Genomic DNA, 45,201 nt, shown 5'->3' with positions numbered 1-45,201 from the left:
GGGGCTCGTCGCGCCAGGCCGGGGCGGCGTCGCGCGGCGGGCGCGGATTGGGCGGGCGGCCTGGGCGGTCGCCGGTGCGCTCATCACGGCGTTCATCGCGGCGGGGCGGACGCGCGTCGGCGCGGGGGCCGTCGCGGCGCTCAGGTCGCGGGCCGTCGCGCCGGTCATCGCGACGATCGTCCCGCGGCGCGGCCCGCCGGTCATCCGGCCGCGGTGGCCGGTCATCGCGCCGCGGAGGCCGCCGATCATCGAAGCGCGGCGGCGCCTCGCTGCGCGGGGCATAGCTGACCTTGACGGCCGCATTGACCACCACGGTCGGCTCGGCGGGGGCGGGGGCATCAGGGGAGGGCGCCGGGCTGGCGGCAGCGCGGCGGGGCTTGCGCTGGATGTCGCGTTCGGAACGCATCGGGAACTTTCGTCAGGGCGGGGCCGCAGCGGGCCCAATCCGCTATTGTCTCAGCGCCCGCGCAGGAACAGGGCGTCGAGCTCTTTCATCGACACCTGGCGCCAGGTCGGTCGGCCGTGGTTGCACTGGTCGGCGCGCTCAGTGGCCTCCATCTGGCGCAGCAGGGCGTTCATCTCCTCGAGCGTCAGGCGGCGGTTGGCGCGCACCGCGCCATGGCAGGCCATGGTGGCCAGCAGCTCGTCGCGGGCGCGGGTGAGCAGGTGGCCGGCATCCGCCTCGGCCAGTTCGGTGAGTTCGCGCAGCACCGAGCGGGCCAGCTCGACCGGGTCGGCGTCCGGCAGCGCGGCCGGTCGGCTGCGCACCGCCAGTCGGCCCGGGCCCAGGGCGCTGAGGTCCAGGCCCAGGGCCTGCAGCTCGTCGGCCCGCGCCTCGGCGGTGGCCACCTCGGTGGGCGTGGCGGCAAAGGTGGCCGGGATCAGCAGCGGTTGCGCGGCCAGCGCGGCCTGGTCGGCAGCCGCCTTCAGGCGCTCGTAGACGACGCGCTCGTGCGCCGCGTGCATGTCGACCACCACCAGCCCCTGGGCGTTCTCGGCCAGGATGTAGACGCCGGCCAGTTGGCCCAGCGCACGGCCCAGCGGCCAGTCGGGCTCGGCCACCGCCACCGGCGGCTCGGCGGCCAGCAGGCGGTTGGGGGGCGCCTGCATGGGCAGCGTCGCCCGCGGCTCGGTCGCGTAGAGCGTGCCCAGGTCGGCCAGCGTGAGGCGCGACTGCTGCGCGGTGGGCGGCAGGCCGGCGAAGCGAAAGCCGCTGCCCGCCGCCGGGCTCTCGGGCGCGGCGATCGGCACCGGCGTGGCCACGATGGGGGCCGCGCCCCCGGGCGCCGCCAGGGCCTGCGTCACCGCACGGCGCACTGCAGCATAGACCTCGCCCGAGTCCCGGAAACGCACCTCGATCTTGGTGGGGTGCACGTTGACATCCACCCGGGTCGGGTCGATGTCGATGAACAGCACGTAGACCGGTTGGCGCTGGCCGTGCAGCACGTCCTCGTAGGCGCTGCGCAGCGCGTGCTGGACCAGCTTGTCTTTCACGAAGCGGCCATTGACGTAGCAGAACTGCTGGTCGGCACGGGCGCGGGCGGCCTCAGGCAGGCCGATGCGGCCGATCAGGCGCATCGGGCCGGCGGTCACGTCCAGCGCGCGGCTCTGGGCCAGGAAGTCCTCGCCCAGGATGTCGGCAAAGCGCTGCTCGTGGCTGCCGCGCTTCCACTGCTCGACCAGCTTGCCCTCGTGCCAGACCGCAAAGCCCACGTCGGGCCGCGCCAGGGCGTGGCGGCGCACCGCCTCCACCGCATGGGCCAGCTCGGTGGACTCGCTCTTCAGGAACTTGCGCCGCGCGGGCGTGCTGAAGAACAGCTCGCGCACCTCGATGCTGGTGCCCTGGGCGCGCGCGGCCGGCGCCAGCTCGCCGCTGCGGGCGTCCAGGCGCTGGGCATGGGCGGCGTCGGCCGGGCGGCTGACGATGGCGGTGTCCGAGACCGAGGCGATCGCCGCCAGCGCCTCGCCGCGAAAACCCATCGTCGACACGCCTTCCAGCTCTTCGAGCGTGCGGATCTTGCTGGTGGCGTGGCGGCGCAGCGCCAGCGGCAGTTCCTCGGGCGGGATGCCGCAGCCGTCGTCCTCCACCACGATGGCGCGGATGCCGCCGGCCACCAGGCGCACCGTGACCTGGCTGGCACCGGCGTCCAGCGCGTTGTCCACCAGCTCGCGCACCACCGAGGCGGGCCGCTCCACCACCTCGCCGGCAGCGATCTGGCTGACGAGCTCGTCGGGCAGTTCGCGGATCGGTCGGCGGGGCGGGGCGGCGGTGTCGGTCATCGCCGGATTGTAGGAAGCGCTCTCAGCGCAGGAACTTCCCCTGGGCATTGACCTGCACCAGCTCGACGAAGCGCGAGCCGGTGGCGTCGTCGCTGAAGTCCAGGTCCAGCCCGCCAATGCGGCCCTTGAAGCCGCGCATCACCGCATGCAGGCCGGCGCGGGTGGGCTCCTTGCCGCAGCGGCGCAGCGCTTCCAGCAGCACCAGGCCATTCAGGTAGCCCTCGTAGCTGGTGTAGCTGACGGGGGTCTTGGCGGCTTCGCACAGCTGCTGGAACTGGCGCGCCGTGGGGTCGGCACCGCTCCAGGGATAAGGCACGGTCTGGCAGATCGCCAGGCCGCGCAGTCTGGCGCCCAGCGCGGCAGCCACCTTCTCGCCGGCCACCGTGGACAGACCGTAGAAGCTGGGGCTGCGGCCCTTGGTCCACAGCCCCTCCATCAGCTGGGCCACCGGCGGGCCCGACAGGAACATCACCACCGCCTGCGGGTCCAGCGCGGCCAGCGTGTCGACGGCCTGGGTCAGCTTGCTGCCGTCATTGCCCACCGCCACGCCGCCCAGCAGGTCCTTGCCGCCGCGCTTCTTCAGCGCCTGCTGCAGCAGGGCCAGCACCTCGACGCCACCCGGGTTGTCCAGGTGGGCCACGGCCAGGCGCTCGACGCCCAGCGTGCTGAGATGCTGCACCAGTTTCTCGGCCTCGCGCCCGTAGCCAGCGCGCACGAAGTAGGCCGCGCCGCGGGCCTTCTGGCGCACGCCGTCGGCCACCGCGAAATTGCCCACCAGCGGCACGCCGGTCTCGCGCAGCAGCGGCGTGACCGCGGCGATGGTGCCCGAACCCACGCCACCGAAGAAGGCGAACACGCCGGGGTCCTGCAGCAGCGCGCGGTAGTTGCGCTGGGCCAGCTCGGGCTTGAGCTCATCGTCCAGCGAGACCAGCCGCACCTGCCGCCCGCCCACGCCACCGCGTGCATTGGCATCGGCCAGGGCCAGCGCGGCACCGGCATTGAACATCTGCAGCGACAGGCCCAGCGGACCGCTGAGCACGGCGCTCTGGCCGATCAGGATCTCGCGATCACTCACGCCGGCCTCGCCAGCCCGGCTCCAGGCGGGCCAGGCCGCCGCCAACGCGGCCAGGGCCGCCTCCCGTCGTCGCCACATGCGCGGTGTTCCTTGGTGGGTGCGCGCCAGGACAGTGGCGTGCCGCGGCAGTGTCGGTAACGGCAGCCGTTTGAGGCATCAGGGTTCGTACGGGGTCCCTGGCGATAATGCGCCGCATGGATCTGCTTGCCCTGCTGTTCGACTTCATCCTGCATGTCGACGTTCACCTCGCCAACTTTGTCGCCCAGTACGGCGCCTGGGTGTATGCGCTGCTGTTCCTGATCATCTTTGTCGAGACCGGCGTGGTGGTGATGCCCTTTCTGCCGGGCGATTCGCTGCTGTTCGTGGTGGGTGCGCTGTGCGGCGTGGGCCTGATGCAGTACCAGTGGGCGGTGCCGCTGATGCTGGTGGCGGCGGTGGCCGGCAACCAGAGCAACTACACGATCGGGCGGGCGCTGGGGCCCAAGGTCTTCCAATGGGAGAACTCGCGCTTCTTCAACCGCCGCGCCTTCGACCAGGCCCATGCGTTCTACGAGCGCTATGGCGGCATCACGATCGTGATCGCCCGCTTCATGCCCTTCTTGCGCACCTTCGCGCCTTTCGTGGCCGGCGTGGCGCAGATGACGCGCAGCCGCTTCACCTTTTACGATGTCACCGGCGGCACGCTGTGGGTGGTGGGCGTGACCAGCGCGGGCTACTTCTTTGGCCACCTGCCCTGGGTGAAGGAGAACCTGGACAAGATCATCTGGGCGATGATCTTCATCCCCGGCGGCCTGGCCCTGCTGGGCGCCTGGCGGGCCCGCCGCACGGCGTGACAGTCTGTCCCCGCGGCGGGTCAGGCCCCAGGCGGCCCGGCCTGGCCAGCCGGGGCTCCGGCGGTGGGTGTGCGCCGGGCGTGGAAGGCCACTGCGGGAGATCCCTGTGGCCATGGGAACACCCTTTGCTTACAAGCGTGGCATGACCGCGCCCGCCCACCCCGCCATGCCCCGCCTCGTCAGCGTCGACGCACCCGGGCGCCTGCACCTGGGCTTCCTCGATCCATCCGCCACGCTGGGCCGCCGATTCGGCAGCCTGGGTCTGGTGCTGGACGACTGGGTGACGCGGGTGGAGCTGCGCGCCGCACCCGGCGCCACCGATGTCTTCAGTGCCGACACCCCCGAGGCGCAGGCCGAGCTGCCGCGCGCCGAGGCGCACCTGGCCGCGCTGAAGCTGCGCACCGGCCAGCCGGCGCCGCTGCACCTGCACCTGGCCCGCGTGTTGCCCGCCCACGCCGGTTTCGGCTCAGGCACCCAGCTGGCGCTGGCGGTGGGCCGGGCATTTGCGCGCTGGCACCAACTGAGCTTGTCCACCGCCACACTGGCCCATGGCCTGGGTCGCGGGCTGCGCTCGGGCATCGGCATCGGTGGCTTCGACCAGGGTGGCCTGCTGCTCGACGGCGGCCCCGGCGCCGATGGCCAGCCGGCCCCCGTGCTGGCGCGCGTGGCGCTGCCACCGCAGTGGCGTGTGCTGCTGGCGATTGAGCCCGGCGCGCGCGGCCTGTCCGGGGCCGAGGAGCGCGCCGCGCTGGCCCGCCTGGCGCCGCTGCCCACCACCGCGGCCGCCGAGATCTGCCACCAGACGCTGATGCGCGTGCTGCCCGGCGCCACCCAGGGTGACTTCCTGGCCTTTGCAATGGGCGTGGGTCGCATCCAGCAGATCGTTGGCGATCATTTCGCGCCGGCCCAGGATGGCGAGGCCTACACCCGCCCGGCGATCGGCCGCCTGATGCGCTGGCTTGACGCCCATGCCCCGGCCTTCACCAGCGAGCCGGTGGGCGTGGGCCAGAGCTCCTGGGGCCCCACGTCCTTTGCCTTCGTGAGCCGTCCTGAGCACGGCCAGGCCTTGATCGCTGCCGCCCGCGCCGCCGGGGCCCTGGCGCAGGGACTGCAATTGGTGATGGTGCGGCCGCGCGACCACGGGGCCCGGGTCACCGACAGCACCGAGGCTGCCCAGCGCGCGCCCAGCCGCCCCAGCGCCGAGAGCCTGTGGCGCTGGCAACAGACCGAGCAGGCGCCCTGGCGCCTGCACTGACCCGATTGTCCTGACTACCCTGGCGCCCGCGAGCGCCCTGTCCTGCCATGGAACGTCCCTACATCCTGCACATGTTCACCCCGGGCCGCCAGATGAGCCCCTTTGACGTCAACATGGCCGCCGATGCCGGCTACCAGGTGCTGGCGCCGTACACCGATGTCACGCTCGATGCGGTGCGCGGCCTGACCCAGGACGCGATCTTCTCGCGCAGCCCCAAGGGGCTGGCGCGCACCGGCATCTTCATCGGTGGCCGCGACGCCGTGCTGGCCGCCGACATGCTGGACCGGGCCAAGAAGGCCATGGTGCCGCCCTTTGCCGTGTCCTTGATGGCCGATCCCAGTGGTGCCTACACCACCGCTGCGGCCATGGTCGCCTCGGTCGAGGCCGAACTGGTGGCCATGGGTGCCGGTGGCCTGAGCGGCCAGCGCGTGGTGGTGCTGGGTGGCACCGGCCCTGTGGGCCGCATCGCGGGGGTGATGGCAGCCATGGCTGGAGCCCACGTGGCGCTGTCCAGCCGCAACGGCATCGACGTGGCCGAGGAGGCCGCGCAGCAAACCGGCCAGCGCTTTGGCGTGACGCTGCACGGCATCTCGGGCGGCGATCGCGACGCGGTGCGTCGCTCGATCGCCGACGCCGATGTGATCCTGGCCACCGCTGCGGCCGGCGTGCAGGTGGTCTCGGCCGAGGACCTTGCCGTGGCCACGCGGCTGAAGGTGGCGGCCGACGTCAACGCCGTGCCGCCCGAGGGCATTGCCGGCGTGGGCGTGATGGACAAGGGCACGCCGGTGGCGGGCACCGCCGCGCGCGGCCTGGGCGCCTTGGCCATTGGCAACGTCAAGTACCAGACCCAGCAGCGGCTGTTGCGCTCGATGAACGAGGCCACCGAGCCGCTGGTGCTGGGCTACGCCGAGGCCTTCGAGGCTGCTCGGGCCCTGTTGCGCCAGGCATGACGGTGCGCGGTCCGCTGGCCCTGGCGGGCCTGTCGGTGCGGGCCGCGGCGCAGGCGGCCCGGCGCGACGGCCTGCGCGTGCTGGCGCTGGACCTGTTCGGTGACGCCGACACCTGCGAGGCCGCCGAAGCCTGGCGCCCGCTGGGTGACCCGGCGCGGCCGCAGATCGACGGCGAGCGTCTGCTGGGCCTGCTGGCACGGCGCCGCGATGAACTGGCCGGCTGGTGGCCCGGCAGCGGCTTCGAGGACCGCGCCGACCTGCTGGAGGCCGGCAGCGCGCTGTGCCCGCTGCTGGGCACGCCGGCCGAGGGTTGGCGCCGACTGGCCGATCCGCGGACGTTTTTCGAGCGCCTGGACGCCTGGGGCATCGCCCACCCGGCGGTGGCCTTCGAGCGCCCCGATACCGCCCTGGGCTGGCTGCGCAAGCGCGGTGGCAGCCGCGGCGGTGAACATGTGCAGCCGGCCGAGTCGGCGGCCGCCGACGAGGCGCCCGCGCCCTGGTACTGGCAGCGCTGGCAGGATGGGGCGCCGATGTCGATGACCCTGCTGTGCGCCGCGCCTGGCCGGGCCTGCGTGCTGGGCCTGAACCGCCAGTGGCACCAGCCGCAGGCGGGCCAGCCCTTCGCCTATGGCGGCGTCCTCGGGCCGGTGGGCCTGCCTGGCCGCGCTGGCAGCCTGCTGCAAGGCGTGGCCGAGCGCCTGGCGGCGGCCTTCGACCTGCGCGGCGTGGTGGGCGTCGACTTCATCTGGGACGAGGAGAACGCCTGGATCCTCGAGGTCAACCCCCGCTGGCCGGCCAGTGCCGGCCTGTATGCGGCGCAGGGCGGCCTGGTGCGTGCCCACCTGCAGGCCTGCCTGCATGGCCGCCTGCCTGAGCCGGCCCAGGTGGCCGCCTGGCGACCGCCACGCCTGCGCGGGCTGCAGCTGCTGCGCCGGCCGCATGCGGTGCAGCTGGACCTTGCCACGGTGGCGCTGTGGGCGCGCCAGAGCGATGTCCATGACCGCCCGTCGGCCGCGATGCGCTTGCCGGCCGGCGCCCCCCTGTGTACCGTCAGTGCCGAGGCCGACGACGAGACGGCGTTGCGCCGCCGGCTCGACGCCCGCTGCGCCGCACTGGCCTCGACCCTGGAGATCCCCGCATGAATGTCACGCCCAGTCACCGTGCCTGGCCCAGCCCCAATGATCTGGCCCAACCTCTGGTGGCCCAGTTGCTGCAGGACGCCGAGCGCCTGGGCGTGTGCTGGACCCGCGACGAGCGCGGCACCTGCCTTGTCGACGCCGGCATCGATGCGCCCGGCAGCATCGCCGCCGGGCTGCTGATCGGCCGCATCTGCATGGGCGGCCTGGGCGAGGTCTCGCTGCTCACCGACGGGCGCCATGGCTGGGCCAACTGGCTGCAGGTCAGCAGCCCGCAGCCGGTGCTGGCCTGCCTGGGCAGCCAGTACGCCGGCTGGAGCCTGGCCGCCAGCAAGGAGGAGACCGGTGGCAAGAAGTTCTTCGCCCTGGGCTCCGGCCCGGCACGCGCGCTGGCGGCCAAGGAAAAGCTGTTCGACGAGCTGGGTTGGCGCGACGCCGCCGGCAGCGGCGTGCTGGTGCTGGAGGTCGATCGGGCGCCGCCGCGCGTGGTGATCGACAAGGTGCTGCGCGACACCGGCCTGGCGCCCGAGGCGCTGACCATCGTGCTCACCCCCACCAGCAGCCGCGCCGGCACCACCCAGGTGGTGGCCCGCGTGCTGGAGGTGGCGCTGCACAAGGCGCATGAGCTGGGCTTTGCGCTGGGCGACGTGGTGGATGGCGCGGCCAGCGCGCCACTGCCGTCGCCCACCGCCGATGGTGCCCAGGCCATGGGCCGCACCAACGACGCCATCCTCTACGGCGGCCTGGTGACGCTGTCGGTCAACGGTGAGGTCGAGGCCGCGCGCTCGCTGGCGCAGCGCCTGCCCTCGGGCACCTCGCGCGACTACGGCAAGCCCTTTGCCGACATCTTCTCGGCCGCCGGCTTTGATTTCTACAAGATCGACCCTGCGCTGTTCGCGCCCGCCGCGGTGGTGGTGCAGCACCTGCCCAGCGGCCGCAGCTTCGAGGCCGGCCGGCTGGACATGCCGGTGCTGCTGCAGGGCTGGCGCGAGGCCGCCTGAGCATGAGCCTGCGCGTCGCCATCATGACCGACGAGATCGGCTGGCACACCCGCCAGCTGCAGGCGGCGCTGCGCGCACGCGGCGCCCAGGGCCGCTGCCTGGACCTGGCGGACTGCGGCATCGACACCAGCCGCGCGCGCCATGGTCTGCGCCTGCCCGGCTTCGAGCGCGCACTGCCCGATGCCGTCATCGTGCGCGGCATCGCCGGCGGCAGCTTTGAGCAGGTCACCCAGCGCCTGGGCGTGCTGCATGCGCTGCGCGAGCTGGGCGTGCCGGTCTACAACGACGCGCGGGCGATCGAGCGCACGGTGGACAAGGCCATGACCACGCTGCTGCTGCACGCGGCGGGCCTGCCGACGCCGCCCACCTGGACCTCGGAAAGCGAGGCCGTGGCCCGTCGCACCGTGGCCCGAGAGGCGGCGGCCGGGCAGGCGCTGGTCCTCAAGCCGCTGTTCGGTTCGCAGGGGCGGGGCCTGGTGCGGGTGGGGCAGGTCAATGGCCGCTTCGAGCCACTGCCGGCGCTGGCCGGGCCACCGTACAACGGTCTGGCCTACCTGCAGCGCTGGGTGCCGCCGCTGTCCGAGCCCGGCTTTGACTGGCGCGTGCTGGTGATCGGCGGCCAGGCGCGGGCGGCCATGCAGCGCGTCAGTGGCCACTGGATCCACAACATCAAGCAGGGCGCGCGGCCGGTGGCGGCGGCCTTGACGCCCGAGCTGGCCACGCTGGCCGAGCGCGCCTCGGCGGCGCTGGGCCTGGACTATGCCGGTGTCGACATCCTGCCCACCCAGCGCGGCCTGACCGTGCTCGAAGTCAACGGCATCGCCGCCTGGCAGGGCCTGCAGCGGGTGACCGGCTTTTCCATCGCCCAGGCGCTGGTGGACGACCTGCTGGAGCGGCGCTGCGCCGAGCGCTGCGCGGCGCGCCGCGCATGACATCCAGCGCCCGGATCGAGGCGGCCTGGCGCCGGGCCTGCGCCTGGGACGTGGCCGCCACCAAGCCCGGCAACGTCAGCCATGCCAGCGCCGGCCACCGCATGACGGCCACGCAGTTCCTGGACAGCGCCGACGCGGCGGCACCCGCCATCGCCCACCTGGCCGGGGTGGTGGGCGAGGGCATCGAAGCCGCGGTGGCCGCCACCTGGGTCCGCGTGGGCTGCAATACCAACCTGGGCATTGTGCTCTTGTGCGTGCCGCTGGCCGCGGCGCGCTGGCGTCTGGGCTTGACGCCGGTCGACCGCACCGCCCTGCAACTGGCCCTGGGCGCGGTGCTGGCCGATCTGACCCCGCAGGACAGCGCCGCTGCCTACCGCGCCATCCGCCAGGCCAACCCGGGCGGCCTGGGCCGCGCTGACGACGAGGACGTGCACCAGGAGCCCACGCTGGACCTGCGCGCCGCGATGAGCCTGGCCGCCGGGCGCGACCGCATCGCCCGCCAGTACCGCGACGGCTTTGCCGAGCTGTTCAGTGTGGGCCTGGGCGCGCTGGGCACGGCGGCCCTGGGTCCCTGGGCGCCCCAGGGCCCGCGCGAGGACGCTGCCGCCGAGGCCGTGCAACGTGTCTTCCTGGCCTGGCTGGCCTCGGCGCCCGATGCACATATTGTCCGCAAGCACGGTGCGGCCGTGGCACAGAGTGTCATGAACGACGCCGCCCATTGGCTGCAGCGCCCCATCTCAGGGCACGCCCTGGACGCCGATCCGGCCTGGCGCGCCTGGGATGCGACGCTCAAGCAGCAGGGCATCAACCCCGGCACCAGCGCCGATCTCACCGTGGCCACGCTGTTTCTGGACGGCCTGATCGAGCGCCGAGAGGCACCCTAGGGATAGCCCCGACAGCCCCCCGTGCCGAAGTGGCATGGAACGTGATTCTCTGTTGCGAGCGCCGGCGGATGAGCCCCGGCGTCGTCAACACAGGTACTGCACAGGAGACTGACAATATGGCCAAGATCGATCGCATGCTGGTGGGTGAATCGCTCGTGGGCGATGGCAATGAGGTGGCTCACATCGACCTCATCATCGGCCCGCGTGGCAGCGCTGCCGAAACCGCGTTCGCCAACTGCCTGACCAACAACAAGGACGGCTTCACCTCGCTGCTGGCGGTGGTGGCTCCGAACCTGCTGTGCAAGCCGGCAACCGTGATGTTCAACAAGGTCACCATCAAGGGCGCCAAGCAGGCCGTCCAGATGTTCGGCCCGGCCCAGCGCGGCGTCGCCATGGCGGTGGCCGACTGCGTCGAGGACGGCACCATCCCCGCCGACGAAGCCGACAACCTGTTCATCTCGGTCGGCGTCTTCATCCACTGGCTGGCCGAAGACGACAAGAAGATCCAGGACTACAACTACGCTGCGGTCAAGGAATCGATCAAGCGTGCCGTTGCCGGCACCCCGACCGCCGCTGAAGTGGTGGCCAAGAAGGGTGGCGCTGCCCACCCGTTCGCCGCCAACTGAGCACGACCGGGCCGCCGCCCTGGTGGCGCGGCTTGGTCACCGAGCACGCAAGGGGGCCTTGCGAGCGCCCGGGGGTCATCCGGGTTGCATGACCGGTCAGCGCCGCTGACCGGTTCTTTTTTGCGTCCTGCGCGCCGGGGCTGCCCACGAAAAAGGGCCCCGCATCAGCAGGGCCCTCAGAGGCGCCAGGGTGAGCCGTTCAGGACTTGGCAGGGACCATGCCCGAGCCGATCCAGCGCAGCACCTGGGCGCTGCGGCCACCGGCAGCGCGCGGCAAGGCAGCACCGGCGCGCCGCTCGATCTGCACGCCCACCGCGTCGAGGTCCTCGAACTTGTTGGGCTTGACCACCTTGACCCGCACCCACTGGGCGCCGAAGTCCTGGATCAGCATCTGCGCAATCTGTTCCGCCAGCGCCTCGAGCAGCGTGACACCGTGATGAAGCATCAAGCCATGCAACCGCTCGCGCACCACGCTGTAGTCGATGGTGTCGGCGATGTGGTCGCTGTCGCAGGCGTCGGCATGCGGCACGCCGGCATGAAGGTCGATCACCAGCGGCTGCGGACGGTGCAGCTCGCTGTCGTGGATGCCGATCACGGTCTGCACGCGCAGACCTTCAATGAAGATCAGGTCCAGGGCCTGGGTGTCGGGCGTGGCGTGGGGCTGGGGCAGGGCGGCAAGCATGTCGGGGGAGGTCTCCGGTCGGGTTCCTGGGTCCAGGGTTCGGCGGCTGTGAGGCAATTTCCAAGCCACCGGCGGCACCGGTGCTTATCGGCCGATCGGGCCTTGATGTCAGTCCATCCACATCGGGGGTTTCACCGGCAAGGGCGTTACCGCAGCGGCGCCACAATCCGGGGTGGCGCCCGAACTGTCGGGAGCCTGTCCTCGTGAAACAGGGAGATTTTCCCATGAGCCTCGTCCTGCCTCGTTCTGACGGCCACGCCGACCATGTGTTCGATGTGGTGCGCAGTGGCCAGCACGACGACCCGAACGACATCGTCGCGCGGTCCTGGAGCCGCTGCCTCAACGAATACCGCCTGCACCCGGATCGCCCGCGCGAGCTGCCGGTGCTGCCGGCCAAGACGCTGGAAGAGCGCCTGTCGCGCATGGCCGACGTGATCGACTGCGCCCGCTACGAGATGACCTCGCTGTACCAGCAGCTGTCAGACGGCGAGACCGCGGTGGTGCTGACCGACACCGAAGGCGTGATCCTGCACATGGTCACGTCGGCCGATTTCGCCTCGCAGGTCGAGCCGATGGGTCTGCGCGTGGGGGCGGTGTGGAGCGAGACCACGGCGGGCACGAATGGCATGGGCACCTGCCTGGCCTCGGGCGCGCCGGTGTCGGTGCGCCGCGAAGACCACTTCTTCACCGCCTACACCGGCCTGACCTGCTCGGCGGTGCCGGTCTATGACCCGGCGGGTGAGCTGTGTGCGGTGCTGGATGTCTCCAGCCGCAGCTCGATGATGCAGCAGCACCTGCTGGTGCTGCTGGGCATGACGGCCCGCATGATCGAGAACCGGCTGATCGACCGGCGCTTTCGCAGCGCGCATCCGGTGCACTTCCACAGCCGGCCCGAGTTCGTCTACACGCTGCATGAAGGCCGCCTGGCGGTCTCCGAGGACGGCCATATCCTGGCCGCCAACCGCAGTGCGCTGTTTCAGCTGGGCATGACCTCGGTGGCCGAGATCCGCTCGCGCCGGGTTGAGGACCTGTTCCAGTCCAGCCTGAATGACATGGTGCAGCGCAGCGTGTCCTCGTCCTTCCACCCGATCGTCACCTACCGCGCCAATGCCGCGCACCGCTTCTTTGCGGTGGCGCGCCGGCCGGCCGAGGACGCCCGCGCCGGTGGCGCGATGACGATGATGCCGGCCCCCACCCCCGGCGTGCGTCCGGCGCCAGCGGCGCGTGCCGCGCTGCCGCGTCCGGGCAGCGGCGGCGTGTCCACCTTCGCCGATCCGCGCCTGGCCCAGCAGCTGGGCACCGCCCGGCGCGTGATCGGTCGCCAGACGCCGATCCTGCTGTGTGGTGAAACCGGCTCCGGCAAGGAGGTTTTCGCCCGCGCCGTCCATGAGGCCAGCCCGCACAGCGGCGGCGCCTTCGTGGCCATCAACTGCGCCAGCCTGCCCGAGAGCCTGATCGAGGCCGAGCTGTTCGGCTACCGCGCCGGCGCCTTCACCGGCGCGCAGCGCACCGGCCGGCGCGGCAAGATCCTGCAGGCCGACGGCGGCACGCTGTTCCTGGACGAGATCGGCGACATGCCGCTTGATCTGCAGGCGCGTCTGCTGCGGGTGCTGGAAGAGCGCCAGGTCACGCCGCTGGGCACCGAGGAGGTCCACGACGTCAACTTCCAGCTGATCAGCGCCAGCCACCGCAACCTGCTGGCCCTGGTCGATGAAGGCCTGTTCCGCGAGGACCTGTACTACCGCCTGGCCGGCGTCGAGCTCGACCTGCCGCCGCTGCGCGAGCGCAGCGACAAGCGCGAGCTGATCCGCAACCTGCTGCAGGCCGAGGGCGGCACCGAGTGCACGCTCAGCCCCGAGGCCGAGCGCCTGTTGCTGAACCACCCCTGGCCGGGCAATGTGCGCCAGCTGCGCCATGTGCTGCGCTCGGCCGTGGCGCTGGCCGATGCCCAGCAGATCGGGCCCGAGCACCTGCCCAGCCTGCGCGGCAACCGCGGCGTGCCGCCGGCCGAGACCGTCGCCCAGCCAGCCGTGCCGGTGGTCCCCACCGAGGAGGCTGCGGAAGAACTGCCCCGCCTCAACCCGATCCAGGCCAACGAACGCCAGGTGCTGCTGCAGCTGCTGGAGCATCATCGCTGGAACGTCAGCAACGTCGCCAAGGCGCTCGATGTCAGCCGCAACACCCTCTACCGCAAGCTCCACAAGCTCCACATCCGCATCTCCCACCCCGGCTGAGGAGGGGCGCGAGCGCATCGACGCCGTCGACGACGCGGCCAGCCTGGAGGGGGCTCCCAAGCGCTCGCGCTTCGCCTGGTGCGTCACGGGCTCGGGTCACTTCCTTGAGGAGTCGATGGCCGTGGCCGCCCGGCTGCCGCAGTGCGACCTGTTTCTCTCGGCCGCTGCTGAAGAGGTGCTGCCGATCTACGGCTACGCGCTCGAGGGTCTGCGCCAGCGCCACAAGCTGTTCCGCGACAAGACCGCCAGTGCGGTGCCGGTGGGCGCGCTCTACACCGACGTCTACCACACGGTGATCGTCGCACCGGCCACCAGCAACACCGTGGCCAAGTGCGCCCTCGGCCTGAGCGACACGCTGCCCACCAACATGTTCGCCCAGGCCGGCAAACTGGGCATCCCCGGCATCGTGTTTGCTTGCGACACCGAGCCGGTGGTGGTCACCAAGGCGCCCCATGACTGGGTCACGCTGCGGCCGCGGCGCATCGAGCTGGACAATGTCGAGCGCCTGCGCGGCATCGACCACGCGCAGGTGGTCTGCTCACCGGATGAACTGGAACAGGCCCTGACCCGGCGACTGGCTGAACTGCATCTCGCGTGGAACACATCGTCTTCCTGACCGGACACCTGGCCGAGGCCTCGCTGCAGCGGGTGCTGCAGTCGCTGGACAGCACCGCGGGCGAGCAGCCCTTCACTTGGCAGACGCACGACGTGGGCGTGCAGGTGGCCGCGTTGATGACCGCCGACATGATCCGCCGCCGCGTGCCCGCACCGCTGCCCGGTGCCGACCGCATCCTGGTGCCGGGGCGCTGCCGCGGCGATGTCGAGGGCCTGTCGGCGCACTTCGGCGTGCCGGTGCAGCGCGGCCCCGATGAGCTGAAGGACCTGCCGCAGCACTTCAGGCGCGCCGCCCAGGCGGTGGACCTGTCGCAGCACCGCACCCGCATCTTTGCCGAGATCACCGACGCGCCGCGCCTGAGCGTGGCCGAGATCGTCGAGCGCGCCCGCGCCCTGGTGGCCGACGGCGCCGACGTGATCGACCTGGGCGGCCTGCCCGCCACGCCATTCGGGCACCTGGCTGAGTCGGTGCAGGCCTTGAAGGCCGAGGGCTGGCAGGTCAGTGTCGACAGCCAGGACACCAACGAGCTGCTCACCGGCGGCCGCGCCGGCGCCGACTACCTGCTGAGCCTGAGGGCCGACACGCTGTGGGTGGCCGACGAGGTGGCGTCCACGCCCATCCTGATCCCGCGCGAGCCCGCCGACGTGGCCAGCCTGGACGCGGCGATCGCCGGCATGCGCGCGCGCGGCCGGCCCTTCCTGGCCGATCCGATCCTCGACCCCATTCCCTACGGCTTCACCTCGTCCATCGTGCGCTACCACGCGCTGCGCCAGCGCCACCCCGATGTGGCCATCATGATGGGCACCGGCAACCTCAGCGAGCTGACCGAAGCCGACACCAGCGGCCTGCACGCGCTGCTGCTGGGCATCTGCGCCGAGCTGGACGTGGCCGCGGTGCTGACCACCCAGGTCAGCCTGCACGCCCGGCGCGCGGTGCGTGAGGTGGATGCCGCGCGGCGCATCATGCACGCCGCCGCCACGTTGCCGGCGCTGCCCAAGGGACTGAGCCCGCTGCTGGCCACGGTGCATGAGCGCCACCCCTGGCCCGACACCCCCGAGGAGATCGCCGCCACGGCGGCCCAGGTGCGCGACCCGAACTTCCGCATCCAGGTCAGCCAGCGCGGCCTGCACGTCTACAACCGTGACGGCCTGCGCGAGTCCACCGAGGCCTTCGCGCTGTGGCCGCAGCTGGGCCTGCAGGGCGACGGCGGCCATGCCTTCTACATGGGCGTGGAGCTGGCGCGCGCCGAAATCGCCTTCCAGCTGGGCAAGCGCTATGTGCAGGACCGGCCGCTGGACTGGGGCGTGGCCTGGCAGCCCACCGTTGACAATGAGCAATGCGCCCCCGGCCCGACCCGGGTGAAGCGCGACACCGATGTCTGAACTGATCTACGAGTGCGTCGTCAGCACCACCGACACCGCCGGCCGCCCGCACCTGGCGCCGATGGGCGTGCGCTACCGCGCCGATGACCGCGTGCTGCTGATGCCCTTCAAGCCCTCCACCACGCTGGACAACATCCTGGCCACCGGCGTGGCCGGGCTCAACATCCTCACCGACACGCGCGTCTTCGCCGGCTGCGTCACCGGCCGGCGCGAATGGCCGCTGCTGCCGATGCAGCGCCTGGCCGGTCTGCGTCTGCAGGCGGCGCTGCGCCACCAGGAGCTGCAGCTGGAGTCGGTCAGCGAGGACCCCCAGCGCCCGGTGCTGACCCTGCACGCGGTGCACAGCGCCAACCACGCGCCCTTCCTGGGCCTGAACCGCGCCCAGGCGGCGGTGCTGGAGGGCGCGGTGCTGGTCAGCCGCCTGCGCCTGTTGCCGCCCGAGAAGATCGACACCGAGATGGCCTATCTGCAAATCGCGATCGACAAGACCGCGGCACCCGAGGAACTGGAGGCCTGGGGCTGGCTGCGCGAGGCGATTGCCGCGCACCGCGCTGGCAGCCCGGCATGACGCGCGTGCTGGTCAGCGTGCGCGATGCCGCCGAGGCGCAGTTGGCGGCCGCTGCCGGCGTGCCCTTCATTGACCTGAAAGAGCCGTCTCGCGGCGCGCTGGGCGGTCTGGATCCGGGGCTGATCGCGCCCATCGTGGCGCAGCTGCGCGCCAGTGCGCCGCAGGCGGTGATCAGCGCCACGATCGGCGACTGGCCGGCCGAGGCCGCCGACCAGGTGGCGGCCCGCTGCCGCGCGGTGGCCGCCACGGGCGTCGACCATGTCAAGGCGGGTGTCGTGCCGGGGCCGGCGGCGCGGGCGCTGCTGCGGCAGCTGGATGCACTGCGCCGCACCGAGGGCCTGCCGATCGTGCCGGTGCTGGTGGCCGATGATGGCGTGCCCTGGCCGCTGGTGGATGCGGCCCTGGCCGACGGCTTCGGGCTGCTGATGCTGGACACCGTGGACAAGCGCGGCGGCAGCCTGCTGCAGCGCTGCGCGCTGGACGCGCTGCAGCGCTTTGTCACCGCCAGCCGCGCGGTGCAGGCGCGGCCCGGCCTGGCCGGCGCGCTGCGTGCCGAGGACTGGCCGCAGCTGGCCGCGCTGGCGCCGGATTTCGTGGGCTTTCGCTCGGCGGTGTGCGCGGGCGACCGTGCTGGCACGCTCAGTGCCGAGCGGCTGTCCACCCTGATGGCGCAGCGCGATCAGGCCTGACCCAGCAGCAGCCCGCGCGCCTGGGGCCATTGGCCCACGTTGAGCACGTCGATCGGAAAGGCCACCGGCCCCAGCCGGTCCATGAAGCCCTCGTCGATCACCTCGCGGCGGTGCAGGCTGGCCAGGTCCTGGCCGTCGATGTCGCAGCTCTTGACCAGCAGCAGCCGCTCGGCGTTCAGGCGCAGCGCCAGGTCCAGCGCGATGCTGTCGCCGGTGACCGCCCAGTTGGTGTTGGCGTCGGGCGCCTGGCGCACCAGCTCCAGTGGGGACCACACGACGGTGCGCGCCTGGCGCAGCGTGCGCACGATGTCGGCCTCGCGATCGACCAGTTGCAGCGCGGGCTGCAGGCCACACATCAGCCAGGCGTTTTGCGCCATGGCCAGCACGGCCATGTTGTGCGCTGGCAGGTCGTCGAACTGCCAGTGCGACTGCAGCCGGCGCACCTCATCGGCCAGACCGCCGCCGCCCGGCACGATGATCACCCGGCCGCCGCCCAGCAGCGCCAGGCCATCCAGCCAGTCGCGCAGACCCGCGCTTGCGTTGAGACTGCCTCCGAGCTTGACCACCCACATGGTGCTTCTCCCGTCTCAGGTCTGGGCCAGCAGGGCAGCCACGGCCACACTCGGCGCGCACACCGTGGCCCAGCCGGCCAGCGGGCCGGCGCGCGCCACGTCGCGCCCGTGATCGATCAGCGCGATGCCCGCTGCGGCATCGCCATACACCTGGTGCATCAGCGCAGGTGCCAGGAAGGCGCCCGCGCCGGCCACCACCACGCGCTCGGGCCGCTGCGGCTGCACCTGCTGCCAGGCGTCGGCCAGCCGGGCCAGTTGCGCCGCACGCCATTGGCCGGCCAGCTGCCGCCACGCCTCGGCCGTGGCGTCGCGCCGGTCACAGCCGACCATGCGGGCCAGCCGAGCCTGGCTGCCGGCCTCGTCCTTGGGGCCGTTGTCGGCGCTGGGCTGCTGGTCGTGGGCGGGGTCGAGCTCGCCGGTCAGGCGGTAGACATCGGCGGTGGTGGCGAACCACTCGTTCATCACGCCCAGGCGCTGACCCTGCAACTGCACCTGCGTGGCCAGCGCGCACAGCGGGGTGCGCACCACGCCCTGGTAGACCAACTCGCCGCTGGCCAGGCGGTCGCGGTCGCTGCGGCTGCGGGTGTCAGGGCGGCCATCGGCCAGGCGGATGATGTCGGTGGTGGTGCTGCCGATGTCCAGCAGCACGCCGCGGCCGACGATGGCGGCCGCATGCTGCGCCGTGGCCAGCCAGTTGGCCGAGGCCACGCGGGCCCAGTGGGCGGCGGCCTGGGTGCTGTCCAGCCACAGCACGGCCGGCTCCGGGGCGTCCTGCGGGCCGGCATAGACCCGCACCGGCGCCTGCAGGCCGTCAGACATCGCGGTGGCCAGTCGGGCCACGCCGTCGGCGCGGTCCTCGAACAGGTCGGTCATCTCGGCCGTCATCGTCAGCGCATGGCGCGCCTGGCGCAGGTCGGGCCAGCGGGCCCAGGCCAGCGCCATTGCGGCCTCCAGCTGCGGCAGGCCCTGCCACACCGGGCAAGGCCATTGCGCCACGTCCTGCACCTGGGCGCCGGCCCAGCGGCAGGCCTTGAGGTGGGCGCCGCCCAGGTCCCAGCCGATCACCAGCTCAGACATGAGCCTGCTCCGGCAGCGTGGGTGACCACCAGGGCGACAACAGCTCGGCCGCCAGCGGCCGGCCCAGGCGCTCGGGCAGGCCGATGAAGGCGCAGGTCAGGCGGGCGTTGACCTCGATGCACACCGGGCCCAGCTGCGGATGCCAGACCAGGTCGACGCCGACATAGCCGCGCAGGCCAGGAATGGCTGCCCACACCGATTGCGCCACCGCCTCCAGCCAGCTCCAGCGCGGATCGCTCGGGCTCAGCGCGGCCGCCTCGACGCCCAGGAAACGCAGCTCGCCGTTGTCCGGCGTGTGCAGCTGCTGGCGGTTCACGGCCAGCAGCCGGCAGCCCTCGGGCCGGCAGGCCAATGACAGGCTCAGCGCCTCGCCCGGGATCCAGGGCTGGCACAGCACCGATTCACCGCGGGCCCGGCGCGCCGCCAGCATGCGCAGGGCCTGCGCTTCGGTGGACAGGCGCCAGCAGCCTTCGGCACCCGCCCCCTGGTCGGGCTTGACAACCCAGTGCGCGGGTTGGACCTCGGCACCGATGCTGACGGGCGTGCGCAGCCCGGCCCGCGCCAAGGCCGCCAGCGTGCGCTGTTTGTGGCTGGTCACCTCCAGTGCCGCTGCGCTGCTGCCCACCCAGCGCTGTGCGCCGACCAAGCGCTTGCAACGCAGCAGCCAGTTGTCGGATTCGGGCGCGATGACCCAGACCAGCTCATGGGTCACGGCCAGGCGCCGCACAAAGGCCTCGGCCGCTTCGCCCGGGTGGGCGCGCACCGCACGGCCATGGTGGGCTGGCGCCGCCGGGCTGTCGGCCACGCTCAGCGCCAGGCCCGGCAGCTCGGACAGCGCCTGGGCCAGCGCGTCGCGCATCGCCGTGCCCTGGTCCAGCAGGCGCGATTCGGCGGGGCCCAGCGGCAGCGCGGCAGCACTCAGCAGTTCGTACACCACAATGCGGGTCATGCCGACCCCTCAAGCACGCGCATGGAACTGATTCCGGTGTTGGACCTGCGCGCCGGCCAGGTGGTGCATGCGCGGCGTGGTGAGCGCGGGCGGTACGCGCCGATCAACTCGGCCTTGTGTTCGGGTGCCGATCCGCTGGATCTGGCCCATGCGCTGCAGGCACTCACCGGCGCCCGCACGCTGTACCTGGCCGACCTGGACGGCGTGCTGGACGGCCGCCCACAGACTGCCGTGTTGCAGCGCCTGGTGCAGGCGCTGCCGCAGCTGAGCTGGTGGATCGACGCCGGCTGGCAGCGCCGCGAGGACGCCTGGCGCCTGCGCGATGCACTGGGATCTGCCGGCGACACTCTGGTGCCGGTGTACGGCACCGAAAGCCTGGCCGACCGGGCCGCGCTGGAGGCGCTGCAGGACGATCCACGTGCTGTGCTGTCGCTGGACCGGCGCGGTGAGCGCCCGATGGACCCCGCCGGCCTGTGGGACTGCCCGGCACTGTGGCTGCCCACCACGATCGTGATGACGCTTGAGCGCGTGGGCAGCGGCGCCGGCCCCGATCTGGCGACCCTGCCGGCGCTGCGCCGCCGGGCGCCGCAGGTGCAGCGCTGGGTGGGCTCGGGCGGCGTGCGCGATCCGGCCGACCTGTCGGCGGGCGCGGCGGCCGGGGCCGACGCCTGGCTGGTGGCCAGTGCCTTGCACACCGGCGGCTGGCCGGTCAGGCGGGTGTCGGGGAAGGAGCAGACAAGGGGCACGGGGGAGCGGCATTCATGAATCGTGCCACCGCACCGGCCCGCCCCACCCGAGCCGAGCCGATCACGAAACGGAACAGTGTGTGCCGGCCTTGGGCCCGGGCGTGCGCCGTCGCCCCACCCGTCGCCCCACCCGGCGGCCCGGTTGTCGCTGCCGCTGCGGCCACGCGTCCCGTCGGTAGCAACCCTGGTCGCCGTCCGGGCCGCTGGCAGGTGGCACGGTGATTGCGGTACTCGACGCCATGGCTTCCTTCGAAACGGCCATGCCCTCGGCGGCATGGACCTGTCCCTTCTGCCCCCTGATGTGCGAGGCCGAGGCCGGCGAGACCCTGGCCTGTTCCCGGCTGGAGGCCCGCCGCGCCGCCTTGTCGGCCCAGTCCCCGGTGTCCGACGAGGCGCTGGACCAGGCCCTGACCCAAGCCGCCGCCTGGCTGCGCGCCAGCCGTCAGCCGGTGATCGGTGGTCTGGGCACCGACGTGGCCGGCGCGCGTGCGCTGCAGGCCTTGGCCGACCACTGCAGCGCGGTGGTCGATGGCGGCGTGGCCATGGCCCAGCCGCTGCGCGCCCAGCAGGACCGCGGCAGCTTCACGGTCACGCTGGCCGAGGCCCGCGAACGCGCCGATCTGGTGGTGCTGGTGGGCTCATGGCCGATGCAGCGTGCGCCGCGCCTGCGTGAGCGCCTGAGTGGCGGACCCTTTGGCGATCCGGCCTGGGTCGCGCTGGGCGCGCCATCGGCCGGCGCGGTCGACGGCATCGAGCGCATTGAGGCCCCCGATCTGTTCCGTGCGCTGAACACACTGGCGGCGCTGCTGGACCAGCGCCGCCTGCCGGCCGGCGTGCCCGAGGCCTGGCACACGCTGGCCCAGCGCCTGCGCGCCGCCCGCTACGCCGTGCTGGTGTTTGAGCCCGTCCCGCTGGGCCCGCAGGCCGGTCTGCTGATCGAGCGCATCAACACCCTGGTCACGCTGCTCAACCGGCAAGGCCGTGCGGCGTCGCTGTCGATCGGCGCGGGCCAGGGCCTGGCCACGGTGCAGCAGGTGCTGGCCTGGCGCACCGGCCTGCCGCTGCAAAGCCGCCGCGGCCCGCTGGGCCGCGAGCACGACCCGCTGACGCTGGACGGCCTGCGCCAGGTCCGCGAAGGCAGCGCCGACCTGCTGCTGTGGGTCTCGGCCTTTGGTGAGCACCCTCCGCCGGCGCGCCCCGGACTGCGCCGCATCGTGCTGGGCACCGCCGACCAGGCCCACCTGTCATTGGAGTCAGACACCATTTTCTTGCCGGTGGGCACGCCGGGCCTGGACCACGGGGGTCACCTGCACCGCACGGACGGCGTGGTGGTGCTGCCGCTGTTCGCTGCCCGCAGCGGTCGTGCCCCCAGTGTCGCGAGCGTGCTCACCGCCTTGCTGGAGAAGTTGAACCCATGAGCCGCCTGACCTGTCTGCGCGGCGGCCTGGTCGTCGATCCCACCCAGCCCGGTGGCCCGACCGTGCGCGATGTCTTCTTCCGCGACGGCCGCATCGTCACCCCCGCGCCCGGCGAGCCAGCCGATGAGGTGATCGATTGCACGGGGCGCACCGTGATGGCCGGCGGCGTCGACCTGCACAGCCACATCGGCGGCGGCAAGGTCAACCTGGCGCGCCTGCTGCTGCCCGAGCTGCAGCGCGACGGCGCCAACCCGCTGCGCTGCACGCCGCATGAATCGGATCCGTGCAGCCTGGTGACCCCGGGCACGCTGGCCACCGGCCTGCGCTATGCGCAGATGGGCTACACCGCGGCCTTCGAGCCGGCGATGCTGCCGGCCAACGCGCGCCACGCCCACCTGGAGATGGGCGACACCCCCATCCTGGACCACGGCGCCTACGTGATGCTGGGCAGCGACGAGCTGCTGCTGCGCTGGATGCATGCCGGCGTGCCGTTCGAGCAGATCCGCGACTATGTCGGCTGGACCATCCACGCCAGCAAGGCGCTGGGCGTGAAGGTGGTCAACCCGGGTGGCATCTCGGCCTTCAAGTTCAACCAGCGCAAGCTGGACGTGGACGAAGCCCACACCCACTGGGGCGTGACGCCGCGCCAGATCGTGCACACGCTGGCGCGCGCGCTGCGCGAGCTGCAGGTGCCGCACCCGCTGCACATCCACGGTAGCAACCTGGGCGTGGCGGGCAACATCACCTCCACGCTGGAGACCATCGCGGCGCTGGAAGGCCTGCCGGCGCACCTCACCCATGTGCAGTTCCACGCCTATGGCACCGAGGGCCCGAAGAAGTTCTCGTCGGCCGCGCTGCAACTGGCCGAGGCGGTCAACGCCCACCCCAACATCTCGATCGACGTGGGCCAGATCATCTTCGGCCAGACGGTCACCGCCAGCGGCGACACCATGCGCCAGCATGCCAACGCCGGCCTGGCCCACCCGCGCAAGTGGATCGGCGCCGACATCGAATGCGACGCCGGCTGCGGCGTGGTGCCCTTCCGCTACCGCGAGCAGAGCTTTGTCAACGCACTGCAGTGGGTGATCGGCCTGGAGCTGTTCCTGCAGGTCAAGGACCCCTGGCGCGTGGTGCTCACCACCGACCATCCCAATGGCGGCCCGTTCACCAGCTACCCGCACCTGATCCGCCTGCTGATGGACCGCTCGTTCCGGCTGGAGCAACTGGCGAAGCTGCACCCCGAGGTGGCCACGAACTGCGCACTGAAGGACATGAGCCGCGAGCTGACGCTGGAGGAGATCGCCATCATGACCCGCGCCGGCCCCGCCCGCCTGCTGGGCCTGGCCGACCGCGGCCACCTGCGCCCGGGTGCGGCGGCCGACATCGCCGTCTACCGCCAGGACGGCGACGCCGAACAGCAGTTCACCAACCCGCCGCTGGTCTTCAAGGACGGCCTGCTGGTCTCGCGCGCCGGCCAGATCGTGGCGCAGCCGGTGGGCGCCACGCACATCGTCGAGCCCAGCTACGACACCGCGATTGCCAAGCGCATCCACGCTGAGGCGCAGGCCCATGGCGGCACGCCGCCGCAGCCAATCAGCCACGACGAGCTGTGCAGCTGCTGCCGGGGCGGTCGCATCCTGCCAGTGGAGTGCCTGGCAGCGGAGGAGGGCGCATGACGGTCGTGATCAACGGCACCGTCATCGACGACGGCTTTGCCGAAGCCTTCCCGATGAAGGCCACCCGCATCGTCATCACCGCGCACAACGCCACCTGGGCGCGCCATGCCGCGGTGGCCGCCAGCGGCTTTGCCACCAGCGTGATCGCCTGCGGCTGCGAGGCCGGCATCGAGCGCGAACTGGCCCCCGACGAGACCCCCGACGGCCGACCCGGCGTGGCCGTGCTGCTGTTCGCGATGAGCGGCAAGGAGCTGGTCAAGCAGCTCGAGCGCCGCGTGGGCCAGTGCGTGCTGACCTGCCCCACCACCGCGGTCTTCGCAGGCCTGGATGAAGGCGAGGCGGTGGCCTTGGGCAAGAACCTGCGCTTCTTCGGCGACGGCTGGCAGATCGGCAAGCTGATCGGCGGCAAGCGCTACTGGCGCGTGCCGGTGATGGACGGCGAATTCGTCGCCGAGGAAACCACGGCGGTGGTCAAGGGCGTGGGCGGTGGCAACCTGCTGCTGCTGGCGCGCGACACCGCCAGTGCGCTGGCCGCCGCCGAAGCGGCCGTTGCGGCGATGCGCGCGGTGCCCGACGTGATCATGCCCTTCCCCGGCGGCGTGGTGCGCTCGGGCTCGAAGGTGGGCAGCAAGTACCCGGCGCTGGGCGCCTCCACCAACGACGCCTTCTGCCCGGCACTCACCGGCCTGGCCCGCAAGACCGACCTGGACGAGCGCGTGGGCAGCGTGATGGAGATCGTCATCGACGGACTGACCGAGGCCGCGGTCGGCCAGGCCATGCGCGTGGGCATCGGCGCTGCCACCGCGCTGGGCGAGCCCGGCGGGCTGCTGCGCATTGCCGCCGGCAACTACGGCGGCAAACTGGGCCCGTTCCACTTTCATCTGCACAAGCTGCTGCCGGAAGGGGGCAGCCGATGAACCGCTGGCACCTGCACCTGCGACATGCGCCTGAGGCGCGCCTGGACCTGCGCAGCATCGGCTCGCACCTGCGCCTGGCGCCCGATGCCGACACCCTGGCCGCACTGCCGCTGGCCTGCGGCCGCGACCAGCTGCCGCTGGGCACGCTGTTCGACATCGCCCCGCTGACCGAGGGCGACGCCGACCTGCGCCTCTCGGGCGACCTGTCCCGCGCCGACCGCATCGGCTGGCAGTGGAGCGAGGGCGTGCTGGAGGTGATCGGCGGCGCTGGCCACCACCTGGGCACCGCGATGAGCGGCGGCACGGTCCGCATCAGCGGCGATGCGGGCGACGGCGCCGGCATCGAGATGCGCGGCGGCGAGCTGCGCATTGGCGGCCATGCCGGTGACTACCTGGCCAGCACGCTGCCCGGCAGCATGGACGGCATGCGCGGCGGCCTGATCGTGGTGGACGGCTCGGTGGGCGCGCGCTGCGCCGACCGCATGCGCCGCGGCACCGTCATCGTGCGCGGCGACGCGGGCGATTTCCTGTGTTCGCGCCTGGTGGCCGGCACCGTGCTGCTGGGCGGCCGCTGCGGCGCCCACCCGGCCTGGGGCATGCGTCGCGGCACGCTGCTGCTGGCGGGCCCGGCGCCGGCCGATCTGGGCGATGGCTTCGTGCCCGACCACGCCGACCATGGCGTCTTCCTGGCGCTGCTGACGCGCGACCTGGCTCGCCACGGCGGGGTGGCCGCGGCGCTGGTCGGGCGGCCCGCGCGCTTCCTGCGCGGCGACCTGGCGGTCGACGGGCGCGGCGAAGTGCTGCTCTTCGCCTGATACTCTTCCGCCAAACCTGTTGTTTCACTCTTTCGGAGTTGTCCGATGACCCAGCCCTACACCTTCCACGCGGGCGAAGCCACCGTGCTCGCCGCCGACGGCCAGTTCACCGACGCCATGCCCGAGATCCTGATCGGCCGCGTCGACGGCCCGGTCGGCCAGGCCTTTGCCAACATGATGGCCCAGACCAAGGGCCACACCGCGATGTTCGCGATCCGCGCCTGCAACCAGCTGGTGCGCCCGGCCACGATCACCGTGCCCAAGGTCACGCTCAAGGACATGGCCAACATCGACCTCTTCGGCGGCGTGGTGCAAAGCGCCACCGCCGACGCGGTGATCGACTGCGTGATCGAGGGCATCATCCCCAAGGACGTGGCCAACGACCTGTGCATCATCAGCCTGGTGTGGATCGACCCGCGCTGCGCCACCCACGCCGAGCTGGACAAGAAGGACATGTACCGCACCAACTACGAGGCGACCAAGCTGGCCATCAAGCGGGCGCTGAACAACGAGCCGTCCATCGACGAGCTGATCGCCAACCGTCACACGATCAAGCACGACATGGATGACTGGAGCTGATCCAGACACCGGCGCCGTCGTCGCGCTGCTGGACGACGGCCAGCCAGGTGCGCTGAGCCGGCTCTACAGCGGCTTCTCACACGAGCGCCGCTGCACCGACCCGGCCGCGCTGGACGCCTGTTGGGCGGCGGTGGCCGCCGACCAGGCGCGCGGCCTGCACGCGGTGCTGCTGGCCGACTACGAATGGGGCGCGCGTCTGCTGCGCGCCGGGCTGCCGGCGGATCCCGGCGCCTCGCTGCGCGTGCTGCTGTTCCGCCAGCTGCGCCAGCTGGACGAGGCCGGTGTCCAGGCCTGGCTGCAGGACCAGGACGGCGGCGCCGAGCAGCCCACGCCCGCCGGTGCGATGGACCTGCAAGCCAGCGTCGACGAGGCAGGTTTCACGCAGGCGATCGACGCCGTGCAGGCCGCCATCCGCGACGGCGAAACCTACCAGGTCAACTACACCTACCGCCTGCACGGCCGCGCCCATGGCCACCCGGCCGCGCTGTACCGCCGCCTGCGTGCGCGCCAGTCGGTCAGCTTCGGCGCCTACATCGTGCTGCCGCCGGACGAGCGCCCGGACACGCCCACCCACATCCTGTCGCGCTCGCCCGAGCTGTTCCTGCGCCTGGCGCAGGGCCTGGTGACCGCCCGGCCGATGAAGGGCACGGCCGCGCGCCTGCGTGTGCCCGAGAGTGACAGCGAAGCCGCCCGCCTGCTGCAGCAGGACGTCAAGAACCGGGCCGAGAACCTGATGATCGTCGACCTGCTGCGCAACGACCTGGGCCGCATCGCCCAGGTGGGCAGCGTGCAGGTGCCCTCGCTGTTCGCAGTGGAGCCCTACGCCACGGTGTTCCAGATGACCAGCACCGTGCAGGCCCGGCTGCGCCCGGGCATCGACATGCCGGCGCTGCTGCGCGCCACCTTCCCCTGCGGATCGATCACCGGTGCGCCCAAGCTGCACACGATGGACCTGATCCGCCGCTTCGAGAGCACGCCGCGCGGCCTGTACTGCGGCGCCATCGGCTGGGTGGATGCGCCGCAACCCGGCGCCGCCTACTCGTCGATCGGCGACTTCTGCCTGTCGGTGGCGATCCGCACCCTCACGCTGGGTACGCCCGATGCGCAGGGCGCGCGACCGTTGCGCCTGGGCGTGGGCGCCGGCATCGTGCAGGACAGCGTGGCGGCCGACGAGTTCGAGGAATGTCGGCTCAAGGCCCGCTTCCTGACCGCGCTGGACCCCGGCTTCGAGCTGTTCGAGACGATGCGTGTGGCGCCCGGTCAGACGCCCCGGGTGTGTGAACTGCCGCGTCACCTGGCCCGGCTCCAGCGCAGCGCGCAGGCCCTGGGCTTTGCCTTCGACGCCGCCGCGGTGACCGCGGTGCTACAGGCCACGCTGGCCGAGATCACCGCGTCGACAGCCCCGGCGCCGCTGGGCTGGCGCCTGCGCCTGGCGCTGCGCAGCGAGGGTCAACTGCTGGTGCGCCATGCACCGTTGTCGCCCCTGACGACCCATGCCGATGGCCATGTGCGGGTCGGCTGGGCCGAGGCGCCGCTGCTGCCCGATGCGCTGTCCGCACACAAGACCACCCAACGCGCCCACTATGACGCCGCGGTGGCCCGGGCGGAGTCGAATGGTCAGTTCGACCAGCTGTTTTGCACGCCGGATGGCCATGTCATCGAGGGCGGTCGCTCCAGCGTGTTCGCCTTGATCGACAACGTCTGGGTGACCCCGCCGCTGGACGATGGTGCCTTGCCAGGCGTGTGCCGCGGCCAACTGCTGGCTGAAGGCTTCGAGGGCCGGCCGGTGCGCGAGGCTCGGCTGACCCGCGAGGCCCTGGCTGACGCACCGGCCGTGATGGTCGGCAATGCGCTGCGGGGACCGCTGCGGGCGCTCTTGGTCTGAGCGCATTCGCCTCGGGGCCACGAAAAAAGACCCGCGCCAGCCTGAGCGGCCGGGGCGGGTCTGCGGTGCGGCCGGCCTCAGCCAGGCCAGCGGTCCGGCCTCAGCGGGACATATCCTTCGCGTTCGAACCACGCACCACCACCGCGTTGGCGTCGGCCTGGCGGGCGAAGTTGGCGGTGTACTTGAAGTTGTCCAGGGACACGACGCCATAGGTGCCCAGGCCGGCGCCGGTGGTGAAGCTGGAGCCGTAGTCGTGGGTGTAGGTCTGGGTGCCCGACGGGCTCTTGATGGTCAGCGTGGCCACCGTGCCCAGCAGCGAGACCGTCATCTTGGCGGGGCTGGCCATCGGCGAGGTCAGCGCGAAGAAGCTGCCACTGCCGTTGTTGCCCGTGTAGAACGCGGCGTGGTCGAACATGCCGCCGCCATCCTGCGACTGGACCTTGACGAAGATGTTGTTGCCGGTGGCCACGTCACCGATGGCGACGGCGCCGTACTGCAGGCTGGTGCCGTTCAGGATGACCGAGACCGAGGCCGTGTCGGCTGCCACGGCCTTCTTGTGGTAGCCAATCGCCAGGTCCGTGCCGACCAGCTGGTTGGCGCTGATGCTGAGCGTCGGGGCGACCACCACCCACTTATTACCCAGGGCGGTACGGTCAAACAGGTCCTTGCCGGCGAAGGCGGGAACGCTGGCCACGATGGCCATCAGGCCGGCAACAATGAACTTGGCTTGCATGGGGTCACTCCTCGTTGGATCAGGGCATCCAGTGTCGAAGCAGCCTGCGCGACGCGCCACCCCTAGGATGGGCGGCATCGCGATGAGCTTTTTGGGCGCCATGTCTGAATCAGCCGGCGCTTGCCGGTGCTTCTCGGCGTTTCGCGCACCAGGTGGGCCGGCGCAGAATCAGGCACTGCTCGACGACCAGGAGCGACCATGGAGCGATTCACGCGTCTGGCGGTATCGCTGGTGCTGGCTCTGCTCAGCACCAGCGTTGCCCAGGGGGCCGAATGCCCGCGGCTGGTGCTGTCGGCCAACCCGGACTACCCGCCCTACCACTGGGCCGAGGGCGACCGCATCGTCGGTGCCAGCATCGCACTGACCGGCCGCATCCTGGACGAGCTGGGCGTGCCGTGGGAGGCCCGTCACGTGGGCCCCTGGCCGCGTGTGCTGAAGTCGGCCGAGTTCGGCCAGATCGACCTGATCGTCAGCCTCAAGCCCACGCCCGAGCGCGAGGCCTACCTGGCCTTCACACGCTCCCCGGCCTTTCCCAACCCGATGGCGGTGTTCACCACCAAGGCGCGGCCGCTGAAGTTCGAGACGCCCCAGGACCTGGTGGGCAAGCGCGGCGGGCGCACGGCAGGTGACCGTTTCGGCGACGCCTTTGACCGGGCGGCCCAGACCCTCCTGACGCTGGAAGACGTGGACAGCCTGGCGGTCAATTTTCAGAAGCTGGCCGCCGGACGGGTCGACTATGTGGTGACCGGCCTGTACACCGGCCGCGCCCAGCTGGCCCAGATGGGCCTGACCGATCGCATCGCGCCGCTGCCGACGCCGGTGAACCAGGGCACCATCCACCATGGCTTCTCGCGCCGCAGTCCGTGCATCGCGCTGCTGGGTCAGGTCGATGCCCGCCTGGCCGAGGCCAACCGCCGCGGCCTGCCGACGCGTCTGCTGGAAGAAGCGCTGCTGCAATGGCGGCAGCGTGGCGAGCAGGGTGGGCCCCGATGACCGTTCGCCCGATCCTGCGCCGACTGGCCGTTCGGCAAGCCCTGCTGGCCGCACTGCTGGGCCTGCTGCTGGGCGCGGTGTTCAGTCTGCTGCAGGTGCGGCAGGATTACGACCGCTCGCTGGAGGAGGAGCGCCAGGACATCCTCCAGATGCTGGCGGTGATGCGCGAGCCGGCCGCGCAGGCCTGTTACAACCTCAACCCGCAGGCTGCGGCGGTGATCGTGCAGGGCGCGCTGTCCTATCTGCCGGTGCAGCAGGCGCGGCTGTTGAATGACTTCGGCGAAGTCCTGGCCCTGGGTCGCAACGCCCAGCTGGAAACCGCAGGCACGGCCTGGTGGGCACGCTTTGTGCCTGCCACGCAGGACTACAGCCTGTCGCTGGAGTACGGACCGGCGCGTCAACGCGTGGGACAGCTGAGCGTGGTCACCGCCCAGGCACCGCGGATCGAGCGTTTCCTGGCCCGTGCCTGGCGCGATGCCGGGCTCACCGTGCTGCGCAGCGTCAGCGTGGCACTGGCGCTGGGCGCGGTGTCCTTCTTGACGCTGACCCGGCCGCTGAGCTCGATCGCGCGGCGCATCGTCCAGGGCCCGCCCACACGCGGCGACGCCGCCATCCCGGAGGCGCAGCGCGTCGACGAAATCGGCGAGATCGCCGCCGCCTTCGAGCGCCACGAACGCGAGGCCGAGGCGCGGGCACAGGGGCTGGAGGCCTCGGCCCGTGCGCTGGCCGCCAGCGAGGCGCGCTACCGCCGCGTGGTTGAGACCGCCAGCGAAGGCGTCTGGAAGCTCGATCCGCAGGGCCGCACCGTGCTGGCCAACGGCGCCCTGGCGCGGATGATGGGCAGCACCGTCGAGCTGATGATGGGGCGCTCGGTGTACGACTTCTTCGACGATGCCGATCGGCCGCTGGCCGAGGCGCTGATGGCGCGACAGCAGGGCCAGAGCACGCTGCGGCGCGAGGTGCGCCTGCGCCGCGCCGACGGCCAGGTGCTGTGGGCCGATGTCTCGACCTGCTCGATCGCCGACGAGGACGGCCCGGCCGCCGGCACGCTGGCCATGGTCACCGATGCCACCGAGCGGCGTCGGCGCGACGACGAACTGCGGGCTGGCCATGCCCGCCTGGTGGCGATGGTCGGCGACCTTGAGCGCCACAACACCGACATGACGCAGATCGCCGAGCTGAACCAGTTGCTGCAGTCGGCGCGCAGTGAGACCGAGGCCCATGAGGTGATCCGAGCCGCCGCCGAACGGCTGTTCGGCGGCGGCTCGGGCGGCTTTGCGCTGCCGGGCGCAGGCGAGGACATGCAGGTGCACGGTCGCTGGGGCCGCGCCGTTGTGCTGCCCGACAGCTACCCGCGCGACGCTTGCTGGGCCATCCGCCGCGGGCGCCTGCACCGGCACGAGCAGGGCCAGGGCGTGCGCTGCGCCCACCAGGCCGAGGCGCAGCCGCCGGACATGCTGTGCCTGCCGCTGTATGTCGAGGGTGAGCTGCTGGGCGTGCTGCACCTGTGCGGCGACGCCGCCAGCCCGGACAAGGCGCTGCAGCAGCGGGGCGAGATCTTCGGCGAAGTGGTCAAGCTCGGCCTGTCCAACCTGAGGCTGCGCCTGAGCCTGCGCGAGCAGGCACTGCGCGACGCCCTGACCGGCCTGCCCAACCGCCGACTGTTCGACGAGACCCTGCCGCGTGAACTGGCCCGCTGTCAGCGTGCTGGTGAACCATTGACGCTGGCGGTGGTGGATGTCGACCACTTCAAGCGCTTCAATGACCGCTACGGCCACGAGGCCGGTGACCGCGTGCTGTGTGCGGTGGCGCAGGCGCTGCTGGCCAGCATCCGGGCCAGCGACCTGGCGGCCCGCTATGGCGGTGACGAGTTCATGTGCCTGCTGCCCGGCATGTCGGCGGACGATGCCCGGCGGCGTTTCGAGGCGGCTCTGGCGCGCGTGTCGGGCGAGCGCAGCATGCTGCCGGATCCCGCTGACGCCGTGACCTTCACCGTGGGCCTGGCCAGCGCGCCTGCGCACGGCATCGACGCGCTGGCGCTGATGCACGCCGCCGATGCGGCGCTCTACCGCGCCAAGGAGCGTGGGCGCAATGGCGTGGAGGTGGCGGCGGGGTCGGTCAGCGCCTGAGTGCGGCACGAGACGCCGGCGTGAGAGCTCAGCCGCCGCTGAGCGCCAGCACCACGGCGACGAAGTCGTCCGGCGCCAGTGCGGTGTCCAGGTCGCGCACCGACACGCCGTTGACGAAGACCCGCATGTGGCGCCGCAGTTGCCGCTGCTCGTCCACCACGCGAAAGCGCAGCCCGGGGTAGCGCTGCTCCAGGTCGGCGAACAGGGCGTGCAGCGTCTCCCCCTGGGCCTCCACCTGGTTGGCGCCGGTGTACGAGTGCAAGGCGCCCGGCAGCAGCACCTTCATGCCAGCAAGGCCGCCTCGACGGCATAAATCTCGGGCAGATGGCGAGCGATCGGGGTCCAGTGCGCGCCGCCCTCGTGGCCGATCCACAGCTCGCCGCTGGTGGTGCCCAGGTACAGCGCGGGCTGCGCCAGGGTGTCGATGGTCATGGCCTGGCGCTTGATCGTCCACCAGGCCTGCTCGGTGGGCAGGCCCTGGTCCTGGCGCTGCCAGGAGGCGCCGGCGTCGCGGGTGACGTAGGCCGCCGGGCGGCCGGCCGGGGCGGTGCGCGGCCAGACATCGGTGCCGTCCATCGGGAAGACCCAGGCGGTGTCGGCGTCATGCGGGTGCACCACCATCGGAAAGCCGATGTCGCCCACCTCAGGGGGCGTCGCCCGGCCGATGCGCTCCCAGCGGGCGCCGGGGCGGTCCAGGCGGTAGATGCCGCAGTGGTTCTGCTGGTACAGGCGCTCGGGTCGGCTGGGGCACTGGCGGATGCAGTGCGGGTCGTGGAAGGCCGCGTTGGTGGGGTCGAAGCCGCCCACCACCTCCATGCCGTCGATCAGGGTGTGCCAGGTCTGGCCGCTGTCGTGCGACTCATGCACGCCGCCACCGGACATGCCGAACAGCAGGTGCGCCGGGTCCCGGCTGTCGACGATGATGGAGTGCAGCTTGGGGCCGTCGGGCGTGCCGTCCTGCACCGTGCCCATCCATTCGCGAAAGACTGGGCTGTCATTGATCGAGGCCAGCGGGGCCCAGGTGTCGCCTCCGTCGTCGCTGCGGAACAGGCCTTGCGGCGAGGTGCCGGCATACCAACGGCCGGGCTGACTGGCGTGGCCGGGGGTGAGCCAGAACGTGTGGTCCACGCTGCGCGCGGCCAGCGCGTTGCTGGGCGCGGCGAAAGCCGGGGGGCGGCTGGCCTCCTGCCAGGTGGCGCCCAGGTCGGTGGAGCGGAAGATCGTGGGGCCCAGGTGGCCGGTGCGGGCGGCGGCCAGCAGGGTGCGGCCGTCGCACGGGTCCAGCCGCAGGTGGCTGATGGTGTGGCCCAGGAAGTGCGGGCCGTCAACGCGCCAGGTCTGGCGCAGCGGGTCGCCGTGGTAGAGCCAGGCGCCTTTGCGCGTGGCGACCATCAGCAGCAGGCGGGTGGGGGAAGCGGTCATCGGGTCACTCCTGGCGGCATGGGCGCCGCTTGTGTGGACGACGAAGGGCGGGCGCGATTTTCGACACCGGGCCTACACGCTCAGCCAGCCCCGGAAACCGCGTGCCGCGTAGTACGCATCGGCACCATTGTGGTAGGTGAAAACCTGACCGTAACGGCGGTCGCAAAACAAGGCGCCGCCCAGGCCGCGCACGCCGGACGGGGTGAGGATCCAGCTCGAGGTCTTGCGGTCGAACTCGCCCAGGGTCTGCAGGTGGCGATACTGCGCCTCGTCCAGCAACCGGATGCCCAGCGCGGCGGCCTCGCCCAGCGCGCTGCCGCGCGGCTTGTTCTCCTTGCGGGCGGCCAGCGCGGCACCGTCGTAGCACAGACTGCGGCGGCCGCTGGGGCTCTCCGGCGCGCAGTCGACAAAGACCACGGCACCGCCCGGCGCGGGGGTGCCCACCACATCGGGCTCGCCGCCGCTGGCCTCCATCGCGGCCAGGGCGGCCAGCGCCGCAGGAGCAGCCTGCAGGCGGGCCAGCACCACCGACCAGTCCAGGCCGGGGTGGCGCTGCGGGTGGCAGGCAAAGCGCTGGGCCAGGCTGTCCAGCAAGGCGCTGTTGGCGGCGTTCATGGCGGCGTGTTCAATGGCAGCAAAAACCAGAACTCGCTGCCCTGGCCCAGGGTGCTGTGAAAGCCGATGCGGCCCCCCAGGGCCTCAACGATGCCCTTGGACACCGCCAGGCCCATGCCCGAACTGGGCCCCTGGTAAGCCGTGCCGCTGCTGGACTGGTAGAAGGCGCTGAAGATGGGCGCCTGCTCGTGCTCGGCGATGCCGGCGCCGGTGTCCTGCACGCTCACCCGCAGCGCCAGCTGGCCATCCAGGTCAGCGGGCGCTATGCGCAGCGCCACATGGCCCTGGCGGGTGAACTTCATGGCGTTGGACAGGAAATTGCCGATCACCTGGCGCAGGCGCTGACCGTCGGAATGGATCTGGGCCGGCACGGCGGCGTCAATCAGCAGGCGCAGTTCCACCTGCCCGCGGCTGTTCTGCACGCGCATCAGCTCGATCAGGTGGTCGGCCAGCTGGCGCAGGTCCACCGGCTCGTGGTGCAGGCGCAGTTGGCCATGCTCAAGCTGGCCCAGATCCATGATGTCGTTGACCATGCCCAGCAAGGACTCGGCCGAGGCCTTGGTCAGCGTGGCCAGGCGGCGTTGGCGCTCGTCCAGGTTCGAGGCCAGCAGGATCGAGGTCAGGCCCATCACGCCGCTGATGGGGTTGCGCATGTCGTGGCTGACCCGGGCCAAGTCAAAGGCGCGCGCCGTGGGGCGTGTGGCCGCTGGAGGCGCGGGCGCGGCCAGCGCGGCCATGCGCTCGGCGTGGCGGGCCAGCAGGCGTTCGACCACGGCCAGCGCGCCCCAGCGCAGGCCGCTGCGCCAGGCCTGGCTGAACCAGTGCTGGGCGCCCTCGCGCTGGCCGGCGTCGGCCAGGGCCTCGCTGCAGGCCTGCTCGATCAGCAGCTGGTCACGCAGGAAACCGCCGGCCTGGGCCTGGTCGCGGGCGCGCTCGAACAGCGGCAGCGCCTGCGCCAGGCGGCCCGAACGTGCGGTCAGGACGGCATCGACCAGGTCCAGCTTGTGCTGCAGGTTGGCCGGCGCCACGTCGGCCCAGGCGGCCAGGCGGTCGCGGAACGCCGTGGCCTCGAAGGGCGGGGCGCTCAGTGCGGCCAGCACCTGCAGGTCGACCGACAGCACGGTGCCCGTGCCATTGGCCGACACCGGCAGGGCCTGCTGGCAGGCCAGCCAGCAGGCCTCGGGCTCGCCGCGGTACCAGGCCAGCGCGGCGCGCAGCGTGTGGGCGGTGAACAGTGAGAAGCCGTTCTGCGCGGCCTGCAGGTGGGCGAGGTCCTCGTCAGAGCGGAAGGCCGGGCCATCCAGTTGCAGCGGCGTGGTGGCGGCGTCGCCGCGCAGCGCCATCAGGCCTTGCTGCCACACCCGGCAGTGGTGGTGCGAGAAGTCGTGGCCGAACTGCTGGACGGTGGTGGTGCGCAGCGTGTGTCCGGCCAGCAGCTCGTCCAGCGGCTGCACGCCCCAGGCCTTGTCGCAGAAGAGAAAGGCGGCGTAGCCCAGGTACTCCTGGTCGCCACTGACCTGGCAGTCTTCGTAGGCCTGCAGCAGCGGCGTCAGCTGGGCCGCCAGCGGCAGGCGCCAGTGGCGCAGGAAGCCCAGGCAGAGCACGCGGACCTTGCAGCGCAGCGCGGCATCCTGGATGCGGCCCAGCATCGACAGCGCCAGCTCGCTGGCCTCGAAGGCCTCGGTGCGCCGCTCCATGCCGCACAGCGTGAGGCCGTAATTGGTCCAGGCCAGGGGGGTCCAGGCCGACGCCGGCCACTGCACCGCCAGCTCGATCATCGAGCGGATCACCCGCGCGTACATCTCGAACGAGGTGATGAAGGCGCAGGGCGTGAGCGCAACCAGCAGGCGCTGCGCGCTGTCCACCACCGCCGGGCTGGGCTGCGACAACTCCAGCGTGCCGGGCGCGGGCACGCGCGGCCAGGTGCCGGGGTCGCCCAGCGGCAGCAAGGGCATGCCCAGCTGGTTCAGCGTCGCCTGGCCCAGCGCCAGGGCCTCGGGCAGGCGGTTGCGGGCCAGCAGCAGCAGCACGCGCAACTCGGCGATGCGGGCCGAGTCGGCCGGTGTGGCCGGCAGCGCGCTGGCGCGGGTGAGGAGTTCGTTGGCGACGTCAAAGCGCGCGGCAGCGCAGGCGGCCTCGGCCGCGCGGCAGTGCAGGGCCAGGGTCTGGCTGGCGGCAGGGGCCTCGTCGGCCAAGGCGCTGGCGCGGGCGGCGCGCAGGAAGTACTCCAGTGCCGGGGCACTGGCGCCCTGGGCGCTGGCGAGTTGGCCGGCGCGCTCGTTGAGCAGTGCCGAGGTGGCCGCATCCAGGCCGCCCACGGGGGTCTCCTCGACGCCATTGAACTGCTGCACGATGGCGAACAGGAACTGGTCGAGATGGCCCTGGTCGCGCGCATGGCGCAGCAGGCCGGTGCCCAGGCGCACACGCAGGGCGTCGCGCTGGGCCGGGGCCACCTGTTCGTAGGCGGCCTGTTGCACCACGTCGTGCAGAAAGCGCAGCGTCAGCGCCTGTGGCACGGCGCGGTCGTCGTCGATCACCACCACCAGTCCGGTGGACAGCGCCGGCGCCAGGTCGCGGCAGGCCTGCAGCGGCGTGGTGCCGCGGGCGCCGGCCAGCGCCTCGATCGACCACTCGGCGCCCAGGTGCGCGGCGTCGCTGAGCGCGGCCTGGGTGGCTTCGGGCAGGCCGCGCAGGCGCGACTGCACCAGGCTGACCACGCTGCGCCCGTCCAGCACGCCCTGCAGGCGCGTCAGGTCGATCTGCCAGCCGGCACCGCCGGGGTCGGCGGTGATGGCGCGTTCATGCTCGGCGGCACGCAGCAACTGCAAAGTGGCGAAGGGGTTGCCATCGCTGTGCCTGGCCAGCGCCTGGGCGGTGTGGATCAGCGCCTCGCCAGGCTGCACGCCCGACACCTGCAGCAGTTCGGCGATGTCGTCGGCACGCCAGGCCTGCACCTGGATGCGCTGCAGGCGCACCGACGGCTGGGCGGCCAGCCGCTCCAGCCAGCCAGGCAGCGGATGGCCATCCCCGACGGTCTCGCTGCGGTAGGCGCCGATCAGCAGCAGGCGACCCAGGCGCGGCTCGGCGAGCAGGCCGCCCAGCAGCTCCAGCGTGCGCGGATCGGCCCATTGCAGGTCATCGACGAACAGCACCAGCGGTGCCGGTCCCGCCGACAACGCCACCACCAGGCGCCGCAGGGCCAGCTCGAAACGGGTGCGGCTGGCTTCAGCACCCAGTTCGGGTGCAGGGGGCTGCGGTCCGATCAGTTGTTCCAGCCAGGGCAGCGTTGGGGTCAGCACGCCGGCCATGGCGCCCAACTCATCGCGCAAGGGTTTGACCAGCGCCGACAGGTCGGCCGGGGCCTGGCCGGCGAGGTCGGACAGTGCGTCGTCCAGGGCATCCATCAGCGCGGCCACGGGCGACTGGCTGCCGTACTGGTTGAACTTGCCGGCGGCGACCCGTGCGCCGTCGCTGGCCATGCTGCGGCACGCGGCCTCGATCACCGAGGTCTTGCCGATGCCGGAGCGGCCATCCACCACCACCAGCGCCGAGGCCGGTGTGGCGGCGGCCTGGGCCACCTCGGCGCAGGCGCGGCGCATCTGCGCGTGTTCCGTGGCGCGGCCGATGCGCTCCATTGGCAACCGCCAGGCCGGCGGCCGCCCCAGGCCGGCGGGGCGTGGTCGCAGGGTGCCGGCCACCAGGTCCTCGCACAGCGCGCGGGCGCTGCGGTAGCCTGCGGCGTCGCCCGTTTGCAGCAGGTCGCGCAGCACGCCTTTCAGGAAGGCATCGAGCGGCCAGCGGTCCAGGCTGTCCAAATCGGGGGGCGAGGGGTCCAGCCAGCGCGCATCGGCACTGGCGCGCCAGGCCAGCAGCCGACCCAGGCTCACCAGGTCGCTGCTGCAGCGGTGGCGGCTGGGGCTGCGCGGGTCCTCGGGGGCGTGGATGAAGCGGCCGAGGTCGAAATCCGTGAGCCAGGCTTGGGCGCTGGCAGGCTGCCAGCGCACTGTGTCGGGGCTCAGGCGGCCGTGTTCGATGCCCTGGCGCTCCAGCGCCTGCAGCACCCGGCCCAGGGCCAGGCCCAGGGCCTGCACGCTGGCGGCGCTGTCCGGTCCGGGGGGCAGCTCAGACAGGCGGGGCGGCCAGCCGTCGCTGTCGAGCACCTCGTCGTAATGCAGGCCTTGCGCATCGGCCAGCCAGCGCACCGGGTGCGGCACCGAGGGCGATTGCAGCACGGTGCACAGCACAGCATGGCGGCGCAGGCCTTGACGCCCGGTCCGCTCGATGACGCTCCAGCCCAGCGTGCAACTCTGCTGCGGTGAGGCACCGCCGTCGACGGGGAGCCACGGCAACTGGGGGCCGAAGGAGGCGGGCATGGCGGGGGCTGAGGCCACGAAAGGGCGTCGGATCACTATGCCACAGCACGATGGACGCGGTCATAGGGCCTGCCCAGTGCCCTGAGGGCGAGCTGGCGCCTGTTCGCCTATTCCTCCAGCCGCAGGATCTCCAACTGCTCCGGCACGGTCTCGAAGGTGCCGGCGCCGGCGGGCATCTGCATCAGCGGCTTGCCGTCGGCCGACAGCACCCACACGCAGGGGTAGACCAGCAGACGCGCGCGCTGATCGCCGATGGCACGCTGGAAGTCGGCATACAGGCCCTGGTGGGCCTCCGTGCGCAGGTGCAGGCGCTTGGCGTCGACCGCCAGCTGCGCGGTCATGGTGGCCACCATCCAGCGCTGGTTGAAGTGCGGCACCAGGGCCTGGGCGTTGGCGGCCAGAAAGGCCTCGTAGCGGTGGCAGTAGTGGCAGTCGGTGGCGGTGAGGACGAGGTAGATGTCCTTCTTCAACTGGCGCGCACGGGCCTGGGCAGGGCGCAGATCGAACTGCCAGGGGCCGGCGTCGCCTTGCGGCTTGGCGGGCTCGATCACCATCGGCGCATAGGCGGCGGGGATGGCAGCGCGGGCGGGCGCGGTCCAGGGCAGCAGCCCCAGGCCGGTGGCCTGCAGCCAGTGCCGGCGCTGCTGGTTCATGCGATCGCTCCGGTGGCCAGGTCCAGCCCGCCGCGGAAGCGCTGCTCCTTGCTGTCCTCGACCTCGGCCTCCAGGCGGCCGCCGCCGTCGGCGCGGGGCTGGAACAGGAAGCGCCAGCTGGGGTTCTCGCTGACCGAGAAGTCACAGTCCAGGTCGAACAGCAGGCGGCCGTCGTAGCGGGCGCGGATGCTGCGCACGAAGTGGGGCGGGATGTACATCACCGTCACCTGGTTGAGCTCAAAGCCGGTGTCGTTGGGGTGGATCACCGTGACCTCGGCCGGCGTGGGCTGGCCGGCGGGTTTCAGGCCCTCGGGCAGTTTGAAGCGGGTCTGACCGATCAGCTGCGGCGCGTCGCGGTTGGGTGGCGCGCTGCAGCCGCCCGAGACCTTCACGTAGCGCGACGACAGATGCAGCGAGCCGTCGTCGAGCTCGGCGATGACGCGCATGTGGCCGTACTCGTCCACGCGCAGCCGGGTTTCGAACTCGGCGCGGGCGATGGCCGGGCCGATGGTGAGCGTGGCTGCCACCGGCGACGGGTTCTTGTCCACCAGCAGCGTGTAGCGCCGCACCGCGCGGCCGGGGGCCTGGTCGCCCAGGCGCGGCACGATCTTCACCGGCACCGAGGCCCCGTAGGCCGCGCGCAGGGGCACCACCAGCTGCACCTGGCTGTCGGCGCCGGTGGCGATCGGCCGGTCGCCGAAGAGCTTGGCGCGCAGACGGTCCCACTCGGGCGAGCCGCCGTCGTGGTCGATCACCGCGGGCAGGCCGCCTGGCGCGGCCGAGGCTGCCAGCGGCAGGCCGGCCAGGGCCAGCAGGGCGTGTCGTCGGAGAAGGCTCATGGGGCGGTCCTTGGTCAGCGCAGCAGCAGGGCGCGCTCCTGGCGCAGGAAGACGATGGAGGCGTTGCGGCGGTGGATGGTGTCGGCCTGGTCCCAGTCGGCGAATTCGGGCAGCGTGGCGGCTTCGGCCACATCCGACAAGGGGGTGCCGCGGGCCAGCAGGGCGGCAATGCGCTCGTCGAGCTGGTCCAGGTAGCGGCGCGTCTGCGCTATCAGGGCGGGCGCGGCCAGCGGGCCGTGGCCGGGCACGATGCGCGCGAGCGGCAGCGCCTGCAGCGCGTCCAGCGCAGCGCGCCAGCCCTCGGGGCGGGCGTCCTGCACGTCGGGGATGCTGCGGGCGTCCATCAGACCACCGGCGAACAGCGTGCCGCTGGCCTCGTCCAGGACGGCCAGGTCGCCCGGGCCGCTGCTGTGGCCATCCTCGCCATGCACCAGCAGGCGCACGCGCCGGCCGGTGAGGGCGGCCAGGTCGGACTCGGCGGCGGCCAGGTCGCTGAGCAGGCGGTCCGGGCGGACCACGCGGCTGCCGGCCATCGCCTCGTCGCCCAGCACCCGCTTGAGGGTCTTGAGGCAGTTGTCGCAGCGCGCGGCCATCAGGCGCGCAGCGGCGGGATGCATCCACACCGGCACGCCCGCAGCCTGGAAGGTGCTGGCGCCGAAGACGAACTCCTGGCGCACATGGGTCAGCAGCAGCGCCCGCACCGGCAGCGCGGTGGTGCGGCGGATCTCGGCCAGCAGGGCCTGGCCATGGCGCGCCGACACGCCGCTGTCGATGACGAGCACGCCCGCTGGGCCGACGATGAAGCCGGCGTTGCCGATGCGGCCGAGGTTGGCCGGATCGACCTCGCCGCCGGTGCCCGGCAGCATGTAGACACCTGGCGCCACGGACAGGGCCACGCCTGGCACGGCCATCGGTGCGGTGGCGCAGCCAACCAGCGGCGACAGGCTGGTCCAGGCGGCCCACTGCAGCAGGCGGCGGCGCTGGAATCGGCCCGGGGTGCTCATGCGCAGGCGCCTACTTGCCCTCGACCAGCTTCTTCAGGTTGGCCAGGCCGCTCTGGTAGACGCCGGTGACAGCCGCGACCGCGGCTTCGTCGTTCTGGTCCGGCGGCGGGTTGTTGTTGGGGTAGCCGCGGTAGAAGGCGCCGCGCCACTCCACCGTGGCCTTGCCGGCGTCCTCGGTGACACGGATGGTGGAGGTGTAGTTGGTCACCGGCAGTGCGCCGCCATCCTTGGCGCGGTAGGTGTACTTCATGCCGGCGTCGTCCCAGGCTTCCAGCGTTTCGGTCAGCGCGCCGCCGCCCTTGAGCGTGAGCTGGCGGACCGAGCCGATCTCGTTGCCCTTGTCGGCGGGGCTGGCCTGGACCGCGGGGTGCCAGGCCTGCAGCGCGGAAAAGTCCTTGATCCGGGCCCAGACCGCGGCGGCGGGGGCGTTGATGGCGATGGTCTCGGTCACCTTCTGGCGCGTCGGGCCGTGGGCGGTGGCCGCGCCGGACACGGCGGCCAGGGCCAGGCCGATCAGGCACAGGCGGCGCGTCGGCGAGGGGGGATGGGTCATCAGGGGGTCTCCTTGCGAGCGAGGGATAGATCGGGAGGCGTGCCGATGAAGGCGCCAAATCCGCGCGGATTGCGCCCCAGCGCGATGCGGGTGATCAGGCGCCCGCTGGCAGCGTCGAGGACGCTCAGGTCGTCGTCCATCCAGTTCACGACCAGCACCTGCGCGCCCTGGGCGGCAATGCCTTCGGGGTAGCCGAAGCCGTGCAGCGTGGCCAGCGGGGCCAGGCTGTCGGCGTCGAAGACGCTGACGCTGTCGTCGTGCTGGTTGGTCACGTACAGGCGCCGCGCGTCGTCGGCCAGCGCCGCGCCATAGGGTGCCTTGCCCACCTTCAGCGTGGCCACCACCTGGCGCTGGCGGGTGTCGATGACGCTGATGTCGTCGCTCAGCACGTTCAGCGCGAACAGGCGCTGGCGCGGCGTGTCCAGCAGCAGCGCGAACGGGTGCTGGCCCACCGGCACGCGGGCGATGACCTCGGCGCGCGCCACGTCGACCAGGGCCACGCGGTTGTCGTCGCGCTCGGCCACCCAGGCCTGGGCGCCATCGGGCAGCGCCGCCACGCCGGCCGGCGCGCGGCCCAGCGGCACATCGGCGATCAGGCGCCGGGCCGGCAGGTCGAAGACCTTCAGGCGCTGGCGGTACCAGTCGGCGGCAAAGACACGGCCGCCGTCGGCGCTGGCGTCCAAGCCCACGACGCCTGGGCCCACCGGCAGGCGGGCCAGCTCGCGCGGGGGCTGCATGGCCAGCACGGTCAGGGCCTCGTCGTCGGCATTGCTGACCACCACTTCGCCGCGCGCGGGCACGGCCACCACGCCCGCCGGCGAGCGGCCCACCGGTACCGTGGCCACCACGCGGCGGGTGGCGAGATCGACCACCGAGACGGTGTGGCTGCCCTGGTTGGTGATCCAGGCCAGCGGCGCGCCCACCGCGGCAGCAGCGGCACACAGGGCGACGCTGGCGGTGGCCAGGGCCCGGGTGAGCCGGCCGTGTGTCATGCGCCGCCCGTCAGCGTGGACAGCGCGGCCTCGGCGGTGAATCGGCGCGCGCGCGTGTCGGTGACCTCGGCGCGCAGCGGCGCATCACCCTGCGGCACGAAGCGCAGCCGCAGGCTGGGGTTCTCGCTGAGCGCGAAATCCAGGTCGGCGCTGAGCAGCAGGCGCTCGCCCTGCCACAGGCGCAGCGAGCGGATGTACTCGGCCGGCGTGAACTGGCGCGTGTACTGGTCCATCGCCAGGCCGGAGTGGTTGGGGTGCAGCACCTGCCACTGCAGCGTCCAGGGCTGACCGGCGGCCGGGCGCGGGCCGTCGGCGCGGAAGAGCATGCGGCCCAGCGAGGCCCGCTGGGCGGCCTCGTCGCCACCGGGCGGGGCCGAGCAGCCGCCACTGGCCTTGACATAGCGCAGCGCCATCAGGCGTTGGCCATCGGCGCGCTCGGCCACGGCCCGCACAAAGCTGTACTCGTCCACCCGCACGCGGGTTTCCAGGTCGGGCAGCGCGCCGCCCTCGGGCAGCTCGAAGATGGCGGCCAGCGGCGAGGGGTTCTGGTCGATGATCAGCCACAGGCGGCGGATCGCTGCCGCGCCTTCCGAGGGCAGCGATCGCTTGGTGGCCAGCGGCACGAAGGCCGGGTCGCCGGCCCGCTTGGGGGCCGACAGGCTGAGCGCCTCGGGTGCGGCGATCGCCGGCGTGCGGTCATCGAAGTACTGCGCACGCAGCTTGCGCCAGATCGGCGAGTCGTCGGGGTGGCTGTCCTCGGCCGGCGGCGCGGCCCAGGCCACCCCGGGAAGGGCGGCCAGTCCCGACAGACCCAGCAGGCAACGGCGTCGCTGGTGCAAGAGGGCCAGGCGGGTGGACATGGTGGACCTCAGCGGATCACGAAGCAGGCCTTCTTGACCTCGGTCTGCAGCTTGCGGTAGCGGCGTACGGCGGTCTGGACGCCTTCGTTCTCGCGCAGGTAGGCGCCGCGCTCGCCGCCGATGGTGGTGGCGTTGGCTTCGGTGGAGAGGGTCTCGTACTCGTCGAAGCTGATCTGCTCGGCCAGCTTGTCCAGGGCGCAGGCGCACTTATTGACCATCTCAAAGTGGGCGCCGGGGTGGTCGCGCATGCACTCGTGCACGTAGAGCACGCGGGCCACCGTGGGGAAGTCGTTGGCGGCGTGGGCGGGCAGGGCGCCCAGCAGCGTCGCGCAGGCGGCGGCGGCAGCGGTCAGCGGGCGAAACAGCGTCATTGGGCGTTCCTGATGGCGATGGGCGTGAAGGGCTGCAGCGCCGGCACCGACGCGCCGGCCAGGGTGAGCTGGTCGTCAGTCAGTGGTGTGGAATCGGGCCTGGGGCCGGGCGTCAGGGTCTGCAGCGACAGCACCTGGCCGGGCACGGCCTCGGACAGCACAAAGCGGTAGCTGCGCTGCACATAGAGCGGAAAGCGCGCTTCGTTGGGATCGTTGACGAAAGGCGTCAGGATGATCTCGCGCGCGGCCACCGGCTTGCCCTGGTAGCTGGCCTGCACATCACGCACCGTGCCCGCCTCGTAGAGCGCCATGCGGATGCGCTTGCGAAAATAGTTGACCGAGCCCTTGGTGATCTTGTTCATCTGGCGGATGTCGCGCTCCAGGAAGTACAGCAGCACCGGGTTGCCCACCGGTTTCTGCACTTCCGGCAACTGCAGCTTGCGCGCACCGCTGAGAAAGTCACCGCTGGCCGAGCAGCAGCTGCCATCCGGGCGCTTGGCCAGCCGCACCCGGGCGCTGTCCTCAAAAGGATCGTCTCCCTCGCCCTTGTGCAGGTACCGGTAGGTCAGCGTGGTCCCCGCCTTCAGGCCCTTGAGCTGGTCGGACATCAGCAACAGGCGCTCGGAGGGCGAGAAGTCTTTCTTGCCTTCAGTGGACGCGGGCGCAGAGGCCTCGGCTGCGGCAGGCACCTGGGCCTGGGCGGTCGGCCAGGCCAGCAGGCTGAGCAGGGTCAGGGTGGCGACGGTGTGACGGAGGGGCATCGGGGGGAGCAGTCGGGTCTCAGCGGGAAGGGGCCGGTGCGTCGTCCAGCAGCGGCACGTTGTACGACTGCAGGATGGCGCGGATGTCGGAGCGGTGGGCGTCGATCACGGCCTCGATCTGGTCCTTCCAGGCCTTTTCGCCGTAGCGCACACCCATCGCCATCTGGTAATCGAACCGCACGCCGGGCTCGGAGGCCATCGGGATCACCACCAGTTGTGGCTGCTTCACGCGCTGCGCGAAGAAGCCCGCCAACGGACCCCAGACTATCGCGGCGTCGATGCGGCCGTGGGCCAGTTCGTCCTCGATGATCTGGCCGGGGTAGCGGGCCGGATCGGCGTCGAGCATCTTGTAGGGCACGCCCTGGTCAGTCAGGTCGTGTCGCGCCAGCCAGTCGGAGGCGGGCGAGCGGTCGAACACGCCGATGCGCAGCTTGGCCAGGCGGTCCTTGCCGAGGGCCAGGAAGTCGGCGCTGGACTTCACGCCGTCCAGGCCCTTGCCGGCCGGGATCACCAGCGCGTAGGTCGAGCGGTAATAGGGCTTGGTCACCGACACCTGGTCGAAGCCCACGGGCACGCCCATCATCAGGTCGCAGCGGTAATCTTCACCGGGCAGCTTGAAGCGCAGCGTGTTGCGCACAAAGGCCATGCGCTGCGGAAACTCGTAGTACTGCACCGGCAGGCCCAGGGCCTTGCCGAAGAGTTCGGCCAGCTTGTTCTCGATGCCGTCACCGGCCGTGTTCGAGAAGGGCAGGTTGTTCGGGTCTTGGCAGACCTTGAGCGCCTTGCGCGGCGCGTCGTCCTGGGCCAGGGCCAGGCTGGGCAGCGCCGCGGCCAGCGCCGCCGCGGCCAGCGCCCCCGCGATGCGTGCCGGGCTCATTTGATCTCTTCCACCTTGGCGCGGGTGATGGCGCCGTCGGAGCGGCCCTTGAGGTAGGCGTAGAGGTGGTCGATGTTCTCCATCACGGTCGGGTTGGTGCCGAAGCTCTGCATGCCCTTGTCGAGGCGCCCGTTGGTGACGGTCTTGACGAATTCTTCCTTGGACAGGGTCTTCAGGCTGTTGACCAGCGACGGGCCGACCATGCCTTCCTGGTTGGCGCCATGGCAGCGGTCGCAGGCAGCGGCACGC

The 45,201-nt window shown here is 72.0% G+C and carries 43 protein-coding genes and 1 pseudogene (1 of these 44 only partly in view); 22 read left to right on the top strand and 22 right to left on the bottom strand.

All coding sequences use genetic code 11. The features are described from left to right. From KAK06_RS17225 to KAK06_RS17215, 3 genes and pseudogenes are all read right to left on the bottom strand, one after another. Positions 1-406: pseudogene (locus KAK06_RS17225) on the bottom strand (hypothetical protein); the annotation flags it as partial. Between the two features lie 50 nt (positions 407-456). Beyond that, the gene (gene mutL / locus KAK06_RS17220) at positions 457-2,280 is read right to left on the bottom strand and encodes a DNA mismatch repair endonuclease MutL (protein ID WP_210803374.1); all 1,824 of its coding nucleotides are present in this window, start codon (positions 2,278-2,280) and stop codon (positions 457-459) included. A gap of 22 nt (positions 2,281-2,302) precedes the next feature. Next, positions 2,303-3,433: an ABC transporter substrate-binding protein gene (locus KAK06_RS17215; RefSeq protein ID WP_210803373.1), complete on the bottom strand. Its 1,131-nt coding sequence runs from the start codon at positions 3,431-3,433 to the stop codon at positions 2,303-2,305. 116 nt (positions 3,434-3,549) lie between these two features. Between KAK06_RS17215 and KAK06_RS17210 the strand changes: the two genes are divergently transcribed. From KAK06_RS17210 to fae (KAK06_RS17175), 8 genes are all read left to right on the top strand, one after another. After that, the gene (locus tag KAK06_RS17210) at positions 3,550-4,188 is read left to right on the top strand and encodes a DedA family protein (RefSeq protein ID WP_210803372.1); all 639 of its coding nucleotides are present in this window, start codon (positions 3,550-3,552) and stop codon (positions 4,186-4,188) included. 142 nt (positions 4,189-4,330) lie between these two features. Then, complete coding sequence (locus tag KAK06_RS17205; protein ID WP_210803371.1) at positions 4,331-5,443, top strand: beta-ribofuranosylaminobenzene 5'-phosphate synthase family protein; 1,113 nt, start codon at positions 4,331-4,333, stop codon at positions 5,441-5,443. Positions 5,444-5,490: 47 nt separating this feature from the next. Next, positions 5,491-6,393, top strand: coding sequence for an NAD(P)-dependent methylenetetrahydromethanopterin dehydrogenase (locus KAK06_RS17200; protein ID WP_210803370.1), 903 nt, complete (start codon positions 5,491-5,493; stop codon positions 6,391-6,393). Further along, positions 6,390-7,535, top strand: a complete 1,146-nt coding sequence (locus KAK06_RS17195) for an ATP-grasp domain-containing protein (protein ID WP_210803369.1) — start codon at positions 6,390-6,392, stop codon at positions 7,533-7,535. Before KAK06_RS17200 ends, KAK06_RS17195 begins: the two co-directional genes overlap by 4 nt. Then, on the top strand, positions 7,532-8,530 hold the full coding sequence (gene mch, locus KAK06_RS17190) for a methenyltetrahydromethanopterin cyclohydrolase (RefSeq protein ID WP_210803368.1): 999 nt from the start codon (positions 7,532-7,534) through the stop codon (positions 8,528-8,530). The genes KAK06_RS17195 and mch overlap by 4 nt, the downstream gene beginning before the upstream one ends. Positions 8,531-8,532: 2 nt before the next feature. Then, on the top strand, positions 8,533-9,462 hold the full coding sequence (locus KAK06_RS17185; protein ID WP_210803367.1) for an ATP-grasp domain-containing protein: 930 nt from the start codon (positions 8,533-8,535) through the stop codon (positions 9,460-9,462). Then, the gene (locus KAK06_RS17180) at positions 9,459-10,346 is read left to right on the top strand and encodes a triphosphoribosyl-dephospho-CoA synthase (RefSeq protein ID WP_210803366.1); all 888 of its coding nucleotides are present in this window, start codon (positions 9,459-9,461) and stop codon (positions 10,344-10,346) included. The genes KAK06_RS17185 and KAK06_RS17180 overlap by 4 nt, the downstream gene beginning before the upstream one ends. Positions 10,347-10,462: 116 nt before the next feature. Further along, positions 10,463-10,972, top strand: coding sequence for a formaldehyde-activating enzyme (gene fae / locus KAK06_RS17175; RefSeq protein WP_210803365.1), 510 nt, complete (start codon positions 10,463-10,465; stop codon positions 10,970-10,972). Between the two features lie 199 nt (positions 10,973-11,171). On the opposite strand, the gene folB is transcribed toward fae (KAK06_RS17175), so the two are convergent. Then, positions 11,172-11,654 carry a dihydroneopterin aldolase gene (gene folB, locus KAK06_RS17170; protein ID WP_210803364.1) on the bottom strand — a complete coding sequence of 161 codons (483 nt, stop codon included), beginning with the start codon at positions 11,652-11,654 and terminating at the stop codon, positions 11,172-11,174. 224 nt (positions 11,655-11,878) lie between these two features. Between folB and KAK06_RS17165 the strand changes: the two genes are divergently transcribed. Genes KAK06_RS17165 through KAK06_RS17145 form a run of 5 tightly spaced genes read left to right on the top strand, consistent with a single transcriptional unit; the run spans position 11,879 to position 17,143 of the window. Then, entirely contained in the window at positions 11,879-13,888 is a 2,010-nt protein-coding gene (locus tag KAK06_RS17165; protein WP_210803363.1) for a sigma-54-dependent Fis family transcriptional regulator, read from the top strand. After that, a complete protein-coding gene (locus KAK06_RS17160) occupies positions 13,821-14,504 on the top strand; it encodes a flavoprotein (protein ID WP_210803362.1) in 684 nt (227 codons plus the stop codon). The genes KAK06_RS17165 and KAK06_RS17160 overlap by 68 nt, the downstream gene beginning before the upstream one ends. Beyond that, the gene (locus KAK06_RS17155; RefSeq protein WP_210803361.1) at positions 14,483-15,886 is read left to right on the top strand and encodes a DUF6513 domain-containing protein; all 1,404 of its coding nucleotides are present in this window, start codon (positions 14,483-14,485) and stop codon (positions 15,884-15,886) included. The genes KAK06_RS17160 and KAK06_RS17155 overlap by 22 nt, the downstream gene beginning before the upstream one ends. After that, the gene (locus KAK06_RS17150) at positions 15,879-16,454 is read left to right on the top strand and encodes a DUF447 domain-containing protein (protein WP_210803360.1); all 576 of its coding nucleotides are present in this window, start codon (positions 15,879-15,881) and stop codon (positions 16,452-16,454) included. The genes KAK06_RS17155 and KAK06_RS17150 overlap by 8 nt, the downstream gene beginning before the upstream one ends. Next, a complete protein-coding gene (locus KAK06_RS17145) occupies positions 16,451-17,143 on the top strand; it encodes a (5-formylfuran-3-yl)methyl phosphate synthase (RefSeq protein WP_210803359.1) in 693 nt (230 codons plus the stop codon). Before KAK06_RS17150 ends, KAK06_RS17145 begins: the two co-directional genes overlap by 4 nt. Here the strand turns inward: KAK06_RS17145 and KAK06_RS17140 are convergent. From KAK06_RS17140 to KAK06_RS17130, 3 genes are read right to left on the bottom strand one after another with little or no spacing between them, the layout of a single operon-like run. Then, on the bottom strand, positions 17,134-17,715 hold the full coding sequence (locus KAK06_RS17140) for an amino acid kinase family protein (RefSeq protein WP_210803358.1): 582 nt from the start codon (positions 17,713-17,715) through the stop codon (positions 17,134-17,136). The genes KAK06_RS17145 and KAK06_RS17140 overlap by 10 nt on opposite strands. Positions 17,716-17,730: 15 nt before the next feature. Continuing rightward, the gene (locus KAK06_RS17135) at positions 17,731-18,792 is read right to left on the bottom strand and encodes a hydantoinase/oxoprolinase family protein (RefSeq protein WP_210803357.1); all 1,062 of its coding nucleotides are present in this window, start codon (positions 18,790-18,792) and stop codon (positions 17,731-17,733) included. Next, a complete protein-coding gene (locus KAK06_RS17130) occupies positions 18,785-19,741 on the bottom strand; it encodes an ATP-grasp domain-containing protein (RefSeq protein ID WP_210803356.1) in 957 nt (318 codons plus the stop codon). Before KAK06_RS17130 ends, KAK06_RS17135 begins: the two co-directional genes overlap by 8 nt. Positions 19,742-19,762: 21 nt before the next feature. Between KAK06_RS17130 and KAK06_RS17125 the strand changes: the two genes are divergently transcribed. From KAK06_RS17125 to pabB, 7 genes are all read left to right on the top strand, one after another. Then, on the top strand, positions 19,763-20,506 hold the full coding sequence (locus KAK06_RS17125) for a HisA/HisF-related TIM barrel protein (protein ID WP_210803355.1): 744 nt from the start codon (positions 19,763-19,765) through the stop codon (positions 20,504-20,506). A 220-nt stretch (positions 20,507-20,726) separates the two neighbouring features. Beyond that, positions 20,727-21,905: a molybdopterin-binding domain-containing protein gene (locus KAK06_RS17120; RefSeq protein WP_210803354.1), complete on the top strand. Its 1,179-nt coding sequence runs from the start codon at positions 20,727-20,729 to the stop codon at positions 21,903-21,905. Beyond that, on the top strand, positions 21,902-23,581 hold the full coding sequence (locus KAK06_RS17115; protein WP_210803353.1) for a formylmethanofuran dehydrogenase subunit A: 1,680 nt from the start codon (positions 21,902-21,904) through the stop codon (positions 23,579-23,581). The genes KAK06_RS17120 and KAK06_RS17115 overlap by 4 nt, the downstream gene beginning before the upstream one ends. Next, entirely contained in the window at positions 23,578-24,498 is a 921-nt protein-coding gene (gene fhcD / locus KAK06_RS17110) for a formylmethanofuran--tetrahydromethanopterin N-formyltransferase (protein WP_210803352.1), read from the top strand. The genes KAK06_RS17115 and fhcD overlap by 4 nt, the downstream gene beginning before the upstream one ends. Then, positions 24,495-25,313: a formylmethanofuran dehydrogenase subunit C gene (locus tag KAK06_RS17105; protein ID WP_210803351.1), complete on the top strand. Its 819-nt coding sequence runs from the start codon at positions 24,495-24,497 to the stop codon at positions 25,311-25,313. Before fhcD ends, KAK06_RS17105 begins: the two co-directional genes overlap by 4 nt. A gap of 45 nt (positions 25,314-25,358) precedes the next feature. Continuing rightward, positions 25,359-25,892, top strand: coding sequence for a formaldehyde-activating enzyme (fae, locus tag KAK06_RS17100; protein ID WP_210803350.1), 534 nt, complete (start codon positions 25,359-25,361; stop codon positions 25,890-25,892). Further along, entirely contained in the window at positions 25,879-27,777 is a 1,899-nt protein-coding gene (gene pabB, locus KAK06_RS17095) for an aminodeoxychorismate synthase component I (RefSeq protein ID WP_210803349.1), read from the top strand. The genes fae (KAK06_RS17100) and pabB overlap by 14 nt, the downstream gene beginning before the upstream one ends. A gap of 100 nt (positions 27,778-27,877) precedes the next feature. Here the strand turns inward: pabB and KAK06_RS17090 are convergent, their stop codons facing one another. After that, entirely contained in the window at positions 27,878-28,510 is a 633-nt protein-coding gene (locus tag KAK06_RS17090) for a hypothetical protein (RefSeq protein ID WP_210803348.1), read from the bottom strand. A 198-nt stretch (positions 28,511-28,708) separates the two neighbouring features. On the opposite strand from KAK06_RS17090, the gene KAK06_RS17085 reads away from it, so the two are divergent. Both KAK06_RS17085 and KAK06_RS17080 read left to right on the top strand, forming a co-directional pair. Then, entirely contained in the window at positions 28,709-29,503 is a 795-nt protein-coding gene (locus tag KAK06_RS17085) for a substrate-binding periplasmic protein (protein WP_210803347.1), read from the top strand. Beyond that, entirely contained in the window at positions 29,500-31,632 is a 2,133-nt protein-coding gene (locus tag KAK06_RS17080; RefSeq protein WP_210803346.1) for a sensor domain-containing diguanylate cyclase, read from the top strand. The genes KAK06_RS17085 and KAK06_RS17080 overlap by 4 nt, the downstream gene beginning before the upstream one ends. Before the next feature lie 28 nt (positions 31,633-31,660). Here the strand turns inward: KAK06_RS17080 and KAK06_RS17075 are convergent, their stop codons facing one another. The 14 genes from KAK06_RS17075 to KAK06_RS17010 form a co-directional block, all read right to left on the bottom strand. Beyond that, a complete protein-coding gene (locus KAK06_RS17075; RefSeq protein WP_210803345.1) occupies positions 31,661-31,918 on the bottom strand; it encodes a MoaD/ThiS family protein in 258 nt (85 codons plus the stop codon). Then, entirely contained in the window at positions 31,915-33,054 is a 1,140-nt protein-coding gene (locus tag KAK06_RS17070) for a glycosyl hydrolase (RefSeq protein ID WP_210803344.1), read from the bottom strand. Before KAK06_RS17070 ends, KAK06_RS17075 begins: the two co-directional genes overlap by 4 nt. Positions 33,055-33,126: 72 nt before the next feature. Next, the gene (locus KAK06_RS17065) at positions 33,127-33,669 is read right to left on the bottom strand and encodes a DUF4256 domain-containing protein (RefSeq protein ID WP_210803343.1); all 543 of its coding nucleotides are present in this window, start codon (positions 33,667-33,669) and stop codon (positions 33,127-33,129) included. Next, positions 33,666-38,042, bottom strand: coding sequence for an AAA family ATPase (locus tag KAK06_RS17060; protein WP_210803342.1), 4,377 nt, complete (start codon positions 38,040-38,042; stop codon positions 33,666-33,668). The genes KAK06_RS17065 and KAK06_RS17060 overlap by 4 nt, the downstream gene beginning before the upstream one ends. 107 nt (positions 38,043-38,149) lie before the next feature. Continuing rightward, positions 38,150-38,695 (bottom strand): thioredoxin domain-containing protein, encoded by a 546-nt coding sequence (locus tag KAK06_RS17055; protein ID WP_210803341.1) that lies wholly within the window; start codon positions 38,693-38,695, stop codon positions 38,150-38,152. After that, complete coding sequence (locus tag KAK06_RS17050) at positions 38,692-39,534, bottom strand: quinoprotein dehydrogenase-associated SoxYZ-like carrier (protein ID WP_210803340.1); 843 nt, start codon at positions 39,532-39,534, stop codon at positions 38,692-38,694. Before KAK06_RS17050 ends, KAK06_RS17055 begins: the two co-directional genes overlap by 4 nt. A 14-nt stretch (positions 39,535-39,548) precedes the next feature. Beyond that, positions 39,549-40,538, bottom strand: a complete 990-nt coding sequence (locus KAK06_RS17045) for an MBL fold metallo-hydrolase (RefSeq protein ID WP_210803339.1) — start codon at positions 40,536-40,538, stop codon at positions 39,549-39,551. A gap of 10 nt (positions 40,539-40,548) precedes the next feature. Continuing rightward, complete coding sequence (locus KAK06_RS17040; protein WP_210803338.1) at positions 40,549-41,091, bottom strand: SRPBCC family protein; 543 nt, start codon at positions 41,089-41,091, stop codon at positions 40,549-40,551. Then, the gene (locus KAK06_RS17035) at positions 41,091-42,083 is read right to left on the bottom strand and encodes a YncE family protein (RefSeq protein ID WP_210803337.1); all 993 of its coding nucleotides are present in this window, start codon (positions 42,081-42,083) and stop codon (positions 41,091-41,093) included. Before KAK06_RS17035 ends, KAK06_RS17040 begins: the two co-directional genes overlap by 1 nt. Next, positions 42,080-42,943: a quinoprotein dehydrogenase-associated SoxYZ-like carrier gene (locus tag KAK06_RS17030; RefSeq protein ID WP_210803336.1), complete on the bottom strand. Its 864-nt coding sequence runs from the start codon at positions 42,941-42,943 to the stop codon at positions 42,080-42,082. The genes KAK06_RS17035 and KAK06_RS17030 overlap by 4 nt, the downstream gene beginning before the upstream one ends. Positions 42,944-42,951: 8 nt before the next feature. After that, positions 42,952-43,314, bottom strand: coding sequence for a hypothetical protein (locus KAK06_RS17025; protein ID WP_210803335.1), 363 nt, complete (start codon positions 43,312-43,314; stop codon positions 42,952-42,954). After that, a complete protein-coding gene (locus KAK06_RS17020; RefSeq protein ID WP_210803334.1) occupies positions 43,311-44,075 on the bottom strand; it encodes a hypothetical protein in 765 nt (254 codons plus the stop codon). The genes KAK06_RS17025 and KAK06_RS17020 overlap by 4 nt, the downstream gene beginning before the upstream one ends. A gap of 19 nt (positions 44,076-44,094) precedes the next feature. After that, complete coding sequence (locus tag KAK06_RS17015) at positions 44,095-44,952, bottom strand: substrate-binding domain-containing protein (RefSeq protein ID WP_210803333.1); 858 nt, start codon at positions 44,950-44,952, stop codon at positions 44,095-44,097. Continuing rightward, positions 44,949-45,201, bottom strand: partial view of a c-type cytochrome gene (locus tag KAK06_RS17010; RefSeq protein ID WP_210803332.1) — the 3' portion only. The gene runs 146 nt beyond the window's last position; the window shows 253 of its 399 coding nt (coding positions 147-399); the start codon falls outside the window, past its right edge — the gene reads right to left on this strand; its stop codon occupies positions 44,949-44,951. The genes KAK06_RS17015 and KAK06_RS17010 overlap by 4 nt, the downstream gene beginning before the upstream one ends.

Origin of the sequence: Ideonella aquatica (assembly GCF_018069755.1) — a bacterium.
Lineage (GTDB): Bacteria > Pseudomonadota > Gammaproteobacteria > Burkholderiales > Burkholderiaceae_C > Ideonella > Ideonella aquatica.
Note: the sequence above shows the minus strand (reverse complement) of the source record. Positions and strands in the feature narration are given on the sequence as shown.

Bases quoted from the DNA above. Each gene is read 5' to 3' on its own strand.
- mutL (WP_210803374.1), bottom strand. From the start codon at position 2,280: ATGACCGACACCGCCGCCCCGCCCCGCCGACCGATCCGCGAACTGCCC.
- KAK06_RS17215 (WP_210803373.1), bottom strand. From the start codon at position 3,433: ATGTGGCGACGACGGGAGGCGGCCCTGGCCGCGTTGGCGGCGGCCTGG.
- KAK06_RS17210 (WP_210803372.1), top strand. From the start codon at position 3,550: ATGGATCTGCTTGCCCTGCTGTTCGACTTCATCCTGCATGTCGACGTT.
- KAK06_RS17205 (WP_210803371.1), top strand. From the start codon at position 4,331: ATGACCGCGCCCGCCCACCCCGCCATGCCCCGCCTCGTCAGCGTCGAC.
- KAK06_RS17200 (WP_210803370.1), top strand. From the start codon at position 5,491: ATGGAACGTCCCTACATCCTGCACATGTTCACCCCGGGCCGCCAGATG.
- KAK06_RS17195 (WP_210803369.1), top strand. From the start codon at position 6,390: ATGACGGTGCGCGGTCCGCTGGCCCTGGCGGGCCTGTCGGTGCGGGCC.
- mch (WP_210803368.1), top strand. From the start codon at position 7,532: ATGAATGTCACGCCCAGTCACCGTGCCTGGCCCAGCCCCAATGATCTG.
- KAK06_RS17185 (WP_210803367.1), top strand. From the start codon at position 8,533: ATGAGCCTGCGCGTCGCCATCATGACCGACGAGATCGGCTGGCACACC.
- KAK06_RS17180 (WP_210803366.1), top strand. From the start codon at position 9,459: ATGACATCCAGCGCCCGGATCGAGGCGGCCTGGCGCCGGGCCTGCGCC.
- fae (WP_210803365.1), top strand. From the start codon at position 10,463: ATGGCCAAGATCGATCGCATGCTGGTGGGTGAATCGCTCGTGGGCGAT.
- folB (WP_210803364.1), bottom strand. From the start codon at position 11,654: ATGCTTGCCGCCCTGCCCCAGCCCCACGCCACGCCCGACACCCAGGCC.
- KAK06_RS17165 (WP_210803363.1), top strand. From the start codon at position 11,879: ATGAGCCTCGTCCTGCCTCGTTCTGACGGCCACGCCGACCATGTGTTC.
- KAK06_RS17160 (WP_210803362.1), top strand. From the start codon at position 13,821: ATGTCAGCCGCAACACCCTCTACCGCAAGCTCCACAAGCTCCACATCC.
- KAK06_RS17150 (WP_210803360.1), top strand. From the start codon at position 15,879: ATGTCTGAACTGATCTACGAGTGCGTCGTCAGCACCACCGACACCGCC.
- KAK06_RS17145 (WP_210803359.1), top strand. From the start codon at position 16,451: ATGACGCGCGTGCTGGTCAGCGTGCGCGATGCCGCCGAGGCGCAGTTG.
- KAK06_RS17140 (WP_210803358.1), bottom strand. From the start codon at position 17,715: ATGTGGGTGGTCAAGCTCGGAGGCAGTCTCAACGCAAGCGCGGGTCTG.
- KAK06_RS17135 (WP_210803357.1), bottom strand. From the start codon at position 18,792: ATGTCTGAGCTGGTGATCGGCTGGGACCTGGGCGGCGCCCACCTCAAG.
- KAK06_RS17130 (WP_210803356.1), bottom strand. From the start codon at position 19,741: ATGACCCGCATTGTGGTGTACGAACTGCTGAGTGCTGCCGCGCTGCCG.
- KAK06_RS17125 (WP_210803355.1), top strand. From the start codon at position 19,763: ATGGAACTGATTCCGGTGTTGGACCTGCGCGCCGGCCAGGTGGTGCAT.
- KAK06_RS17120 (WP_210803354.1), top strand. From the start codon at position 20,727: ATGGCTTCCTTCGAAACGGCCATGCCCTCGGCGGCATGGACCTGTCCC.
- KAK06_RS17115 (WP_210803353.1), top strand. From the start codon at position 21,902: ATGAGCCGCCTGACCTGTCTGCGCGGCGGCCTGGTCGTCGATCCCACC.
- fhcD (WP_210803352.1), top strand. From the start codon at position 23,578: ATGACGGTCGTGATCAACGGCACCGTCATCGACGACGGCTTTGCCGAA.
- KAK06_RS17105 (WP_210803351.1), top strand. From the start codon at position 24,495: ATGAACCGCTGGCACCTGCACCTGCGACATGCGCCTGAGGCGCGCCTG.
- fae (WP_210803350.1), top strand. From the start codon at position 25,359: ATGACCCAGCCCTACACCTTCCACGCGGGCGAAGCCACCGTGCTCGCC.
- pabB (WP_210803349.1), top strand. From the start codon at position 25,879: ATGACTGGAGCTGATCCAGACACCGGCGCCGTCGTCGCGCTGCTGGAC.
- KAK06_RS17090 (WP_210803348.1), bottom strand. From the start codon at position 28,510: ATGCAAGCCAAGTTCATTGTTGCCGGCCTGATGGCCATCGTGGCCAGC.
- KAK06_RS17085 (WP_210803347.1), top strand. From the start codon at position 28,709: ATGGAGCGATTCACGCGTCTGGCGGTATCGCTGGTGCTGGCTCTGCTC.
- KAK06_RS17080 (WP_210803346.1), top strand. From the start codon at position 29,500: ATGACCGTTCGCCCGATCCTGCGCCGACTGGCCGTTCGGCAAGCCCTG.
- KAK06_RS17075 (WP_210803345.1), bottom strand. From the start codon at position 31,918: ATGAAGGTGCTGCTGCCGGGCGCCTTGCACTCGTACACCGGCGCCAAC.
- KAK06_RS17070 (WP_210803344.1), bottom strand. From the start codon at position 33,054: ATGACCGCTTCCCCCACCCGCCTGCTGCTGATGGTCGCCACGCGCAAA.
- KAK06_RS17065 (WP_210803343.1), bottom strand. From the start codon at position 33,669: ATGAACGCCGCCAACAGCGCCTTGCTGGACAGCCTGGCCCAGCGCTTT.
- KAK06_RS17060 (WP_210803342.1), bottom strand. From the start codon at position 38,042: ATGCCCGCCTCCTTCGGCCCCCAGTTGCCGTGGCTCCCCGTCGACGGC.
- KAK06_RS17055 (WP_210803341.1), bottom strand. From the start codon at position 38,695: ATGAACCAGCAGCGCCGGCACTGGCTGCAGGCCACCGGCCTGGGGCTG.
- KAK06_RS17050 (WP_210803340.1), bottom strand. From the start codon at position 39,534: ATGAGCCTTCTCCGACGACACGCCCTGCTGGCCCTGGCCGGCCTGCCG.
- KAK06_RS17045 (WP_210803339.1), bottom strand. From the start codon at position 40,538: ATGAGCACCCCGGGCCGATTCCAGCGCCGCCGCCTGCTGCAGTGGGCC.
- KAK06_RS17040 (WP_210803338.1), bottom strand. From the start codon at position 41,091: ATGACCCATCCCCCCTCGCCGACGCGCCGCCTGTGCCTGATCGGCCTG.
- KAK06_RS17035 (WP_210803337.1), bottom strand. From the start codon at position 42,083: ATGACACACGGCCGGCTCACCCGGGCCCTGGCCACCGCCAGCGTCGCC.
- KAK06_RS17030 (WP_210803336.1), bottom strand. From the start codon at position 42,943: ATGTCCACCCGCCTGGCCCTCTTGCACCAGCGACGCCGTTGCCTGCTG.
- KAK06_RS17025 (WP_210803335.1), bottom strand. From the start codon at position 43,314: ATGACGCTGTTTCGCCCGCTGACCGCTGCCGCCGCCGCCTGCGCGACG.
- KAK06_RS17020 (WP_210803334.1), bottom strand. From the start codon at position 44,075: ATGCCCCTCCGTCACACCGTCGCCACCCTGACCCTGCTCAGCCTGCTG.
- KAK06_RS17015 (WP_210803333.1), bottom strand. From the start codon at position 44,952: ATGAGCCCGGCACGCATCGCGGGGGCGCTGGCCGCGGCGGCGCTGGCC.